Origin of the sequence: Maribacter spongiicola (assembly GCF_004364165.1) — a bacterium.
Classification (GTDB): Bacteria; Bacteroidota; Bacteroidia; order Flavobacteriales; family Flavobacteriaceae; genus Maribacter; species Maribacter spongiicola.
In genome coordinates this window covers 518769-576439 of record NZ_SOAY01000010.1, presented here as the reverse complement: position 1 = coordinate 576439, position 57671 = coordinate 518769, and the positions used below count along the sequence as shown (strand labels likewise).

44 protein-coding genes and 1 tRNA gene (2 of these 45 cut by a window edge) are annotated in these 57671 nt (G+C 35.5%); 28 read left to right on the top strand and 17 right to left on the bottom strand.

The features are described 5' to 3' along the window. On the bottom strand, positions 1-763 hold the 5' portion of the coding sequence (locus CLV90_RS03105) for an amylo-alpha-1,6-glucosidase (protein WP_133686051.1). 551 nt of this gene lie to the left of the window's left edge; only the first 763 of its 1314 coding nucleotides appear in the window; it begins with the start codon at positions 761-763; the stop codon falls past the left edge of the window. Between the two features lie 177 nt (positions 764-940). Next, complete coding sequence (locus CLV90_RS03100) at positions 941-3616, bottom strand: TonB-dependent receptor (RefSeq protein ID WP_133686050.1); 2676 nt, start codon at positions 3614-3616, stop codon at positions 941-943. Positions 3617-3811: 195 nt separating this feature from the next. On the opposite strand from CLV90_RS03100, the gene CLV90_RS03095 reads away from it, so the two are divergent. Continuing rightward, positions 3812-4837 carry a LacI family DNA-binding transcriptional regulator gene (locus tag CLV90_RS03095; RefSeq protein ID WP_133686049.1) on the top strand — a complete coding sequence of 342 codons (1026 nt, stop codon included), beginning with the start codon at positions 3812-3814 and terminating at the stop codon, positions 4835-4837. Positions 4838-4889: 52 nt separating this feature from the next. Here the strand turns inward: CLV90_RS03095 and CLV90_RS03090 are convergent, their stop codons facing one another. The 5 genes from CLV90_RS03090 to rseP form a co-directional block, all read right to left on the bottom strand. Beyond that, the gene (locus CLV90_RS03090; protein ID WP_133686048.1) at positions 4890-6431 is read right to left on the bottom strand and encodes an acyl-CoA carboxylase subunit beta; all 1542 of its coding nucleotides are present in this window, start codon (positions 6429-6431) and stop codon (positions 4890-4892) included. Positions 6432-6458: 27 nt separating this feature from the next. Then, a complete protein-coding gene (gene accC, locus CLV90_RS03085; protein WP_133686047.1) occupies positions 6459-7931 on the bottom strand; it encodes an acetyl-CoA carboxylase biotin carboxylase subunit in 1473 nt (490 codons plus the stop codon). A gap of 106 nt (positions 7932-8037) precedes the next feature. Then, a complete protein-coding gene (locus CLV90_RS03080) occupies positions 8038-8517 on the bottom strand; it encodes a biotin/lipoyl-containing protein (RefSeq protein WP_133686046.1) in 480 nt (159 codons plus the stop codon). A 280-nt stretch (positions 8518-8797) separates the two neighbouring features. Further along, positions 8798-8871, bottom strand: a tRNA-Asn gene (locus CLV90_RS03075). A 123-nt stretch (positions 8872-8994) separates the two neighbouring features. After that, positions 8995-10347: an RIP metalloprotease RseP gene (gene rseP, locus CLV90_RS03070; RefSeq protein WP_133686045.1), complete on the bottom strand. Its 1353-nt coding sequence runs from the start codon at positions 10345-10347 to the stop codon at positions 8995-8997. 162 nt (positions 10348-10509) lie between these two features. On the opposite strand from rseP, the gene CLV90_RS03065 reads away from it, so the two are divergent. From CLV90_RS03065 to CLV90_RS03050, 5 genes are all read left to right on the top strand, one after another. Beyond that, entirely contained in the window at positions 10510-11193 is a 684-nt protein-coding gene (locus tag CLV90_RS03065; protein ID WP_133686044.1) for an SCO family protein, read from the top strand. 105 nt (positions 11194-11298) lie between these two features. Next, a complete protein-coding gene (locus tag CLV90_RS03060; RefSeq protein ID WP_133686043.1) occupies positions 11299-11544 on the top strand; it encodes a FeoA family protein in 246 nt (81 codons plus the stop codon). Further along, entirely contained in the window at positions 11541-13727 is a 2187-nt protein-coding gene (gene feoB / locus CLV90_RS03055) for a ferrous iron transport protein B (protein WP_133686042.1), read from the top strand. The genes CLV90_RS03060 and feoB overlap by 4 nt, the downstream gene beginning before the upstream one ends. A gap of 6 nt (positions 13728-13733) precedes the next feature. Continuing rightward, positions 13734-13877 carry a hypothetical protein gene (locus CLV90_RS19185; RefSeq protein WP_166638526.1) on the top strand — a complete coding sequence of 48 codons (144 nt, stop codon included), beginning with the start codon at positions 13734-13736 and terminating at the stop codon, positions 13875-13877. Between the two features lie 105 nt (positions 13878-13982). Continuing rightward, positions 13983-15521, top strand: coding sequence for a carboxypeptidase-like regulatory domain-containing protein (locus CLV90_RS03050; RefSeq protein WP_133686041.1), 1539 nt, complete (start codon positions 13983-13985; stop codon positions 15519-15521). 1 nt (position 15522) lies between these two features. Here CLV90_RS03050 and CLV90_RS03045 read toward each other — a convergent pair whose 3' ends face one another. Next, complete coding sequence (locus tag CLV90_RS03045) at positions 15523-15909, bottom strand: DUF423 domain-containing protein (RefSeq protein WP_133686040.1); 387 nt, start codon at positions 15907-15909, stop codon at positions 15523-15525. A 70-nt stretch (positions 15910-15979) separates the two neighbouring features. On the opposite strand from CLV90_RS03045, the gene CLV90_RS03040 reads away from it, so the two are divergent. Together CLV90_RS03040 and CLV90_RS03035 are read left to right on the top strand one after the other, a co-directional pair. After that, positions 15980-16378 (top strand): TonB-dependent receptor plug domain-containing protein, encoded by a 399-nt coding sequence (locus CLV90_RS03040; RefSeq protein ID WP_133686039.1) that lies wholly within the window; start codon positions 15980-15982, stop codon positions 16376-16378. A 68-nt stretch (positions 16379-16446) separates the two neighbouring features. Beyond that, entirely contained in the window at positions 16447-16698 is a 252-nt protein-coding gene (locus CLV90_RS03035; RefSeq protein WP_133686038.1) for a hypothetical protein, read from the top strand. 104 nt (positions 16699-16802) lie between these two features. On the opposite strand, the gene CLV90_RS03030 is transcribed toward CLV90_RS03035, so the two are convergent. The 4 genes from CLV90_RS03030 to CLV90_RS03015 all read right to left on the bottom strand — a co-directional run bounded on the left by CLV90_RS03030 (position 16803) and on the right by CLV90_RS03015 (position 19387). Next, positions 16803-17222 (bottom strand): DUF2141 domain-containing protein, encoded by a 420-nt coding sequence (locus CLV90_RS03030; protein ID WP_133686037.1) that lies wholly within the window; start codon positions 17220-17222, stop codon positions 16803-16805. A gap of 94 nt (positions 17223-17316) precedes the next feature. Beyond that, complete coding sequence (locus tag CLV90_RS03025; RefSeq protein WP_133686036.1) at positions 17317-17757, bottom strand: PH domain-containing protein; 441 nt, start codon at positions 17755-17757, stop codon at positions 17317-17319. Between the two features lie 119 nt (positions 17758-17876). Next, positions 17877-18698 carry a ZIP family metal transporter gene (locus tag CLV90_RS03020; protein WP_133686035.1) on the bottom strand — a complete coding sequence of 274 codons (822 nt, stop codon included), beginning with the start codon at positions 18696-18698 and terminating at the stop codon, positions 17877-17879. Positions 18699-18724: 26 nt separating this feature from the next. Next, positions 18725-19387 carry a metal-dependent transcriptional regulator gene (locus CLV90_RS03015; RefSeq protein WP_133686034.1) on the bottom strand — a complete coding sequence of 221 codons (663 nt, stop codon included), beginning with the start codon at positions 19385-19387 and terminating at the stop codon, positions 18725-18727. A gap of 77 nt (positions 19388-19464) precedes the next feature. On the opposite strand from CLV90_RS03015, the gene CLV90_RS03010 reads away from it, so the two are divergent. Continuing rightward, complete coding sequence (locus CLV90_RS03010; RefSeq protein ID WP_133686033.1) at positions 19465-21747, top strand: TonB-dependent receptor; 2283 nt, start codon at positions 19465-19467, stop codon at positions 21745-21747. Positions 21748-21917: 170 nt separating this feature from the next. Then, positions 21918-23060, top strand: a complete 1143-nt coding sequence (locus CLV90_RS03005) for a lycopene cyclase family protein (protein WP_133686032.1) — start codon at positions 21918-21920, stop codon at positions 23058-23060. On the opposite strand, the gene CLV90_RS03000 is transcribed toward CLV90_RS03005, so the two are convergent. Beyond that, a complete protein-coding gene (locus CLV90_RS03000; RefSeq protein ID WP_133686031.1) occupies positions 23057-24031 on the bottom strand; it encodes a polyprenyl synthetase family protein in 975 nt (324 codons plus the stop codon). The two genes, CLV90_RS03005 and CLV90_RS03000, sit on opposite strands and share 4 nt — an antisense overlap. A 138-nt stretch (positions 24032-24169) precedes the next feature. Continuing rightward, complete coding sequence (locus CLV90_RS02995) at positions 24170-25186, bottom strand: GntR family transcriptional regulator (RefSeq protein WP_133686030.1); 1017 nt, start codon at positions 25184-25186, stop codon at positions 24170-24172. Positions 25187-25721: 535 nt separating this feature from the next. Here CLV90_RS02995 and CLV90_RS02990 point away from each other — a divergent pair. From CLV90_RS02990 to CLV90_RS02950, 9 genes are all read left to right on the top strand, one after another. Beyond that, positions 25722-28883, top strand: coding sequence for a SusC/RagA family TonB-linked outer membrane protein (locus tag CLV90_RS02990; RefSeq protein ID WP_243835252.1), 3162 nt, complete (start codon positions 25722-25724; stop codon positions 28881-28883). A 9-nt stretch (positions 28884-28892) separates the two neighbouring features. Then, positions 28893-30770, top strand: a complete 1878-nt coding sequence (locus CLV90_RS02985) for a RagB/SusD family nutrient uptake outer membrane protein (protein WP_133686029.1) — start codon at positions 28893-28895, stop codon at positions 30768-30770. A gap of 67 nt (positions 30771-30837) precedes the next feature. After that, positions 30838-34182: a VCBS repeat-containing protein gene (locus CLV90_RS02980; RefSeq protein ID WP_133686028.1), complete on the top strand. Its 3345-nt coding sequence runs from the start codon at positions 30838-30840 to the stop codon at positions 34180-34182. 14 nt (positions 34183-34196) lie between these two features. Beyond that, on the top strand, positions 34197-35558 hold the full coding sequence (locus CLV90_RS02975) for a phosphatase PAP2 family protein (RefSeq protein WP_243835251.1): 1362 nt from the start codon (positions 34197-34199) through the stop codon (positions 35556-35558). Further along, positions 35545-37242, top strand: coding sequence for a CRTAC1 family protein (locus tag CLV90_RS02970; protein ID WP_133686027.1), 1698 nt, complete (start codon positions 35545-35547; stop codon positions 37240-37242). The genes CLV90_RS02975 and CLV90_RS02970 overlap by 14 nt, the downstream gene beginning before the upstream one ends. Positions 37243-37551: 309 nt before the next feature. Continuing rightward, positions 37552-38157 (top strand): TetR/AcrR family transcriptional regulator, encoded by a 606-nt coding sequence (locus tag CLV90_RS02965; protein ID WP_133686026.1) that lies wholly within the window; start codon positions 37552-37554, stop codon positions 38155-38157. Beyond that, positions 38158-39498, top strand: coding sequence for a TolC family protein (locus CLV90_RS02960; RefSeq protein ID WP_133686025.1), 1341 nt, complete (start codon positions 38158-38160; stop codon positions 39496-39498). It abuts the gene before it with no gap. Positions 39499-39523: 25 nt separating this feature from the next. Continuing rightward, positions 39524-40690, top strand: a complete 1167-nt coding sequence (locus CLV90_RS02955) for an efflux RND transporter periplasmic adaptor subunit (protein WP_133686024.1) — start codon at positions 39524-39526, stop codon at positions 40688-40690. 6 nt (positions 40691-40696) lie between these two features. Beyond that, positions 40697-44200: an efflux RND transporter permease subunit gene (locus CLV90_RS02950; RefSeq protein ID WP_133686023.1), complete on the top strand. Its 3504-nt coding sequence runs from the start codon at positions 40697-40699 to the stop codon at positions 44198-44200. A 73-nt stretch (positions 44201-44273) separates the two neighbouring features. Here the strand turns inward: CLV90_RS02950 and CLV90_RS02945 are convergent, their stop codons facing one another. After that, the gene (locus tag CLV90_RS02945) at positions 44274-44621 is read right to left on the bottom strand and encodes a toxin-antitoxin system YwqK family antitoxin (protein ID WP_133686022.1); all 348 of its coding nucleotides are present in this window, start codon (positions 44619-44621) and stop codon (positions 44274-44276) included. Between the two features lie 257 nt (positions 44622-44878). Here CLV90_RS02945 and aspS point away from each other — a divergent pair, with 257 nt between their 5' ends. From aspS to CLV90_RS02925, 4 genes are all read left to right on the top strand, one after another. Further along, positions 44879-46633, top strand: a complete 1755-nt coding sequence (gene aspS / locus CLV90_RS02940; protein ID WP_133686021.1) for an aspartate--tRNA ligase — start codon at positions 44879-44881, stop codon at positions 46631-46633. Between the two features lie 170 nt (positions 46634-46803). Next, positions 46804-48588, top strand: coding sequence for a chloride channel protein (locus CLV90_RS02935; protein WP_133686020.1), 1785 nt, complete (start codon positions 46804-46806; stop codon positions 48586-48588). Between the two features lie 8 nt (positions 48589-48596). Then, complete coding sequence (locus tag CLV90_RS02930; protein ID WP_133686019.1) at positions 48597-48863, top strand: hypothetical protein; 267 nt, start codon at positions 48597-48599, stop codon at positions 48861-48863. Positions 48864-48933: 70 nt separating this feature from the next. Continuing rightward, complete coding sequence (locus CLV90_RS02925) at positions 48934-49125, top strand: cold-shock protein (RefSeq protein ID WP_027065298.1); 192 nt, start codon at positions 48934-48936, stop codon at positions 49123-49125. Between the two features lie 70 nt (positions 49126-49195). On the opposite strand, the gene CLV90_RS02920 is transcribed toward CLV90_RS02925, so the two are convergent. Further along, positions 49196-49639: a nucleoside deaminase gene (locus tag CLV90_RS02920; RefSeq protein ID WP_133686018.1), complete on the bottom strand. Its 444-nt coding sequence runs from the start codon at positions 49637-49639 to the stop codon at positions 49196-49198. Positions 49640-49702: 63 nt separating this feature from the next. On the opposite strand from CLV90_RS02920, the gene CLV90_RS02915 reads away from it, so the two are divergent. Then, entirely contained in the window at positions 49703-51469 is a 1767-nt protein-coding gene (locus CLV90_RS02915) for a 1-deoxy-D-xylulose-5-phosphate synthase (RefSeq protein ID WP_133686017.1), read from the top strand. Next, positions 51466-52593, top strand: coding sequence for a DUF3078 domain-containing protein (locus CLV90_RS02910; RefSeq protein ID WP_133686016.1), 1128 nt, complete (start codon positions 51466-51468; stop codon positions 52591-52593). Before CLV90_RS02915 ends, CLV90_RS02910 begins: the two co-directional genes overlap by 4 nt. Here CLV90_RS02910 and dgt read toward each other — a convergent pair. Continuing rightward, a complete protein-coding gene (gene dgt / locus CLV90_RS02905; protein ID WP_133686015.1) occupies positions 52590-53933 on the bottom strand; it encodes a dGTP triphosphohydrolase in 1344 nt (447 codons plus the stop codon). The two genes, CLV90_RS02910 and dgt, sit on opposite strands and share 4 nt — an antisense overlap. 178 nt (positions 53934-54111) lie before the next feature. On the opposite strand from dgt, the gene CLV90_RS02900 reads away from it, so the two are divergent. The 3 genes from CLV90_RS02900 to CLV90_RS02890 all read left to right on the top strand — a co-directional run. Continuing rightward, entirely contained in the window at positions 54112-54510 is a 399-nt protein-coding gene (locus CLV90_RS02900) for a carboxypeptidase-like regulatory domain-containing protein (protein ID WP_133686014.1), read from the top strand. Positions 54511-54742: 232 nt separating this feature from the next. Then, positions 54743-57010, top strand: coding sequence for an inorganic phosphate transporter (locus tag CLV90_RS02895; RefSeq protein WP_133686013.1), 2268 nt, complete (start codon positions 54743-54745; stop codon positions 57008-57010). 31 nt (positions 57011-57041) lie between these two features. Then, positions 57042-57671, top strand: partial view of a DUF6503 family protein gene (locus CLV90_RS02890; protein ID WP_133686012.1) — the 5' portion only. Its footprint extends 90 nt past the window's final position; 630 of the gene's 720 nt are visible here — the first part of the coding sequence; the start codon lies at positions 57042-57044; its stop codon lies beyond the right edge, outside the window.

The following is a 57671-nucleotide window of genomic DNA, read 5'->3' as shown; positions in this document are numbered from 1 at the left end:
ATTCTATTAATGCTTGATTAGATTTAATCAACATGGCATTAAATAAAGGATCTTGAACCAAAAATGGAGAAAGCTCTGCTATTTTGGCATCATCATAATTGTTTTGCTTGGCTATATCTATGATGTGCAAATAGTGATCATACTCTCTTTTGGTCGGACGCTGAGAAGCGTCTACATGCGTAGTATCTTTTCTTACAAAAGTATATTCTGGCGGATTCATAGTCTTCCAGATATCATCCCAAACAGGAGAATTATCTGTACCAGATTCCCAGTTGTGATAGATGTATACCAAACCTTCATTTTGCGGATCTCTATTTTCATAGAAATACACATGATTTTCAAAAACTTTATCGATATCCTCTTTGATATAGTTGAGCATATCTTCCTTGTCTTCTGCAATACGATACATTTCTTGCAGCACAAAACCCGTTACCGGTGGCTGGGTCATACCCGTAGACCTATATTTTTTGGAGGATAAGGGATGTAATTCAGATTGATGAAAATCTGCCCCAGGAAAATAAGAATCGTTATCTGTATGAAAAACGATATGAGGTATAAAACCATTTTCCCATTGCGCATCTAGCAAGGTTCTCATTTCAGCCTTTGCCTTTTCAACATCGTAATGGGCAAAACCTATAGCAATAAATCCAGAATCCCACTTCCATTGAAAAGGGTATAAACCAGCACTAGGTATAGTAAATCCGCCTTCTTGAAAATTTGCATCTAAAACTGCAATTGCTTTTTTATATAATTCTTCGTTCATATTATCTAGTAAATAACCTCGGGACAAGCCCGCGAGGCATTAAATTGAAAACATAATTAATATTTCGACGCAAGCGTCAGTGCATTTAATTCTCGATTATCGAGTAAATAAAACACATTGGCAATTCTCCAACTACCAATGTGTTTAACAATTAAACTTAAACTAACACAACTTCTTCTAGAAATTGAAGGTTGCCGTTACGAACAATCTTCTAGGTAAAATTGGTCTTCCAACAAAAAACTCAGATTCTGTTTGACCAGCTGAACCAGCTCTAGGATTACCTTCTGTGATACCATCACTATCGAATAGATTAAAAACTGATACACCTAAACGAAGCGACTGATTAGCGTCTTGTTTTGAGAATGTATAACCAGCACCTAGTCTACCAATTGTTATGGCATCTAATTCTATATTATTCGTATCATCTGTAAACTTTGCACCAGTGTAATTGAATCCAAAATTTGCATCGAAAGCAGCATTGTCATAGTACAATCCTAATCCGCCCAATAAGTTTGGCTGTCTTGCCAATTCGTTACCAACATTAGCTTCTGTAGACGTACCGTTTACTAAATCGAAATCGGTGTTTTTGGTAATTTCATGATTTTGATAAGTAGCATTACCTCTAAGTTTTAAGAACTGTGCAAGGGTATAATCCCAAGTAGCCTCAATACCTATAGTCCTAGTATTTTGCTCTGCTCTTGTTTCATCGATCAATTGACCACCAACAATTGCTTGGCGAATAGATATACGATCTTTAAGACCTACATAGTACCCTGCAACAGATCCTGAGAATTTCTGGTTTCCGAATTTGGCACCAGCTTCAAATTGAATAATATTTTCAGCATCGTAAGGACTTTCAGAAATACCAGGTACCGGAGCAAAACCTCTTAATTGTGGAAAGAAATATCCTTTAGAGAAGTTAGCATATAGGTTGGTTGTTTCAGTTAACTCATACAAACCAGCTAAAGACAATGCCCAAGCACTTGCATTTACTTCAGTTCTTAAGAAAGAACCATCTGCAGTTTGTACATCGCTAAGTTCTGTTGTGATATCTGGAGTATTATAAACTGTTTCGCTCATAATACCACCACGACTGTTGATACCATCTGTATGTTCCCATCTGAAACCAACATCAAAACGCCATCTGTCTAAGATCATCTCATCTGTAACATATAATGCCACTCTATTTTGAGAAAGAAAGTTATTAGCTGTCTGACCAATACGGTTATAAAGTCCGCCTTGAGAATACACTACATTATTACCATCAGCATCGGTATAATTTAAGTTTACCAATTGTGGGTTGTTATTGAATTCTGTCAATACTCTGTACTGATAGTTAACATCTTCAGCCTCTGTACGAGCGATATAAGAACCAACAGTAATGTTATGGTTACCACCATTTGCTGTTTCAATAGATTTTGTCAAATTGATCTCACCAGAGTAATCTGTCATTGGGCGTAAACGATCCACATGTAAATTATCGATTACTAAATCGTTACCATTAATTTGAGAACCTGATCCACTTTGGTAAGCAGCAGTATACCCTAAGTTACCAGGAGCGATACTTTCTACGTAATTATTAAGCGTGATAGGGTTTCCGTTTGCACCATTTCCACCAACATAAAGAGCGAAATTGTGCTTGTAGTTAGCATACTTGATTTTAGAAGTCAACTTAAGGTCATCTTCAAATCTGTAATTGAAATCTCCCATTAAATAACCACCAGTAGTAGAAACACCATCAGCTATAGGGCTATTGTAAGTTCCACCAGGAGTATTGAATGAAGTATTCGCTAAGTCACCAGATAACAACTGTTCAACTGGGTTACCATCATTACCATTTATACGCTCTCTGCTACCACCACTTAATGGTATAGGAAGATAAAATTGAGCTTTATCGTCTATAAATTGTCCGCTTAAGGTAAAAGAACCGTTATCGAATTTCTTTTTGATATTACCTCTAAATTGAACACCCTTAGTTGGTAAACCTACGTCGATAGGACCTCTATCATGACGTACAAAACCTGTAAAAGCATAGTATGTATTAGAATCTTCACCACCTAGCTGACCACCAGAATAGAAATCTGTTTTAATTCTACCTTGGTTGGCAACTTCAATATTGATAATATTACCAGGGTTGGTATCACCTGTTTTACTTGTGTAGTTGATAATACCGGCAACAGAACCTGCACCATATAATACAGCTGCACCACCACGAACAAATTCAACACCTTTAAAACCTATATCTGGTCTTGCATAGACATCGTGCGCAGAAGAGTTTAGTCCGAAAGAACTAATCAAAGGCATACCGTCATACTGTAAAGGGTTAAAAACATACTGACCACCAGAAGGTAAACCTCTAACGAATATGTTACTTGCCGTTTCACCACCACCACCTTCAGCGGTAATACCAGGTACACTTCTTAGAATATCTGCCTGGCTGTTTGCAGAGAGCTTAGTAATCTCTGCCATTTTCACCGAACTAATTGACAATGGTGCCTGCTTTTGAGAACGAAATGTACTAGAAGCTGTAAGTACAACTTCATCTAGTTGCTGACCACCTTCTTGTAGCATTACATTTACCGTCTGTGCTGTACCATTTAAGTTTAAAGATTTATCAACAGATGTAAACCCTATATATGATACACGTAGTATTTGAGCACCAGTAAGATCTGTTGAAAAAGTGAAATTACCATCAAAATCTGATGTTGTACCCGATGTACTACCTGTAATTAAAATGTTAGCACCGGGAATTGGCTCTCCTGAACTGTCTGTTACGGTTCCTGAAATATCGGTCTGTGCAAAGGAGCCTGCACTGATAAGAAGTCCGATTACCGCAAAAATAATTTTCTTCATAATGTTTGAGTTTTTTTTAAGTTGAATCGATTTAAATTATCAAATCGTTGATTGTGAGACCAAATTATATGAATATAGCATTCTATTAACCAAATATTAACGAAATATCAATGCAAACGTTTGCACAAACGTTTGCAATTTATTTTGTAGTATTGTATTTCTGATAAAATAATTATAATTCATTGATATTCAATCGTGAGCAAAAAAAGAAATACTACATTAAAAGAATTATCTAAAGAATTGAGTCTATCAATTTCCACAGTTTCTAGGGCACTGAATGATCACCCAGATATTAGCCAAGAGACGAAAGAAAGGGTTCGAAAGCTAGCTAAGCAAATGAATTATGTACCCAATTTATTTGCAAGAGGCTTTCGATCTCGTGAAACTCATATACTTGGGGTCATCGTACCAAACATATCTCATTTGTTTACCTCAACTATATTAAAGGGAATTTTAGAGGAAGCCGAACTACGCGGATATCGTGTTATTATTTCAGAATCGAATAATAATGAGATAAAACAGGTAGAAATGCTAAACACCATGACACAATTTGGTGTCGATGGTGTATTGATGTCATTGTCCAGAAAGACAATCAATGTTGAAGAAATATTAAAAATATTAAACCGCATACCTATAGTCCTGTTCGATAAAGTGTCAAGTAAAATACCCTGTACACAAGTTGTAATCAATGAAGAGGAAGCTGCATTCAATGCCGTTGAGCATTTAATTGAATTGGGTAAACAGCGTATTGCTATAATTAAGGAAACAGAAAACTCTTATAATTCTGAAAAAAGGTATGCTGGTTATTTAAGAGCTTTAAATAAATATGGTATACCAGTGCGCGATAAACTAATTTTAAGTACAGAAGATATTTCATTAGGAAACGGAAGACGATTGACCAACATTCTTTTAAGCATGAAGAAGCGCCCTGATGCCATTTTCGCAATAACAGATAATGCTGCCATCGGCGCAATAAAGGCACTACATAAATTCAAGGTAAAAATACCTGAAGAAATAGCCGTTGTAGGTTTTAGCAACTCCATCAACTCCACCATCGTAAGTCCCGCATTAACCACAGTCGATCAACCTGGCGATAAAATAGGACGTACCGCAGTCCGTTTTTTAATTCAAGAACTAGAAAACCCTACCAATGATGTAATGACAAAAACCGTTGAGATTAAAACCAGCCTTATCGTTAGGGATTCTTCTTTGATGGTGTAAAGCTACATGACCTCTTAAAACAGGTAGACATCCACTTTTAAAATGCCGAATATTATAACGGAATATTACCATGCTTCTTCTTTGGTAAAGTAGCCACTTTATTCTCTAGCATTGTATATGCTTTTATTAGTTTTCTTCTGGTATCTTTTGGTAGAATTACTTCATCTATGAACCCTCTTTGTGCAGCGCTATATGGGTTAGCAAATAAGTCTGCATATTCTGCCTCTTTTTCAGCCAATTTCGCCACAGGATCATCAGAAGCACTTATTTCTTTCTTAAAAATAATTTCACTCGCTCCCTTTGCGCCCATTACTGCAATTTCTGCACCTGGCCACGCGTAATTTAAATCAGCTCCAATATGTTTAGAGTTCATTACATCATACGCACCACCGTACGCTTTTCGCGTAATAACCGTTACTTTAGGCACTGTTGCTTCACTTAAAGCATATAATAATTTTGCTCCGTTAGTTATAATTCCGTTCCATTCTTGATCCGTACCGGGTAAAAATCCAGGTACATCTACCAATACTAATAACGGAATATTGAAACAATCGCAAAAACGAGTAAAACGTGCTGCCTTTTTAGAACTATCAACATCTAAAACACCAGCCAAACTAATAGGCTGATTGGCAACAATACCAATACTTTTACCGCCTAACCGTGCAAAGCCCACAACAATATTATCAGCATACGCTTCATGAATTTCAAAGAAGGTATCTTCATCAATAATTCCGTTGATGACGTGACGCATATCGTAAGGTTGATTTGCATTTTCAGGAACAATATCCTCTAGTACATCACGAACTTCATTACCTGGCTCAAATGGTATATCGGTCGGTTTATCCTCACAATTCTGAGGCATGTAGCTGATCATCTGCTTAATCTGATTGATACATTGAATATCGTTAGCTGCAGTCAAATGCGTAACACCAGATTTAGTTGCATGCGTTAATGCACCACCCAATTCTTCCGATGTCACTTCTTCATTTGTTACCGTTTTCACCACATTCGGGCCGGTAACGAACATATAACTAGAGTTCTCTACCATTAAGGTAAAATCGGTCATTGCAGGCGAGTAAACTGCACCACCTGCACAAGGTCCCATTATAGCAGAAATCTGCGGAATTACCCCCGATGCCATTACGTTTTTATGAAAAATATCTGCATATCCACCTAAAGAACGAACCCCTTCTTGAATTCGGGCTCCTCCACTATCATTCAGACCAATCATAGGTACACCTATCTTCATGGCCATATCCATAATTTTACAGATTTTTTCGGCATGCGTTTCAGATAGCGCACCACCAAAAATTGTAAAATCTTGTGCAAAAACGCAAACTTGTCTTCCGTTGATAGTACCGTAACCTGTTACCACTCCGTCACCATAGAAAACTTGTTTTTCCATGCCAAAATCTTTAGTACGGTGTGTAACCAAAGCGCCCATTTCTTCAAATGAACCCTCATCTAATAAAAAATGAACACGTTCACGAGCAGTTAACTTTCCTTTGGCGTGCTGTTTATCAATACGAGCTTGACCACCACCTAATTTAGCCAATGCCAGTTTCTCTGCTAGTATCTGTTTATTATCTTTCATTCTAATTTTTCAAATCAATTTGCAATTCTAAGCTCTACTCTTCTTCCAATTCGAAGAAACCTTCGTTGGAATTTTTACTATTGCATCATTTTCTAAATACAGCTTTAAAGCAACTAATGCCGCTAGTCTTCTTTCTTCAGCATATTGCTTTTCTAAATGCTCTGGAGAATAGTAGTTTTTGACAAAATGTGTATCGAAATTCCCTGATGTAAAAGCCTCATGCTCACATACAAATTTGCCAAAAGACAAAGTTGTTGCAACACCTTCTACTTTATAATTATCAATAGCCTTTATCATTAACTGAATAGCCTCTTCCCTATTTTTTCCATAGGTAATCAACTTAGAAATCATAGGATCATAATAAATGGGAACCTCCATACCTTCTTCGAAGCCATCATCAACACGAATACCCTCTCCTACAGGAGTTTTATAAGTAGATAACGTACCGATACTCGGCATAAAATTAGCCAACGGATCTTCTGCATACACACGAACTTCAAGCGCATGACCCGTTATTTTTAGATCCTCTTGGGTAAAAGCCAACTTTTCGCCACGGGCTACTTTTATTTGTTGCTCTACCAAATCAATACCAGATATTAACTCAGACACCGGATGCTCAACCTGCAACCTCGTATTCATTTCTAAGAAATAAAAATTCTTCTTTTCATCAAGTAAAAATTCCACCGTACCAGCACCTACATAATCACACGCCTTTGCCACTTTAATAGCAGCTTCACCCATCGCTTTTCTAATTTCAGGAGTCAAAACTGCTGACGGAGCTTCCTCCACCACTTTTTGATGCCTTCTTTGCACACTACATTCCCGTTCAAATAAATGAACCGTATTGCCATGCGTATCGGCCAATACTTGAATTTCTATATGTCTGGGAGAGCCTACGTACTTTTCTATAAAAACAGAGCCATCACCAAATGCAGCTAGTGCTTCACTGATAGCTCTATCCATTTGTTCTGGTAGATCTTTCAAGTTTTCCACAACGCGCATACCTTTACCGCCACCACCTGCAGAAGCCTTTATTAAAATAGGAAAGCCTATTTGCTTCGCTACTTTTTCAGCTAATGCAACATCGGTTATAGCCTCTTCAATACCAGGCACCATTGGAATATCATAATCACGAACCGCTTCTTTCGCCGCTAGCTTATTCCCCATAACCTTAATGGCATGAGGTTTGGGCCCAATAAACACAAAACCATTATCCTCAACCATTTGTGCGAATACCGCATTTTCGCTTAGAAATCCGTAACCTGGGTGTATACCCTCTGCTCCAGTAGTCTTTGCCGCATTGATAACTTTCTCCATGACCAGATAAGATTCTGATGATGGCGCAGGACCTAACAATACTGCTTCATCGGCAAATTTTACGTGAGGCGAATGGCGATCGACTTCTGAATAAACGGCAACTGTTTTAATTCCCATTTTCTGAGCAGTTTTCATTATTCGTAAAGCTATTTCACCTCTATTCGCTATTAGTATTTTCTTCATTAAAACTTAATTTACTCGATAATAGAGATTTAACTAATGGGAACTTTTCTCGAATATTTAAAATTTTCATATTCTAAAATCCCATAAGGATACCTTAATTTATTTTCTATTCCATTTCAATAATCAGCTGCCCTTTTTCTACAGCATCGTCTTTCTTAATCTCAATAGATTTAATAACTCCCTCGCCTTGGGCAAGAATAATATTTTCCATTTTCATTGCAGACAAAACCAATAAGGGAGTACCTGCTACAATCACTTGCCCTACCTCAACCATTACATCAACAATTAACCCAGGCATTGGTGCTTTTACCTCATTTAGTTTTTGAGTCGTAAACGCCAGCAATCCCATTTTTTTGACCTGCTGATCGTACTCATCTTCCAGTTTTATATCATACATATTTCCGTTGATAGACAATAAAATAGTCTTGTTCAAAAAATCGGAATGGACAATCTCTACTTGAAAAGCGCTATTATTATCTAAAACATGAAGGTTTTTTGCATCGACATTTATGCTATCTAAAGCATCGACATCGCTACTAGTAACTTGTAGTTCTTCTTCGTTTACGGTAATTAAATAGTTTGACATATTTTATATTATAAACCAGTATGAGTGTTTACCAAAGATATTGAAAAAGATTGGCGATGAATTTTCCCAATTAAAAAAGTGCAATTCCATTTCATTATTTACACCACTGATGTCTAAAATTATAAACAGGATACAGAATAGCGCACCGAATTTTAGATTTTAAATTGAAGTATTGATTTTATGAGATAAAGCAGAATTTATAAAAGCCTATATATAGCCTAACTAGTATTGGTTAAAAACAAAAAGGCCTTATCATTTCTGATAAGGCTTTCGCTTTTTGCTCCTCCTCTTGGGCTCGAACCAAGGACCCTCTGATTAACAGTCAGATGCTCTAACCAACTGAGCTAAGGAGGAATTTATGTTATTTTAAAGTCTTTTTTTGACTTGTATTTTGCAATACTTAATTGCTTTAGCTTCCTAAAGCGGGTGCAAATATAATGGTTTTTTAAAAGTCTCCAAATAAATAAATTATTTTTTTTATTTAAATATCCATTTATACAAATCGTTACCATTTGCGAACAGTAATAAGGCTATTAAAATAAAGAATCCGGTGATTTGTGCGTACTCTAAAAATTTATCGCTTGGCTTTCTACCAGTAACCATTTCATAAAGCAAAAACATAACATGTCCGCCATCTAATGCAGGTATTGGCAGTATATTCATAAATGCTAGAATAATGGATATAAACGCAGTTGTAGCCCAAAATTGTGGCCAGTTCCAGGTATCTGGAAACATACCACCAATGGCTGCAAAACCACCTACCTCTTTATAAGCACCTGTATCCGGATTGAAGATCTTCTTCATCCCCTTAATATAATCTGTAAGGGTTTTAACTCCTTTATTCCATCCTGCCGGGATAGATTCTATGAACGTGTAGTCTAATTGCTTTACTTGAAAATAACCTTCTTTTTCATAATCTTCCAAATTATCATACCCCAACGATACGCCAATTTTACCCTCATCAGATATCTTGGCTTCTAATGGTAAACTTGAACCATTTCTTCTAACTACAACATTTACAGTTTCCCCTTTATAGATTTCTAATAAAGGACTTACCTCATCTAAATACTCAACAGTATTTCCTTCAACTTCAATTAAAGCATCACCTTTTTCAAATCCTGTATCTTTATTAGGAGAATTCTCTGGTATTGCATTTATTATGAAAGGGCTTCTTTGACTAATGAATCTTGCATTCTCTTTATTATTAGAAATGGTTTCAATAAAATCAACTGGAATTTCCTTTTCTATAATATTCCCATCACGTTCAATTGTAATTCTTTCGCCATAAACCACTTCTGGAACTATTGTATATATAGACACTATTTTTTTGTCATCTACAGCTATAATTTTATCACCAGTCTGAACACCCAGGGCATCCCCCAATGTAGTATCAGTTACCCAGATACCATCCTTTAAACTATCGTTTGCTATGTATTGCTCACCATAAGCGTAAGCCAAACCAATAAATATAATAACTGCTAAAACGAAATTAACCGTAACACCACCTAACATGATAATTAAACGTTGCCAAGCCGGTTTACTTCTAAATTCCCACTCCTTAGGTTCTTCTGCCATGGCTTCTTTATCCATGCTTTCATCTATCATTCCAGATATTTTCACATATCCACCTAAAGGCAACCATCCAATACCGTATTCGGTCTCCCCTATCTTTTTTTTAAATAGTGAAAATTTCACATCAAAGAACAAATAGAATTTCTCTACTCTGGTCTTAAAATATTTAGCTGGTATAAAATGCCCTAACTCGTGTAGTACTATAAGTATAGAAAGGCTTAAAAAAAATTGTATTGTCTTTATTATAATGGGGCTCATTCTTTTTTCCTGAAAATTAAAATCGCACAAAAGTACATTTTTACAACCGCTAAAAAAAAGAAACACACTGAGGGAGTGGTATTTTATGAATAATTTATTAGCTGTTAGGGTCAATTCACTTGAAAAACAAATAGCCCTAGCGTACCTTTGTAAAAAATTCTTATGCGTTCTTTTTTCGCTAAATTCAAATTATTCGGTCTCGTACTACTGCCTATTTCTGCAGTTATCATGTATCTTTTCTATAATGCCTTACAACCTGTAAAGCTTTTACCGGTATATTCGCCTGCTATGGTAAATGCAGAATTGGTTGCTGAAGAGATCCAGCATGTTAGAAAATACCATACTATCGCCGATTTCTCATTGACCAACCAAAATGGCGAAACAATTACTCAAGATAATTATAAGGATAAAATTTACGTTGCCGATTTCTTCTTTACCACCTGCCCTACTATTTGCCCCATAATGACCAAGAATATGGTCGATCTACAAAAAGCCCTTGGTAATGATTCTGATGTAATGATATTATCACACTCGGTAACACCAGAAATTGATTCTGTAGCTCAACTTAAGAAATATGCCCTAGAAAAAGGGGTAGACGATGCAACATGGAATTTAGTTACGGGTGATAAAAAACAAATCTATGAACTTGCCCGTAAATCGTATTTGGCAGTAAAAACCGATGGTGATGGCGGACCGTTTGATATGATACACACCGAAAATTTTATTTTGGTAGATAAGAAAAAGAGAATTCGGGGTTTCTATGATGGTACCAAGAAAGAAGATATCGATAAGATTTTGGCCGACATTGAAATTTTAAAAAAGTCTTACGACGAAAACAACAAGTAAACCTTTAAAGTAAGACAGTACAGCAGCATTAGATTTAAGATGTATTAATTTCCTAATTGAATTATTTGCTTTACTTTTGTTACTTATAATGAATCTAAATAAAGATTGGAAACTACAGTCGCACATTTAAAAAGAGGTCAAAGGGGAATTATTAAAGAATTCACCGAAAACTTACTACCTATAAAGCTACTTGAGCTAGGTTGTTTACCTGGCAATATAGTAGAATTAGTGCAAGTAGCTCCTTTAAATGATCCCATATATATCAATGTCAACGGATCGCATATTGCCATAAGAAGAGAAATGGCTTTACATATAGCACTAGATATTATTGAAGATAATGTGGTTATATGAGCAAACAAATCAATGTAGCCCTTATCGGGAACCCGAACACCGGTAAAACATCGGTTTTTAATCAGCTTACCGGCTTAAACCAGAAAGTAGGTAACTACCCAGGTATTACCGTTGAGAAAAAAGAAGGAATCTGTAAACTCCCACGAGGTGTAAAAGCCCATATTTTAGATTTACCTGGTACTTATAGTTTAAATACTACTTCGTTAGATGAAAGTGTTGCTGTCGAGTTGCTGCTTAATAAAAATGACAAAGACCACCCAGATGTTGCCATTGTTGTTTCTGATGTTGAGAACCTTAAGCGAAATCTTCTTCTTTTTACACAAATAAAAGATTTAAAAATACCTACTATACTGGTCATTAACATGGCCGACCGTATGTCTCGAAAAGGCATTACCATAGATATAGAATTACTAGAAAAAAAATTAAACTCAAAAATTGCATTGGTTAGTACCCGTAAAGAAACGGGTATAGAAAAACTAAGAGAATTAATTGCCGATTATAAGAGTTTACCAAAAACGCAAAATGTAAACATCTCTGTAATTGCACCCGATTATTTTGAGAAACTTTCTACCACCTTCCCAAAAGAAGATGTGTACAAACTATGGCTGGTTATTACTCAAGATGTCAATTTTATGCCTCTTGAAAAGACATTATTTAAAGATGCCACATCATTTGCCACCAAATCTAAATCTGAATTAAAGCGTCTTCAACAGAAAGAAACAATTTTAAGATACCAGTTTATAAACGGAATTTTAAAAGAAACCTATAAGGTTGACGTTAATGCTGCCAAAGGTTTTAGAGCAACTTTAGACAAGGTGCTAACACATAAAGTATTTGGCTACCTTATATTCTTTCTAATTTTATTAACCATATTTCAAGCCATTTATGGATGGAGCGAATACCCGATGGATCTTATTGACGGTTTTTTTGCATCAGCTACAGAATGGGTAAAAAACACATTGCCACCAGGGGTTTTCACAAACCTAATTGCAGAGGGCATTTTATCTGGTATTGGTGGTATAGTCATTTTTATTCCACAGATAGCATTTTTGTTCTTATTCATTGCCTTGCTAGAAGAAACAGGCTATATGAGTAGGGTTGTATTTTTAATGGATAGGATAATGCGTCCGTTCGGTTTAAGTGGTAAAAGTGTTGTTCCGTTAATTTCGGGTACCGCTTGTGCTATACCTGCAGTGATGGCCACCAGAACCATTGAAAATTGGAAAGAACGATTAATTACCATATTAGTAACTCCGTTTACAACCTGTTCTGCACGATTACCCGTATACCTGATTATCATAGCCTTGGTCATACCCGAAGGCAGCTTTTTAGGCTTAAGCTATAAAGCACTAACCTTAATGTCATTGTACTTAATGGGTTTTGGAGCTGCTATTCTATCGGCAGTAATCTTAAATAAAATACTTAAGATCAAGAGCAAATCTTTTTTCGTGGTAGAAATGCCGAATTACAAATTACCATTGCTTAAAAACGTAGGCTATACCGTTCTTGAAAAGACTAAAAGTTTTGTTTTTGGTGCAGGTAAAATCATCTTGGCAATTTCAATAATTCTATGGTTCTTAGGCTCTAACGGATCTTCTGACGAGTTTAAAAATGCAGAGACTATTGTAACCAACCGCGTAGAACAAGAAGGTTTCAGTACCAGTAGTGAAATTTATTTTGACACCCATCAAGATGGTTTAGATATTAACAACCCAAATGCATCTGACCAACAAAAAGAACTTGAAGAACGCGCATTAGCGCAAGAAATAGCAGGGTATAAACTAGAGCACTCTTATATGGGCCATATGGGTAAAGCAATAGAACCTATTGTAAGACCACTAGGTTATGATTGGAAAATTGGTATTGCCGTTATCACCTCATTTGCTGCTAGAGAAGTTTTTGTCGGCACATTGGCTACTATTTACAGCGTAGGTAATGATGAGGAAGAGACCATAAAAAATAGAATGGCCGCAGAGGTAAACCCTAGAACACAAAAACCACTGTTTAATTTGGCATCTGGTGTTTCGCTACTGCTATTTTATGCATTTGCCATGCAATGTATGAGTACATTGGCTGTAGTAAAAAGAGAAACGAATTCTTGGAAATGGCCTGCGGGACAACTAGTATTTATGAGCCTATTTGCTTATATTGTTGCTTTAATAGCCTATCAATTATTAAAATAAAAACACATGATACAACACATCTTGGTTTACATCACTTTAGCTATTTCTGTTGGTTATATAGTTACTAAATTTTTTATTCCAAAATCTATTTGGTCTAGCAAAAAGGAGACTTCAAAAGCCTGTGGTCAAGATGGTTGCGGCTGTCATTAGGGTTTAGATTATTGTTAATATTTATTTAAAACGTTCCTAACAGTTTCTAAAATTGTAACGTTACTTACATTTGTTCGTCTAGATTGCGTAAGAATAATCGAACCTATGAACAAAAAATTACCTCTTGTAGCTTTTTTTACATTTCTAATTTTCCACCTATTTAACGCCAATGCACAAAGCCTAAGTGCAACTGTTATTGATAGTGTTAGCCAACAACCCATACCATTCGCAACGATTCAAATAAAAGATAAAGGTGTTATTACCAATGAGGAAGGTAAGTTCAACTTCTTTTTAAACGAAACTATTACTGAGTCTGACTCCTTAACTATTTCATCTATTGGTTATAAAACACTTTCCAAACCAATTGCTGAATTTACTACTACAAAAATAGTACTAGCGCCTAAATCGATTGAATTACGAGAGGTTATTGTATCTAACAAAAATTATACGGCCGATGAGATAATGGATTTCGTTGAGGATAATTTAGAAAAGAACTATACCAATAATCTCACTAAAAAACGGTTGTTTCATAGATCATCATATTTTGACCGTTGGACCAAAAGTAATTTTAAGGTTAAAAAATCTTCTATAGATGTTTTAAACCAACAGTTTATTGATAGCATCATTTCCACTGTACCTAAAAATGATGCTTATTATCAAGAATTAGTGGGTGATTTATATGGTAATTATGATAAAGAATCACAAAAATTAGATTTGTTGAAAGCGTCTAAATTGTACGATAAAAACACCACTCTTAATCAAGAAAAGATGGAAGAAAAATTTAACTCCATCTTAAAAGAAAATGTAAAGCCTGGATCATATTTTAAAATTAAATCCGGATTATTATCCTTTAAAATAGATGCTGAAGAAGTCAATGAACTTTTTAAAGAAGACGTAGACTCAACAGATGTAGCTGCATTAAATGCAGAACTCGAGAAAAAGAAAAAAGATAAAGAGGAACGGCAAAAAAACTTTGCATCTTGGAAAAGAAACAATTTAGGTTCCATATTAAATGGATTACCTACTCAAGATGGTAGCGATCTTAATTTTATACTCAAATCTAGAAAATACAATTATACGCTTAATGAATTCACATATTTAGGCGATGACGCTGTGTATGTAATCTCTTTTAAACCAGATGGATCAGCCGATTTTGAAGGTACACTATATATCAATGCAGACGATTTCGCTGTAATACAAATAGATTACAGCAATGTAAAACCCGTTAGTAAGTTTAGTTTATTAGGAATCTCGACCAATAAATACTTATCTAAAGGAAAAATAATTTATAATAAAAGTGCTAATGGGCATTACAGTTTACACTATTATGAATCTGAGATAGGCGAACGTTTTGGCATAAAAAGACCTTTAAAGATATTTGAAAAAAATAGAATTGTAAAAGGTAGAAATAAGCAGAACGAATTATCTGGAGATATGGATTTTGTATTTATAAATGTTGTAAAAAATGAAATAATCGTTTTTGAATCAGAAAATATTAGTCAGGCTACTTTTGATGGATTTACAGAAAATAATACCATACTACCCATCTACATGCCTAAATATGATCCAACATTCTGGGAAGGGTATGCTATTATGGAACCGAATAAAGCGATTAAAGAATTTACCGCTACCTCTTCCGAATAAATTAAATTAAGTTCTTAATAAAACTATAGAATAATAACCCCCAGCCTACTACTAAAAAGAGTCCGCCAAGAGGGGTTATTGGACCTAGGATTTTTATTTTTTTCCCTTTGGATGCAGATATACATAATCCGTAGATACTAAAAGAAAATAGGATTGTTCCAATAATTAAACAATAGATAATAGCTTTCTCTAGACCCGTTTCTAGATTAAGGTTAAAGCTCAGCATCAGTATCAAAAGTGCATGGTACATTTGATATTTTACTCCCGTTTCAAAACTATTCAATTGATCCGCTGTAAATGTTTTCTTAAGTAAATGTGCACCAAAAGCACCAAATATTACAGCTAACAAACCCAACAGAGCTCCTACCAATTGCGCAACTAAAACCATATCTTTTTAATTCAAAGATACTGTCATCTCCTTTTAATTCATAAATTACAGAAACCATTATCCAAGAAAAATGAAAACCTATCTCTCTCTTTGCTTAACAGCAGTAATTCTATTGTGTAGTTGTGGCCCTACGAAAAGTACAACCAAAGACAAATCATCATTAGATACTGAATTAAGAGAAAAGAATAGAGCCAATATTTCGCTATTACAACGTATAAGACAAAAACCGGGTATCGTGCTACAAAACAATGTTCCTATTTTAAACAAAACGACGAACTCGTTCGATTCTGGCGGAAATCAGGAACCATTATACGTTTTAAATAATCAAGTAATCGGTAATTCGTTTCATTCCGTCAATGAACTGATAGATAGTTATAATGTAAAGAAAATAGTTATTCTATCTGGCGCAGATGCTGCGGGTTACGGCACCCAAGGTTCTAATGGGGTAGTTAAAATTACAAACTATTAAATTATAATATTCTCTAATTAAAAATGAAAACATATTTTAAAATATTAGTTATAGTTTTATTTCTGATTATGTACAGCTGTACTTTTAAAGACGAGAAGGAAGAATATGCCAATATATTAATTCAAAAGGTCGAAAGATTTAAAAAGGAAAATGGAAGATTTCCAAAGAAAATATCAGAAATTGGTCTGAAAGAAGCTATGGAAGGTCCTGCTTTTTATCAATTGGAAAATGACTCTACTTATATTGTTTGGTATGGATTAGGTCTTGGGGAATCTAATACTTACAGCTCGTCAACAAATAGTTGGACTATTGGAGGATAAATATAAATTCTAGTTTAAATTTCCTGATTTCTTTAGATTCAAATCAATAAAAAATTAAGCAACTTAGTTAGTTGGAAAGAAATATTTGACAACACTTGAAAGTTCTACTGCAAACTAATATTCATCTCCATATTAGAATTTACAGTAAACACACATTCCTTATATTTTGGCGGACCGAACATTTTCATTTTTCCTTTCGAAAAAGCAATTTGTTCTTTTGGAATTCCAAGCATATTAGTATCTAAGTTCTCATTGCCATTTGCATCATGAAAAATGGCGATTGCGTAATCACCATCAGGTAAATCTGAGATATTAAAAGCTGTTTTTCCTTTAACTGCTTTCTCAGAACCAGATTTGAAAACTTTATCGAATTTTAAAAAAGAATCTTCATCATTATAAACAGCAAAACAGATATTTCCTTTTTCAGAGGTAACTCCATCAATACTTACACTAACATTATGTTGTGCAAAAACTCCTGTGGCTATGAAGCTTAAAAAAAATAGCAATAATAAATTTTTTTTCATCTTTACAAATAGTTCTAAAATCTAGAATTGTTTCAATAGTTATGCCAAATGATTACTTCACTACTAAACTCTATCCTTATAATCCTTCAGCGATCTAATTAGGCTCACTTAAAACACTCATTTTAGCATTGAGCTGCTGAAATAACTGAACAGTTTCAACGGAGTCTTTCAGGTTAAAATACACATAAGTTGAATCTTTATAAACCAATTTCACTTTATTCTGATTGATGTTATCTATAAAAACCCGAACCTTTTTATCTGTCAACGAATCTTTAAACTCCCTAAATACACCCTTCTCTTTTTCTAAAGCAGAGAACCCATGCAAACGCTCCATTGGCGGAATTCTTTCGACAAAAACAACACTATCAATTTCGCTTAAAGGAATTTCTACATTATAAAAACCTGAACGAAGATTAAGATTATTACCGTCATTACCTACCCAATTTCTAGTATGCAGAATCAAAACAAATGCACAGCATATAACCGTAATCACCAACATAACTGTCCAGACCCAACTTTTCTTAGAAGAATGCATAAAATTTTAAAGTATGAAGTTAACTATACTAATGCCTTTAACGTTAAAATCGATATTAAATTACCGGTTCATTAAAAATATTGGACCATAAATTATTAGCACTAGAATAAACTATAAGCTTACCCTAAACCAACATCTAAAGTCATCATAATAATGAAGCCTCCAATGAAGCCCATGGTGGCAATATCGGTGTATTTATCTTGCTGTGTTTCTGGTATAACTTCCTCTACGACAACAAATATCATAGCACCAGCGGCAAAAGAAAGAGCATAAGGTAAAATAGGCTGAAAGGTCATTACCGCCCAAGCACCTAATACCGCAGCGATAGGCTCAACAAGTGCGGATGCCTGACCAAACATAAAACTTTTTGTTCTACTTAACCCATGCCTACGTAATGGCATAGCTACCGCAAACCCTTCGGGAAAGTTTTGAAGACCTATACCAAGTGCCAAAGCTACCGCACCACCAATTGAGGCACCTTCAAAACCTGCAGCTACACCACCAAAAAGAACACCTACTGCCAAACCTTCAGGTATGTTATGTAATGTAATTGCCAAAGTCAACAACGTAGTTCTATGCCACGGGGTCTTTACGCCTTCTACTTCACTTTCCTTAAAATTTATGTGTAAATGAGGTAGCACTTTATCCAATCCAAAAATGAACATTGCACCTAAGAAAAACCCAATAGCTGCGGGTATTACCTTTACAAATCCTTCACCTGGGCTCATTTCTATACCAGGCGCCAAAAGGCTCCAAAAACTTGCGGCTACCATTACCCCACCAGTAAAACCTAACATACCATCTAAGACAGCACGGTTCAATGTTTTAAATAGAAAAACCAACGCGGCACCGGCAGCTGTTAGTCCCCAAGTAAATAATGTCGCATAAAACGCAGCCAATACTGGGTCTATTGATTCAAAATACGCTATAATTTCATCCATCAATTCAAAAATTAATCAGTTAAAAACTACTCTTCATCTACTATATCTAAATATAAATTTGTTGCAATCTGTTTAGATATTCTGATAGATCCCGACCGTGTAGAAATGGTAACGGAACCATCGAACTCCTCAATTTCCAATATTTTAAAAGTATCGCCCAGGGCGATTTTATTTTTATCTAAAAACTTTAAAAAAGCTGCAGATGAGTCATTTACTCCAACACAAACACCTTGACTGCCTACAGGTAATTCACTAATCAATTTTTTAATTGATTTGGTAAACACTCCGTCTTTATTAGGAATCGGATCCCCGTGTGGATCTACTTTTGGGTATCCTAAATGGGCATCTAATTTATCTATTAAAGTATCACTCTTTATATGCTCTAATTGTTCGGCCACAACATGAACCTCATCCCAAGAAAAATTTAATTTATCAACTAAAAAAACTTCCCATAAACGATGTTTTCTGATGATGGATAATGCCACCAGCCGTCCTTTTTCAGAAAGTGACACACCTTGGTACTTTTTATAATTTACCAAAGACTTCTCAGATAGCTTTTTAACCATATCGGTAACTGATGATGGCTTCGTTTGCATCTGCTCGGCTATTGCATTGGTGGCAACAGAGGTACTATTAAACTCGCTTAAATGATAAATAGCTTTTATGTAATCTTCTTCAGATAATGTCATATTAAAACAATATAAACACAAAAATACATTTTTATACGTAAAAACAATTTTTTAGCTTTGTCTAAAATTAATTTTAGATGCTTAAAATAATATTTTTTGCTTGCTCTGTTTTATCTTTCGGGATAATAAGCGCGCAGAATTCTAAGATATCTGGCACGGTTTCATCAAATGATGGTACAGAAGCCTATGTAAATATTTATTTAAAGGGAACCGAAATTGGTACTGCTTCTGATGAAAATGGACAGTACACTTTAAAAAATATTCCCGCAGGAAAATACACGTTAATAGCTTCTACCATTGGTTTCGAAAAACATTACAAAACAATTACAATTGCCGATGGCGAAGATGAAATCGTTAATATTAGCCTATCGCCTTCTACCGAATCTTTAGATGAAATGGTCGTTACCGGAACCTTAAAGCCTGTAAGTAGATTAGAGAGTCCGGTGCCTGTAGAAGTCTATAAACCAACTTTCTTCAAGAAAAACCCAACGGCTAGTATTTTTGAAGCTTTGCAAAATGTAAACGGTGTTAGACCACAAATAAACTGTAACGTTTGTAATACGGGTGATATTCATATTAATGGACTAGAAGGGCCGTATACTTTAGTACTCATTGACGGCATGCCAATTGTTAGTGGTCTAGGTACCGTTTATGGATTATCTGGTATACCCAACTCACTTATTGAACAAATTGAAGTAGTTAAAGGCCCTGCTTCTACCCTTTACGGAAGTGAAGCCGTAGGTGGGCTCATAAACATCATCACGAAAAATAATTTGTCTGCACCAGATTTTTTCGCTGATAGTTTTGTTACCTCATGGGGAGAACTTAACCTTGATGTAGGTACAAAATTTAATATTGGCAAAAAGACTAATGTGCTCTTAGGAGCCAACTATTTTAAGTATGACAACCCAATTGATAATAACGGGGATAATTTTACAGACCTAACATTACAAGACCGTATTTCGGTTTTTCAAAAATGGAATTTTACTAGAAATAACTCACGTATTCTTTCGTTAGCCGGACGCTTTTTTTACGAAGATCGATGGGGTGGCGAAATGCAGTGGACACCTGATTTTAGAGGAGGGGATGAAATTTACGGCGAAAGTATTTATACCCGCAGATGGGAAGTTCTAGGTAAATATCAATTACCGGTAGAAGAGCAACTAATGCTTTCTTTTTCATATAACGACCACAAACAAAATTCTGTTTATGGCGATGTACCATACCTAGCAGATCAAAGAATAGGTTTTACACAACTAACTTGGGATAAAACCATAGGTAAACATAGCCTTTTAGCAGGTACGGCATTGCGTTACAATTATTATGATGACAACACACCAGCGACCTTAAATACCGATGGCACTGATAACCAAGCAGACGAAGTTGTAATACCGAGTTTATTTCTGCAAGATGAAATAGCATTTAATAAAAAGCACTCTTTACTTTTAGGTGGTCGTTACGATTATGATGACCGCCACGGTAACATTTTTACTCCACGAGGGGCATATCGTTTTAAATTCACTGATAATGACATTATTCGTTTAAATGCCGGTACAGGTTTTAGAGTAGTTAATCTTTTTACCGAGGATCATGCTGCATTAACAGGCTCGCGAGATGTGATCATTGCCGAAGAATTAAAGCCAGAGCGTTCGTTTAATGTCAACTTGAATTACTTAAAGAAAATCTATGGTGACAATGGCACTTTTGTAAGCATTGATGCCTCTTTGTTTTATACTAATTTTCAAAATGTGATCATTCCAGATTACGACACAAACCCTAATCTGATCATATATGATAATTTAAAAGGAACATCCATTTCAAAAGGGGTTAGTGCCAATGTAGACGTGGCTTTCTACAACGGATTAAAATTTATGGTAGGTGGTACCATACAAGATGTCAGTAATACGGAAGGTGGGGTAAAAAAAAGGCAAATTCTTACAGAAAGTTATTCAGCAAACTGGAGTATTAGCTATGATATTCGTACTTGGAATTTATCGGTTGATTACACCGGAAATTTATACGGACCAATGCGTTTACCAACTTTAGGCGAAAGTGATCCTAGAAGCGATTTTTCACCAGCGTGGAGTATTCAAAACATTCAATTTACCTACGATGGATTGAAGAATTTCGAGTTCTATGGCGGAGTTAAAAACTTATTAGATTGGACCCCAAATAGGGGAAATCCGTTTATCATAGCACGTGCAAATGACCCATTTGACAAAGAAGTAATTTTTGATACCAATGGTAATGCAGTTGCGACACCAAACAACCCAAATGCATTGACTTTTGATCCAACTTATGTATACGGACCTAACCAAGGCATACGTTCATTTCTAGGATTACGTTACACGTTGAATTAAGAACAAAAAAACAACTACTATTTCGTATTTTTGATATTCTCAGTATGTAACACCCTGTGTAAACAACCTCGGGGTAACCCACGAGGCATTTGTAAGTCAACAACAATAATATTTCGAGGCAAGCCTCGGAGCATTTAAATCTCGATTATCGAGCAATGTTTTAAAAATTCATGAACGAATTCGATTATATCATTATAGGCGCAGGTGCATCAGGTTTATTATTGGCTGATGCTATGCTCAATGATTCGTTTTTTGATCATAAAAAGATATTACTTCTAGACAAAGACGCTAAAAATAGCAATGATAGAACATGGTGTTTTTGGGAAGAAGGCAAAGGTCAATTCGAAAATATTGTACATAAAAAATGGGCGACAATTCATTTTCAAGGAGACGATATTATCAAGAGAACAGCCATTGCCCCGTATTCTTATAAAATGATACGCAGTATTGATTTTTACAATCATTATTTAGGTCGAATCAAAGAATCATCAAATATCACTTTCGTTCAAGAAGCATTGGTAGACTTAAGGGAGTCCGCCACCGAGGTTATTGTAAACACTACAAATAACATCTATACTGGCAAATACCTTTTTAATAGTCTTTTTGACTATAAAATGGCGACCGATCAAAAAAAATATCCAGTGCTGCAGCAGCATTTTGTAGGCTGGGTAATTAAAACTGAAAAGCCAATTTTCAATACCCATGAAGTTACTTATATGGATTTTTCCATCCCTCAAAAAGGAAATACCCGTTTTATGTATGTACTGCCCTATTCAAATAACACGGCGTTGATTGAATACACATTATTTTCAGAACAATTACTGCCAAAAGGCGAATATGAAGCGGCGATAAAAGAATATATAGTAGACCGTTTTCAATGCGATACGTACGAAATTATTGAAAAGGAAGCGGGTAGTATACCCATGACCGCTTATGACTTTAGAGAACACCACACCAAAAGAATACGATATATAGGTACCGCAGGCGGATGGGCAAAACCCAGTACAGGCTACACCTTAATGAGTACTGCAAATAAGATTCCGAAATTAATTGAACACATAAAGCAAGGCGAGCCACTTCAAAAAATGAAATTAAAAAATAAATTCTGGTTTTATGATATGCTCTTTTTAGATGTTTTGCATCATAATAATGGTAACGGACACGCAATTTTCGAATCTATTTTTAAAGCTATGAAACCACAAATGGTATTTAAATTTCTAGATGAAAAAACTAGCTTAAAAGAAGATTTTATTTACATAAATTCTTGTCCGAAAACCCCATTTATAAAAGCGCTATTTAGAAGGCTATTTTAAACCGTTCTATTCATCAGGTTTTCACCAAATTGCTTTAATAACTCTTTATTTTCAGGCTCTATTTCCATTTCTTCAAGAACGTCGAATGCCCTTGCCGTATAGTCGGCTATTGCTACCTTAGTTGCCTTATCTGCTTCTGTCTTTTCAAATATAGAACGTACCGCACTTATTTTAGCTTCTGATTCTTTTGGCTGAATAGAATATAGATGTTCAAGTTCTTTTGTCATCATTTCAGAACCAGAATTCAATGCTTTTAAATATAAGTACGTTTTCTTATTCTCAATGATATCTCCACCAACTTGCTTACCAAAGGTTTCTGGATCACCAAATACATCTAAATAATCATCCTGCAATTGAAACGCAATACCAAGATTTAATCCAAAACTATACATTTTCTCTTGTGCAGTATCCGAAGCACCGGCAACAATAGCTCCCATTTTAAGAGCAGCTGCAACGAGAACAGCAGTTTTGTACTCAATCATTTTTAAATATTCAGGTAACATGACATCATCTCTTGTTTCAAAATCGACATCATACTGTTGACCCTCGCAAACTTCTAATGCTGTTTTACTAAATAACTTGGCAAGATCTCTAAATACATTGGGTTCATAATTTTCAAAAAGCTGATATGCCAAAATTAACATCGCATCACCAGATAGAATACCAGTGTTTATATCCCATTTTTCATGAACGGTAGTTTCACCCCTACGAACAGGAGCATCATCCATAATATCATCATGCACTAAAGAAAAATTATGAAATACTTCAATTGCCAGGGCAGCATCTAAAGCATTTTTAAAATCGCCTTTAAAAATTTCAGCGGTCATTAACACTAAAACCGGTCTCAAGCGCTTTCCACCTAAACCAAGAATATAAGTAATAGGCTCATAAAGGTTTCTAGGTTCCTTTGTAATTTTTTTTGAGTCCAAATACGCAATAAACTCTTCTCGATATTCATTAATAGTGTGCATTGTTCGCAATTTTATTCAAAAATAGAACAATTAAGATTGATTCTCCTCTTTTCTGCATTGAAGAACCACATCTAAGGCTAACGATTTTAAAAAAAATTACAGTCAAGAAAATAGAATAATAGTTGATGGTGAAAAGATTTATAAAGAAGATCTTTTTATTAATCTAGAAGGCATAATTATCTGAGTTATACTATCGTTTTTTAAATGCTTAGCCGCCATTTTTGCCATTTCATTAAAATCTGTAGAAATGGTCGTTATTCCGCCAAACACAATTTCTTTGGATACATTATCATTTTGAGACAAAATACCAATATCCTCTCCAATTTTTAGCTTTTTTCGTACAGAATCTCGCAATATGTGCCATAAAATAGTATCTCCTAGTGCAAAATATAGATAGCCTTTAGTAGCAGAACCAATTGAATAATGATTCTTGACCATACCATTTATCGAATAATCTTTCAAGAATTTTTCAAAGGCCTTTTTAATGGAAATCGGAGAATAATCAGTTTCTTCGTTAAAATATAAGATGATTTTTTTGTACTTTTTTATTTGAGGAAGCAACTGCACCAAAGAATTATAAATTACATTTTCAAACTCTTGAGAAATATAAGAAATCGACTTACCCAAATCTAAATATCTATCGACCAGCAGTAGTTTTTTAGGCTCGATTTGTTCTAATAAGGGAATAACTTTTTGATGCTGCATAGAAGCAATTACATACATACCATATTTACCGTTGATATTGGTAAGAATTGTTTCGAATACAGTAAGATTATTATGGTGAAAAAATACGTCGATTTGAAATCTCCTACCCATCTCTTTACGAAATGTTTTATAAAATTCTTCTTGATAACTTTGAAAGGCGAATAAGATTAAGGCCATTCTTTTTGTAATATTCGTAGCTTGACTAATTACAAAATAACCCTTTAATTGTCGCGACTCGATCAAGCCTCTATTCTTAAGTTCTTCGTACGCTTTAAAAATAGTTTTACGGGCATAACCAATTTCTTCAACCATAATGTTTATGGAGGGTAATTGATCACCTACAGATAATTTACCATCTTCAATAGACTCAATTACCCCCTGAACTAATTGTTCATGTTTTGTAAGGTTATTATTGTGGGTTAGGCTTAAAATTTTTCTAATAACCGCCATAAATCATAGATCGAATTTGAAAGCGACAATATACAATTTAATAAACTATATAAAAGTTTCTTCCATTTTACTAGCGTTGAATATTAGTGTTTTCCTTAACCGATTATTAGGCCAATATTTTTCATAATCCTATAACAAATGGGCTCAAAAATAAAATCGATTAAATTTTCAAAAAAAATATTAAATCTTAAAATTCAGTTCAAAACTTGGCAAAACCCCTGTAAATACCGAATCTTAATAAAAAGTTAATACTGATAAATTCATAATATTTCATAATTCAAATATCATATTCAAAAAATATACCAGCAAAATTTATTAAATTAACATTAATTTATATATTTGTTTATGGTAGCATAGTGTATCATAGTCTTTTTCTCAAAATGCTTCCATGAGATTATGATGCTAATGTCAACAACAATAACTAACAACTGTAACAACTAACTTTATGAATTATCAAAAAAACTTTCCTAAGTTTTCCATGATTCGAAATCATGCAAGCTTAACGATGATTTTATTTTTTAGTGGCTTTCTCTTCATGAGTCTCCACGCACAGACAACCATTTCTGGTACCGTTACATCGGCTTCAGATAACATGCCGTTACCGGGGGTATCTGTCATAGATGCCAACAACCCAACAACAGGGGTACAAGCAGATTTTGACGGTAACTTTACGATTACCGTAGAGGATGGCAGTACCAGTTTACGATTTAGCTACATAGGTTTCAAAACCGCTGTGGTACCTGTAAACAACCAGGGCACTATCAATGTTTCTTTAGAAGAAGACGTTGCCAACCTTGACGAAGTAGTTGTCGTTGGTTATGGTACCCAGAAAAAAGCAACCGTAACCGGTGCTGTAACAGCGGTACAAGGCCCTGTTCTTGAAAGTTCACCCGCTATTAGTGTATCTAACTCACTTGCAGGTAGACTACCTGGGGTAGTAATCGTACAAACCAGTGGTGAGCCTGGTAATGACGAATCTACTATTAGTATTCGTGGTACAAACACTTTAGGAAACAACCAACCATTAATCGTAATTGATGGTATACCAGATAGAGATGGTGGTATAGGTCGTATCAACGCAGATGACATTGCCAATATCTCTGTTTTAAAAGATGCTTCTGCTGCCATTTATGGAGCAAGAGCTGCAAACGGTGCAATTATAGTAACCACTAAATCTGGTAAAGTTGGCAAAATGCAAATAAACTATAAAGCTGATTTCGGACTTACAAGACCAACAAGAACTCCTGAAATGGCTAGTGCGGTAGAGTACCAAACTATAATGAACGAACTGGCAATTTACAATAGTAATATACCAGCATCGCAATGGGGTAATGCAAGTACTGCCTTTCAAACGTCTGGTAGCTATACCATCCCCGGCAGTAGTCCTGCAGAAACTGTAAATGCAGCCTTTAGCCCAGAAACAGTTAATAATCATAGAACTAGTGCAGATCCATGGTTATACCCAGACACAGATTGGTTCGGTGCAACATTTAAAGATTGGGCAGAACAACAAAGACACAATTTATCTATAAGTGGTGGTAATGAAGATTTGAAATATTATGCCTCTTTAGGATATTCTGATCAAGGTGCTATCTACAAGAATTCAGCGAATAGGTATCAGCAATATAATTTTAGATTGAATACCGAAGCTAAAATCAACGACTATATTTCAACAAAGTTGAGTATGGCCTATAGAAAAGAAGATAGAACTTTCCCTACTGAAGGGGCAGGTGCTATTTTTAGAATGTTAATGAGAGGTAGACCAAACGAACCAGCAATCTGGCCAAACGGATTACCAGGACCAGATATTGAAAATGGACAACAACCAGTTGTTGTTACTACCAATGCTACCGGTTATGACAAGCAACCGACAGATTTCTTACAATTTACTGGATCAGTTGATATTACAAACCCCTGGGTTGAAGGCCTTAAACTAAACTTAACCGCAGGTGTAGATCAAAGCCAGTTACGTAGAAAATTATGGCAAACACCATGGACACTTTATTCATTAGATCGTGCGAATTATATCGCTACAGGAGTACCTGAACTAAGTGGGTCTATACGTTCAAATTTTACCGATGCGAGATTATTACAATCATCTAACAATGTACTAAATACCAACCTTACTGGTATACTAACTTATGATAAAACCATTGGTGAAGATCATAATATTGGTCTTTTAGCAGGTATAACACGTGAAAATTTTCAAGGAGAATTTTTCTCGGCATTTAGAAGAAACTATCTCTCTACAGCGGTTGATCAACTTGGTGTTGGTGGCGAAATTGCACAAGAAACTGATGGTTTCGGTTACAATAGAACACGTTTAGGTTACTATGGTCGTGCTCAATATAACTTTAAAGAAAAATACTTAGCTGAGTTTATTTGGAGGTATGATGGTTCTTATATTTTCCCGGGTAATGATCGTTTTGGATTCTTCCCAGGTTTATTACTTGGTTGGAATATAAATAATGAAGATTGGTTCAATGTAGATTCTATAAGCTACTTAAAACTTAGAGCATCATACGGAGAAATGGGTAATGACCAAGTTTCCTTTGACACAAATGGTGATGGAGAAATTACTGACGATGAATTACAGGAATATGCATATCAATCTATTTATGAGTTTGGACAATACCCTATAAATGGTCAAGTACAAACTACATTATTCGAAAACCTATTGGCCAATCCTAGCTTTACTTGGGAGCGCGCAAAAAACTATAACATTGGTTTAGATGGTATAGTGCTTGATGGTAAACTGAGCTTCACATTAGAATACTTTTTAAACAAGCGTGATCAAATTCTAATTCAAAAAACAGGTTCTACACCGGGTTCTTCTGGTATCTCCGCACTACTACCACCTGTAAACGCGGGTAAAGTTAATAACGAAGGATTTGAATTTGCTTTAAATTATTTTGGTGGCAATGTTGATGGTTTCAAATGGGATGTTGGTGTTAACGGTGGTTACGCACAAAACAGTGTTGAATTCTTAGATGAAATTCCTGGGGCTCCAGACTATCAACTACAAGAAGGAAAACCGATTGGATCGTACCTAGTGTATGAATCAGATGGGGTGTTCATTGACGAAGCGGCAGTTAGTGCAAATACTTTAGACTACAGCGCTGTTAAGCCACTATTAGAGCCAGGTGACATGAAGTTTAAAGATATTAATGGTGATGGTGCTATTAATGATCTAGATCAAGTAAGAATTAAAAATAGTATCAATCCTAATTTTAACTTTGGAGTTACATTCAATGCTTCTTACAAGAACTTTGACCTTTCAGTTTTATTACAAGGTGCAACAGGTGCTAAATTATTTATTCAAACAGAATCTGGAGATATTGGGAACTTCTTAAAATACAGTTTCGATAACAGATGGAGCCCAGACAACCCAAGTAGCGTTCACCCAAGACTAGCGAGTCGTGGAGATACGTATTATACAGGTGGTGATTATGGTAATAATACCTACAACCTTTTCAGTAAAGATTATTTAAGACTTAAGAACGTTCAACTAGCATATAATTTCCCGTCAGAAATGATAAGTCAGTTCGGACTTTCTAATTTTAAGGTATACATGAGCGGCCTTAACTTGGCTACATGGGCAGCTCAAGATATCTACGATCCTGAATCGACTAGTAATAGTGGTCAGTTCTACCCACAACAGTCAATTATTAACACAGGTTTTAGTTTAACATTTTAAAAAAAAATCATGAAAAAAAGAAAATTAGTACTTTTAGGCTTACTAACGCTGGCGTTAGTACCTATTTCGTGTAATGAAGATTTTTTAGAAACTTCACCGTTAGATGCAATTTCCGCAGATGCCACTTGGGCAGATGGGGCTTTATCAGAAGCTTTTGTATTTAATGTATATGCATCTTTAGGCTATGGAGGATTTGAGGAAGAGGGTTTATCTTCATTAACAGACGAAGCAATGTTTACGCACTCTGGTAGAGGTGTAAATGTTATTACAGAAGGTTCACTTTCTCCGTCAGGTACGGGGAATGTAAATATCATTCCACAATGGAACGAGTTGTACTTGGCTATTCGAAAAGCGAATATCGCCATACAAGAGTTACCAAACGCAGGGTTTGATGATCAAACTTTAAAAGATAGATTACTAGGTGAATCTCATTTTTTAAGAGCTTATTATTATCATCAATTAATGCGTTATTATGGTAGTGCACCATTGATAGACACTCCTTATGGTCTAGATGACGACTACACTATAGCAAGAGGTACTTACGCTGACAACGTAACTTTCGTTACTGATGATTTAGACAAAGCAATTTCATTGTTAGACGGTAAAGATGTAACACCGGGTAGAGCTTCGATGTTAAGTGCTATGGGATTAAAATCTAGAGTACTTACCTATGCAGCAAGTGATTTACGCGACGGACCTACAGCAAGCGCAAAATCGGCAACATTGGGTGGATATTCAAATTTAGAATTGGTTGCATATACTTCTGGGGACAGAGATGCAAGATGGAATGCAGCTAAAACTGCTGCCAAGGCTGTATTAGATGCAACAACCGGTTACAAACTAGACTTAACTGCACCAGCAAGTGCTGAAGACGCAAAAGAAACTTATATCTCTATTGCTATGGGAGGTGGTAGTGCTGTTGGCGATGCTGCTGCAAGATCTGAACTTTTATTCGAAAGAACACATTCACCTTTATTTACCGCTGAAAGCAACTGGCCGCTGGGTGGTATTCACCAAGGAATCAATAATGGTCCAAATGGTTACCACAACTGGGCAGGTAATACACCAATTCAACAATTAGTAGATGATTACCAAATGATGGATGGTACCGATTTCGATTGGAGCAACCCTGAGCATGCTGCAGCACCTTATGAGAATAGAGACCCTAGACTAGCTGCAACCGTTCTTTACGATGGTGCTCCATGGAAACCAAGACCAGATGATGTGGCTGCTATTGATCCTTATGATGAAATTCAAACTGGTACCTATGCAGATGGTAGTGGCGGAATTATTGCAGGTGTTGACATGCGTGATTCACCTATCGAAAACTGGAATGGAAGTAGAACAGGATATTATGTTCGTAAATTCATTGATTCAGACCCGTCATTAGTTGATAATCAATCAAGTGCACAGGTTGTGCCATGGCCATTTATTCGTTATACTGAAGTAATATTGAATTATGTAGAAGCCTCAATTGCTTTGGGTGATGAAGGTGAAGCTAGAAACTGGTTAAACAAAATTCGTTTTAGAGCCGGTATGCCTGCAATTACTGCATCTGGATCTGATCTTTTAGAAGCCTATATCAATGAACGAAGAGTTGAATTAGCTTATGAAGAACATAGATTTCACGATGCTAGAAGATGGATGATTGCAGATCAAACATTGGGTAGAGGTATTAAAGTAATGAAAGTAACTGCGGCACTTAAAGCAGGTGCTACACCAAGAACTCCTTATCAATATGACACATCAGTATATGATTACACGTATACCGTTGTTGATAATAATGATAATGAAACCAGAACCTGGGATGACAAAATGTATTTCATGCCTATTAGTAGAGATGAAATCAACAGAAATAACCTATTGATTCAGAATCCGGGTTATTAGTTTAGTTTAAATTGAGTTAAATTAAAGATCTATCCTTTTTTGGGATAGATCTTTTACTTTTAAGCAAATGACAAAAAATCTAACTCTCTATTTTCTTATTATAGGTACAACACTTCTTCAAAGTTGTACAGAAAAGCCTAAAAAAGATGAAGTAACGGCTACTATTAGCAAGCCAGAAAAACCATCTCTTTTTACTCTTTTATCTGAAAATGAAACTAACGTTACTTTTCAGAACACTTTAAAAGAAGGACTAAATGCTAATGTATTGGTATATGAGTACTTATATAATGGTGGTGGCGTAGCTACGGGAGACTTTAATAATGACGGATTACAAGATTTATATTTCACCTCTAATATGGGGGAAAATAAGTTCTATTTAAATGAAGGCGATTTTACTTTTAAAGATGTAACCGTAATTTCAAAAGTCACCGGTAGACCAGGACCTTGGAAAACAGGTATTACGTCAGCAGACGTAAACGGCGACGGTAAATTAGACCTATACCTATGTTATTCAGGCGCATTGCCAGATGCTAAGCGTAAAAATCAACTTTTTATTAATCAAGGTAACGACGCTAATAACATTCCCATTTTTAAAGAACAAGCTGAAGCATATGGTTTGGCAAGTGCCGCATTCAGTAACCAAGGCTATTTTTTTGATTATGATAAAGATGGAGATTTAGACATGCTGTTATTAAACCATAATCCGAAATCATTACCAGTATTAAATGAAGTAAGCACAAAAGAATTTTTAAAAAAAGACGACCCGTTTCAAGGTACTCGTCTATTTGAACAAAGAGATAATAAATTTTACGACATCACCGAAAAAGCAGGTATAAGTGGTTCTGCCCTAACCTACGGATTAGGTATTGCCATAAGTGATATCAATAACGACGGATGGCAAGATTTCTACATTTCTAATGACTACACCGTGCCAGATTACTTGTACATCAATAATCAAAACGGAACATTTACAGACCAACTGGGCAGCCAAATGGGACACACAAGTCACTTCTCAATGGGAAATAATGTGGCGGATATTAATAATGACGGGCTACAAGATATTTTCACATTAGACATGTTACCAAAAGATAACAAACGCCAAAAGTTACTTTTATCTCCCGATAATTATGAAAAATTTGATTTAAATATAAGAAGCGGATTTCATCATCAATACATGCGTAACATGCTACAATTGAACAATGGTGATGACACCTTTAGTGAAATAGGTCAGTTATCAGGTATCTCAAATACAGACTGGAGCTGGGCTCCACTATTTGCAGATTTCGATAATGACGGATTTAAAGATTTATTTATTTCTAACGGATATTTCAGAGACTACACCAATTTAGATTTCATCAACTACATGGATAGTTACGTAAAATCTAAAGGCAGGTTACAACGACAAGATGTTTTAGAATTAATTAAAGAAATGCCAGCATCTAACCTAAACAATTTCTTTTACAGCAATAAAGACGGCGTAAATTTTATAGACAATACTAAAGGTGCTGGCATGGATCAACCCGCGAATAGTAACGGCGCTATATATACCGATTTAGATAATGATGGTGATTTGGATCTAGTGGTAAATAACATCAATAAACCGGCTTTTATTTACAGAAACGATTCGCCAAATGAAACCAATAACTATTTGAGTGTAGAACTTAAAGGAAGCGATAAAAATACAAATGGTATTGGTTCTAAAGTAAGTATTTTCAGTAATGGAGAAACTCAAGTAATTGAACAAATGCCCACTCAAGGTTATCTATCAACTGTTTCGCCCATTTTACATTTTGGATTGGCTGATAACACTACAATAGATTCCCTAGTAATCAATTGGAATTCGGGTAAAAAAGAAACCCTTTCACAAGTTTCTACAAATCAATTATTGGTACTTGAAGAAAGTAATGCAAAAAAAACAGTTTTAACAAAAGATGAATCAGAGGTCTTATTTTCAAAGATTGCAAGTGTTATTAATTACCAGCACCGATCATCATCAGTAAATGACTTTAAAAGGCAATCACTTTTATTAAAACAAGTATCTCATGATGGTCCGCCAATGGCGAAGGGAGATATTAATAATGACGGATTAGAAGATATTGTCATTGGTGGTGGCATTGGGCAAGTAACATCCATATTTATACAGACCAACAATAAGAAATTTACTCAAAAAGTCAATTTAAACTTTGATGTAGACAAAGCACATTTTGATTCAGACATCGCACTTTTTGATGTAAACAATGATGGCAACTTAGACATATACGTTGCCAGTGGTGGCTATCATAACTTTACCCAAAATGACCCTTTATTACAAGACCGATTGTATTTAGGTGATGGGAAAGGAAGTTTTGTAAAATCTGAATCTGCACTACCAAGTATACAAACAAGCACAGGATCAGTTGCTTTTTCAGATGTAAACGACGATACCTTTTTAGATATATTCGTTGGCGGATCTATAACTCCAGGTCGTTTTCCTGAATCATCTAGCAGCTATATTTTGATAAATGATGGTAAAGGCAATTTCACGGACAAGACCGATGATATTCAACCAGAATTTAAAAACTTAGGGATAACCGGCGATGCTGTTTGGGCGGATATGGACGGTGATAAAAAAGAAGATTTAATAGTTGTTGGTGATTGGATGCCTATTTCTATTTACCTCAATAAAAATGGTAAATTAATGAATGAAACAAATCAGTTTTTTGAGGAAACATTATCTGGATTATGGACCAGCCTACATGTAACTGACCTTAATAAAGATGGTAAACCAGATATAATTGCAGGTAATATAGGTGGCAATACTCAATTTAAATTGAGCAACGATACTCCAGCTGAATTGTATTATTCAGATTTTGACAATAATGGCTCTGTAGATCCTATTTTGAATTTTTATATGGATGGCACTAGTTACCCCTATATCACAAGAGATGAATTGTTAGGTCAACTTTCAGGTAAACGACAACAGTTTAATAGTTATGAAAAATATGCCGATGCAACATTGTCAGATATTTTTACTGAAACTGAAATGCAGAAGGCCAGTAAATTGGTAATTACCCATCAAGAAACTACCGTTTTAATGAGCAACTCAAATGGCAAATACCAAAACATACCATTACCTGTTCAAGCGCAATACGCTCCTATTTCAGAAATTATAAGTTCAGATTTCAACAATGACGGTAATATAGATTTGCTACTTTTAGGCAACAATGATTTTTATAAACTGAGAATAGGGAAGTTTGATGCCAACTACGGCACAGTACTTTTAGGTGACGGCAACGGTACTTTTAAATATGTATCGCAACCAAAATCTGGACTTTCAATAAAAGGAAGTAACACCCATGCAGTATTGATAAATGATGAACTTATATTAACCAGTTACGGTGCAGCAACTGAAACCTATAAACTTTTAAAATAGCTCTTTAAATAACGATGACTAGTACCATAAATAAAACACTTATAAGAATTTCTACCGTACTGCTGCTCTTGCTTACAATGGCATGCTCTACAAACGAGCAGTCGAAAATGAGTGATAAAGAAGTTGCTTTAGAATGGGCAAATATGACCTTGTTCATTACTAGATATACGCCCTCGAACTCCCCCACTTTTGCATCTAGGGCATTTGGCTATACTGGGCTAACCATGTATGAGGCAATTGTACCAGGTTTCACTGAATATAAATCAATGAACGGTCAATTGAAAGGGTTAGAAATGCTTCCTATGGCAGATGACTCTAAGGAATATAATTGGGTGTTGGCATTAAATGCCGGGCAATCTGAAATTCTAAAGAATATCTACGTTCAAACATCCGAAGAAAATATTAAAAAAATTGACTCTCTAGAACAAGTGATATTTACTCAATTTCAAAATGGTTTAGATGAAGAAACCGTTTCACGTTCTGTGGCTTTTGGTAAATCTGTCGCACAAACTATTTTCGAATGGTCAAAAACAGATGGCGGGCATAGAGGATACCTTCATAATTTCGATAAAACCATGATACACCCAAATCGACCAGGCGCTTGGAAACCACCATTATTCGCACAATCGTTCAGCCACCACCCATTACACCCACATTGGGGAGAAAACAGAACTTTCGCATCCACAAATAAAGAACTTGAAGACCCAAAGATGATTCCGTATGACACAACTGTTGGTTCACCGTATTACAAGCAGTTTGAAAATGTATATTTGAAAGATTTAGAATTGACACAGCTAGAAAAAGAAGCTGCTATTTGGTGGGGCGATGATCCAGATGTTAGTTTTACGCCACCAGGGCATTCTTATTATTTTGCCACCTTGGCTATAGATGGGCATGACATCTCGCTTATCGAAAGTGCTAAAATATACGCTCAATTAGGGATGGCAGTATCAGATGCTTTCGTGAATTGCTGGAAATGGAAATATCAGTTCTTTACGGAACGACCAAATACCTTTATTCCAAAATATATTGATGAAGAATGGGAGTCCTTCTGGCCCGACCCACCTTTTCCATCATTTCCCTCCGGGCATGCGATTCAAGCAGCTGCAGCAGCAACAGTTTTAGAGCATAACTTTGGCAAAGAATTTACTTTTACAGACAGAGCTCATGAAGGTAGAGAACGGGATGAACTCAAAGAAACTGATTTTGTAATTCGGTCATTCGACACCTTTTGGGATGCCGCACTAGAAACAGCAGATTCTAGATTTTATGGTGGCATACACACACAATTAGACAACGAAGTAGGTTTAGAAAAAGGGGTTGAAATCGCTAAAAATGTTTATGCCCTAGAATGGAAGAACAATGATAAAAAATAATTCAGCCCTTATTAAAATAAGCAGCAGCATATTCTTTCTATTATTCGGATTGATGAGCTATGCGCAACAATCTTTTACGGATGTTTCGGAAGCTGCTGGTATTGACCACCAATATGAAGTCTATGAAGGTACTTTTGGCGGTGGTGTTACCGTATTCGATGTAAATAATGACGGTTACGAAGATTTATATATAACGAGTGGTATAAAATCTGACCGACTATACCTTAACAATGGTGACGGTACTTTCAAAGATGTTTTTAAAAATTCTGGACTAGAAGTTACAGATGAGTTTGTTACCCAAGGTGTCGTAAGTGCTGATATTAATAAAGATGGATATAGAGATTTGTTCGTCACCACCATTACTACTACCGATGGTAAAAGCGTAATACCAAGAGCTAAAAATTTACTCTTCTTAAATAATGGAGATATCACCTTTAAAGATGTAACGAATGAATACGGATTAGAAGACTTAAACTCCTTCAGTACAGGACCAAGTTTTGGCGATTTTAATGCAGATGGATATCCTGATTTATTTGTGGGTAATTATTTTCAAGAATTTACCGGCAAATTGGGTATTATAAAAGATGCTACCATAGTTAGTGCGAACCAAACCGCTAGAAGTTATTTACTAGAAAATAAAGGAGGTAAAAGTTTCGAAAACGTGTATGATGCATATGGTTTAGGACATAAAGGCTTTGGTTTTGGTGGAGTTTTTACCGACTATGATAATGACCAAGATCAAGACTTGTTGGTGAATCAAGATTTTGGCTATAAAGCAGTTCCTAATTTTCTATACCGAAATGAGTATCCTGATGACCATTTTGATGATGCTAGTAAGGAAACCGAAATGGACTTGAAAATAAACGCCATGGGTGCAGCAGTTGGCGATTATAATGGTGATGGGTGGATGGATTATTACATTACCAACATCAAGTTCAATATGCTAATGGAGAACCAAGGTATCGGTAAACCGTTTGTTGACAAGGCTAAGGAATTAGGCACTTACAATCTTGCAATTAGTTGGGGTGCAAATTTTGCTGATTTTGATCATGATGAAGATTTAGATCTGTTTGTTTCTAACGGAGATCTGAATCCGAATTGTACACCTATGGGTAATTTCTATTTTGAGAACAATGATAATACGTATACAGAAAAAGGCAGAGAACTAGCCATTAACGATTACGGTATCGGTAGAGGTTCGGTCATTTTTGATATGGATAATGATGGTGATATGGATTTACTAGTTGTAAATCAACAACCGATTCTAAATTACCCCATAGCATCTACCACTCGACTTTTTAGAAATGACCTAGAAAAAGGTAATTGGCTAAAAGTTGCACTTAAAGGTTTGGATTCTGAAGCAAATGGCATTGGCTCTCGCATAACTGTAGTTGCCAATGGAAAAAGAATTATTAGAGAAATTGATGGTGGTGGATCTAGCCATTTATCACAAAATTCGGTGATCGCACATTTTGGCTTGGGAGATAATACCGTTGTTGATTCTGTAATTGTTAACTGGACAGGCGGCAATACTCAAATACTAACCAACATAAAAGCTAATCAACAATTAGAAATTGTCGAAATCAATCAACCGAAAGAAGAAATTTCTAATATATGGTACTTAATTGGCGCTTTATTATCACTTGTTGTTCTCTATTTTGTAGCAAAAAGAAAAAGGCAATAAGCTTATTTTACTTTACTAAAGGCCATTACAATCAATTTGTTTTAAGAATACCTACTTCAAAATACATCAGTATTTCATACCTCAACTTTTCTAATTCATACATTTTAAAACGCTTTTATACCTTCTATGTATAATAGCGCAGACAGGTATTTTCAAAAAACCAAAGGTCTAGCATCAAGTCATTAAAGCTATATAGCTAGTTACGAATCTCTCAAAAAATCGTTGAAAAACTACCGAACATTAAAAAATTGTAAAACTTTGGAAACTTTTTTAGTTTCTAAAGTTTCCTGATGTATATTTGCAGCCGTTATGAAAGAAAAAATTAGGGATACGGCTTCACAGCTTTTCTTAGAGCGTGGTTTTAAGAGTATTACCATGGACGATATTGCCAATGAAATCGGCATGTCTAAAAAAACCATATACAGCGAGTACAGTAATAAGACTTCGTTAGTGGAAGATTGCGTAATGAATAAGTTCTGCGATTTAAGTGATGGTATTGACCTGATTATAGCGATGGAGAAAAACGCTATTGAAGAATTATATGAGATTAAAAAATATGTAATGTCTCATTTAAATGATGAAAAAAGCTCTCCTCAGTATCAATTAATGAAATACTATCCGAAAATTCATAAAAACCTGAAGCTTATGCAATTCGATAAAATGCATAAGTGCATATTATTGAATGTTGAAGGCGGTTTAAAACAAGGCTTGTTTAGAGACAATATAAATCCGGAGTTTGTTGCTCGTATCTATTTTACCGGTCTAAATAGTATAAAAGACCAAAACATGTTTCCCTTAGAACAATTTCCGATAGGCAAACTTATGGACTCATTTTTAGAATACCATATTAGAGGTATTGTAACACCAAAAGGAAAAACCATATTAAATAATATCATCAATTCAAATCAAGAATAAATGCGAAATCAATTAGTAATCTTAATCACTATTCTAAGTATTAGTCTAGGATATTCACAAGAGCAAACCTATTCGTTTACATTAGAAGAAGCGATTCAATTTGCGTTAGAAAACAACTATTCGGCGATTAATGCGAATAGAGATATTATAGATGCCCAAAAGCAAAAATGGGAAACTATAGCAGGCGGACTTCCACAGATTAATGGATCTGTTGGGTACTCTAATCAACTAAAACAACCTGTAACATTACTGCCTGCAGAATTGGTAGGTGGTGCAGCAGGTGAATTTATACCTGTAGTTTTCTCTCAACCACAATCAGCAACGGCAACTGCAACATTGACCCAACAAATATTTGATGGCTCATACATTGTAGGTGTTCAAGCAACTAAGGCTTTTTTAAGTTACAGTGACAACAATAAAGAGAAAACAGATTTAGATGTTAGAAAACAAGTTGTTGAAGCTTACGGTAACGTACTTTTAGCAGAAGAAAGCATAGAAATATTAGAAAAGAACAAAAGCACGCTCGAAAAAAATCTTTTTGAAACTTCGAAGTTATTTGAAAACGGACTTGGAGATGAAGAAAGTGTTGATCAACTTCAAATTACCCTATCATCTGTAGAAAATCAGTTACAAAGTGCTCTTAGACTAAAGGATATTACGTTACAAATGTTGAATGTAAGTATGGGGCTTGACCTAAATGCGCCAACACAATTACAAGAGAACCTAGAAGATCTTACCATGTCAAAAATGGATTTAAGTATTCTTGGTTTTGACTTCAATATTAATGATAATGTAGATTACAAACTTGCCGAGAATTTAAACGAACAACGTTATTTTGAATGGAAATTAGCAAGAAGTCGTGCGCTACCTACTTTGAATGTGTATGTAAATTATGGTAGTTCAGCTTTCTCAGAAAACTTCGATTTTTTCAGCGGAGATCAACAGTGGTTCGATTCTTCTATTTTAGGTTTTGACCTGAACATTCCCATTTTTAGTTCATTTAAAAGAAGTGCCAGCACCCAACGCGCTAAAATTGCTTTAGAAAAATCAAAAACACAATTAACCGAAGCTGAACAACAAATTAGATTACAGTTAGAGAATGCTAAAAACAATTATACCCTGGCGATAGATAATTACGAAACTGCGAAGCAGAACCTAACATTATCTGAACGTATTGAAAACAAAAACCAAATCAAATACAAAGAAGGTCTTGCAACCAGTTTTGAATTGAGACAGGCACAAACACAATTGTATGCTACCCAACAAGAATACTTACAATCAATGGTAGAGGTAATTAATAACAAGACCGAATTGGAAACCATTTTAAATACAAAAGACTAAATAATCAATCAATAAAAATACAATCATGAAGAAAATACTAATTTTATTAATTACAACCGTTGGCATATACTCATGTGGCAGTGGTGAGCAATCGGTAGCCGATATCATTGCACAACAAGACTTAGAGGCAATAAGAGCTAAGAAAAATGATATAACCTCACAACAAAAACTGATTGATGCACAATTAAAATCTTTAGATTCTGCAATAGCCGTTTTGGGTAATGAAGAGAAATTACCATTGGTAAACACATTAACAGCAAAAAAAGAGCTTTTTAACCACTACTTAGAATTACAGGGTGATGTTTCTACTAAGCAAAATGTACTGATCTACCCAGAAATGGCGGGTACGCTTCAAAGAGTATATGTTAAAGAAGGTGACAGAGTTTCTAGAGGGCAAGTATTAGCTACTATTGATGATGGCGGTATGTCTAGCCAAGTAAGTCAATTGAAATCTCAAGCTGCTTTGGCAAAAACGACTTTTGAGCGTCAAGAGCGTTTATGGAACCAGAATATAGGTTCAGAAATTCAATATTTACAAGCTAAAACCAATTATGAAGCTGCAGAGAATATGGTTTCTCAAACACAGAGCCAATTAGGGAAGTCTACCATAAGAGCACCTTTCTCTGGTATTATTGACAATGTAATAAAAGACCAAGGCACCGTAGTTGCCCCTGGTCCAGGTTCAGAGGTATTTCGTATTGTAAATCTTTCTGACATGTACATTGAGGTAGAAGTGCCAGAAACATATTTAGGTAGCGTTTCTAAAGGAAAAGAAGCTTTAGTATACTTTCCTGTTTTGGGTGATAGTATTGTTACAAAAATTAGAGAGACAGGCAATTTCATCAATCCTTCGAATAGATCTTTCGAAGTTGAAATACCTGTACCGAATAAAGAAGGTAAAATTAAACCGAATCTTTCTGCTAAAGTCGCTATTAACGACTATACAAGTGAAGACGCTATATTAATACCGACTAGTATAATTTCAGAAAATGCAGATGGTGAGCAATATGTTTTCGTTGCAGAAGAGCCTAATGCAGATGGTGAGGCTTTGGTAAAAAGAAGCGTAATTATTACTGGTAGAACACAAGGTGCGAATATTGAAGTATTATCTGGTTTAGCAGATGGTAACGAAATTATTAAAGAAGGTGCCAGAAGTGTAAAAGATGGTCAAAAAGTAAAAATCAAAAAATAAATATCGATGAGCAAAGTACAAAAGAACGCCGATAAGGAATTCGGTTTATCGTCTTGGGCCATTGATAACCCCTCGGTTATTTATGTGATGATTGCTATTTTTCTTTGGTTGGGATTCAGCGCCTATATGGCGATGCCCAGAGAAGATTTTCCTGAAATTATAGAGACCAAAATCTATATTAGTACACCTTACCCAGGTAACACTGCCGAAGATATTGAAAAACTGATTACAGACCCTTTAGAGGATCGGTTAAAGAATATTAGCAACGTAGTAGAAATTACCTCAACTTCTCAAGAAGATTACGCTATTTTAACCATAGAATTTGACGAGGACATTACCGTTGAGCAAGCTAAGCAAAAGGTAAAAGATGAAGTAGATAGTGAAAAAGCGAGTGAAGACTGGCCTACTTTCAATGGTGCCAAGGTAGAACCAAATGTGTTCGACCTCAATTTCTCTGAAGAAGTACCTATTATGAATATCAATTTCACAGGAGATTACCCTGTAGAAAAGTTGAAAGAGTTTGCTGAATATTTACAAGATGAAGTAGAAGACTTACCAGAAATTAAACAAGCAGATATACGTGGTGCACAAGATTTAGAAGTTGAAGTCGGTGTCGACATTTACAAAATGATGGCTGCTAAAATCAGCTTTCAAGATGTGATAAGTGCTATTAGCAATGGTAATATGACGATGTCTGCCGGTAATTTAAAAACTGTGGGGCAAAGACGTACCATTCGTATTCTAGGCGAAGTAGAAGACCCTAAAGAATTGAACAACTTCGTGGTTAAATCTGAAAATGGCGCCGTATACTTAAAAGATATTGCGACTATTAACTTTCAAGCAAAAGACAAAACTACCTATGCTCGAGAATTCGGAAACAACGTAGTAATGCTCGATGTTAAAAAGAGAGCCGGTAGAAACTCTATTTCTGCAGCAGATAAAATAAAGGAATTAGTAAAGAAGGAGAAAGCAAATTACTTTCCACCAGATTTAAATATCTCAATTGCTAATGATTCTTCTACTCGTACGCTCAATCAAGTTGATGATTTGGTTAACAATATCATCTTCGGTATTATACTTGTAGTAACCGTTTTAATGTTCTTCTTAGGCTTTAGAAATGCGTTATTCGTTGGTTTCGCGATACCTATGTCCATGTTCATGTCATTCGTCATATTATCATGGCTAGGTTATACCCTAAACACGATGATCCTTTTCGGAATGATCATGGGGCTTGGTATGTTAGTAGATAACGGTATTGTTGTGGTGGAAAACGTTTACCGATTAATGGATGAAGGTTTGTCAAGAACCGAAGCTGCTAAAAAAGGTATTGGTGAAATTGCCTACCCTATTATTATATCGACAGCAACCACAGTTGCAGCATTCGTTCCATTGGGACTTTGGCCTGGTATTTTTGGGCAGTTTATGATTTACTTCCCTATTACACTTTCCGTAGTATTGGGCTCGTCATTATTCGTGGCAATTTTCATGAATTCTATGTTAGTTTCTAAATTCATGAGTACAGATGAAAAAGAACTGACCTTAAAGCAATTGATTAGAATGAGTGTTATTCTTGGTGGTCTAGGAGCATTAATACTACTTTTTGGTGGTGCTATGCGTGGCTTGGGTTCTGTACTTATACTTACCGCCATAATGTTTTGGGCTTATAAATACATTATTAAAGGTTCAGCTATACGATTTCAAAAGAGAACTATGGCGCGCTTTGAAAATTGGTATGAGCGTCGTTTAAAGCATGCCTTAAGAGGTAGCAATGTATACTGGTATTTTGGTATTACATTTTTAATGTTGATAGGTGTATTCATGTTATTTGGTATGTCTGTTGGTAGCGGTCGTACAAAAATTGAATTTTTCCCAGATAACAAACCAAATGAAATCTATGTGTATGTAGAATACCCTGAAGGTACTTCTATTGAAAAGACCAATGAGATTACTAAAGAGGTAGAAAACCAAGTGTACGCTATCATGAATGATGATATGTACAAGAATGAAAAGGGTGAAAACTTTATGATGGCCTCTGCTGTATCTGTAGTAGGTGAAGGTGCCGGCAATCCACTTACCGATGGTGGTTCATCTGCCGAAATGCCACATAAGGGTAAGGTAACCGTAAACTTTAGCGAGTATAAATTTCGTAATGGTTTAAATACCGAAGATATAAGAGGGCGTGTTCAGGCCGCATTACAGGGTATTTATCCTGGTGTTGCCATATCGGTAGAGAAAGATGCCAATGGTCCGCCAGCTGGTTTTCCTATTAATATTGAGCTTGAAGGCAATGACTATGATGAACTGATCAATACTGCCGAAGACATTAAAAACTTCATTAATACCAAAAACATTGCTGGTATTGAAGAATTGAAGATTGATGTAAACAAAGGCAAACCAGCTATGCAAGTAATTGTGGATCGCGAAAAAGCGGGGGAATTAGGTGTTGCCGTTGGTCAAGTTGGTAATCAGTTAAGACGTTCTATTTTTGGTGAAAAAGCAGGTGTTTATAAAGAAGATGGTGAAGATTATGATATCAACATCAGATTCAATGAAGATTTGAGATACAATAAAAGTGCGCTGTTCAATCAGAATATCATTTTTAGAGATCCTTCTAACGGACAGATTAAAGAGATTCCAATTTCTGCAGTAGCAACCGAAAAAAACACGTCTGGTTATAGCGCCATTAAACACCGCGATGGTAAAAGAGTAGTAACTATTTACTCCGGATTAAAACCTGGCTTTACAGATGCCGGGGCAATTGTTGCTGAAATTCAAAATGAAATGGGAAGTTTTGACGGAACTCCCGCTACCGTTAAAATCGATTATACAGGTCAGTTAGAAGAGCAAGCTAAGCAACAAGCTTTCCTAGTAGGTGCTTTTTTCTCCGGATTAGGATTGATTATGCTTATTTTAATATTCCAATTTGGTGGTATCTCTAAGCCATTGATTATTATGATTGCCATTTTCTTAAGCTTTATCGGCGTATTTGGAGGATTGATGATCACCGGATGGTCTTTTGTAATTATGATGACCATGATGGGTATTATCTCATTAGCCGGTATTGTGGTAAATAACGGAGTGGTACTGCTCGATTATACCCAAATTCTGATAGATCGTAAAAAAGTGCGTCTTGGTATAGAAGACAGTGATCTGTTAACGATGGATGATGCAACAGATTCCATGATCGTAGGTGGTAAGGCAAGATTACGACCGGTAATATTAACTGCCATTACAACAGTTTTAGGATTGATTCCGCTTGCAATCGGTTTAAATATTGATTTCTTTGCATTGTTCTCAGAGTTTAATCCACATATTTATATTGGTGGTGATAACGTAATATTCTGGGGACCATTAGCTTGGACGGTAATCTTCGGATTAATCGTAGCTACCTTCTTAACCTTAATCATTGTACCGGTACTATTTAATATCGTATACCGTATTAAGGTAAAGTTTAGCAGTTTTGGAAACAAGAGTAAAGATTCGAATGAACGACTTGAAAGTGTAGCATAATACACTTTAAATTAATTGCATAAAAAAAGCCCGTATCATAATTGATACGGGCTTTTTATTTGAGTTAGTTAGTCTATTTATTACTAACAACAGGATCTTTTTTGCCAGCTTTAGAAACACTTGCAATTCTGTTGTTATCAAAACTTACTTCGCTTTTTACATCGCCTTCCCAGAATAACCACGTACCAGTTCTAACACCGTTCTCGTAATTACCCATGGCAATTTTCTCACCTTTTTCGTTGAACATTTTCCATTCACCTTCTAACTTCTCATTTAAAAAGTATCCTTCTTGAGACTTTTCTCCATTTGCGTGAAAGTAAGTTGCTTTTACTTTATCACCTTCTTTTTCAAAAGTAGGATCAACCTGAGCATATGCTCCTAAAGACAATGCCATTACAGCTATAATTAAGAATTTTTTCATGATATATTTTTTTTGGGATTATTATTCTACAATATTCTAACGAGATAAAGATACAATTATTTTGCAATTAATCAATGTTTAGGTAACTTTTACATAACATTAAATTTACATTGAAACTGTATATAATTGTTTTTGAGGTAGTTAGGTAAAATTCAATTTCATATCTACCAAACCGGTCATCCTATAAAACGTGCATCTAATATAGATCTTTAATGAAATAGACTTCTTAAATTTGCCCTTTCAATAAAGCACATGTTATGTATAGAAGCCATTCCTGCGGGGAATTAAGAGAATCACATATTGGCCAAACGGTTACACTATCTGGTTGGGTAGCCAAAACTAGAGACAAAGGTTTCGTTGTTTGGGTAGATTTAAGAGATCGCTATGGTATTACACAACTCGTACTTGATGAAGACCGAACAAATGCAGAGTTACTAGAGCAGGCAAGAAATTTAGGTAGAGAGTTTGTTATTCAAATAAAGGGTGAGGTTATTGAAAGAGCTTCTAAAAATGCTAACATCCCAACAGGTAATATTGAGGTTTTGGTTTCCGAACTTACCATTCTAAACGAATCTAAGACTCCGCCATTCACTATCGAGAATGAAACCGATGGTGGTGAAGACCTTAGAATGAAATATAGATATTTAGACATCCGTAGAAATCCTGTAAAAAACAATCTTATTTTTAGAAGTAAGGTAACTATGGAAGTTCGTAAATTTTTATCGGGCGAAGGCTTTATAGAAGTGGAGACTCCGTATTTAATAAAATCGACACCAGAAGGTGCTCGTGATTTCGTTGTACCTAGTCGTATGAACGAAGGGCAATTTTACGCATTGCCACAATCACCACAAACATTTAAGCAATTACTTATGGTTGGTGGTATGGATAAATACTTTCAGATTGTAAAGTGTTTTAGAGATGAAGATTTACGTGCCGACAGACAGCCAGAGTTTACACAGATAGATTGTGAAATGGCTTTTGTTGAGCAAGAAGATATACTTAACGTATTCGAAAACTTAACAAAGTACCTTTTAAAAGAAGTGAACGGTGTTGAAATCGATTCGTTCCCAAGAATGACTTATGACGATGCCATGGCTAAATATGGTAACGATAAGCCAGATATTCGTTTTGGGATGGAATTCGCTGAACTCAATACTGTAGCACAACATAAAGAATTCGGAGTTTTTAATTCTGCCGAATTAGTAGTAGGTATTGCCGTACCAGATGCTGCAGAATATACTAGAAAGGAATTAGATGCATTAGTCAACTGGGTAAAACGCCCGCAAGTTGGAGCTAACGGAATGGTTTATGTAAAATGTAATGAAGACGGAAGCTTTAAATCTACCGTAGATAAATTCTACGACCAAGACGATTTAGCTAAGTGGGCAGCAGCAACTGGTGCTAAACCAGGTGATCTTATCTGCGTACTTTCTGGTGATGCCAATAAAACAAGAACACAGTTAAGTGCCTTACGTATGGAAATGGCAACGAGACTAGGACTTAGAAAACCCAACGAATTCGCACCATTATGGGTAGTTGATTTCCCATTATTGGAGCTTGATGAAGAAACCGGACATTACCATGCCATGCACCACCCGTTTACATCGCCAAAACCAGGTCAGTTAGAATTACTGGATACTGATCCAGGTGCAGTACGTGCAAACGCTTATGATCTTGTATTGAACGGAAACGAAATAGGCGGTGGATCTATTCGTATTCACGATAAAGATATGCAAGCAACAATGTTCAAGCATTTAGGTTTTACACCTGAAGAAGCAAAAGCACAATTCGGCTTTCTGATGGATGCTTTCCAATACGGTGCACCACCACATGGTGGATTAGCATTTGGTTTAGATAGACTTGTATCTATTTTAGGCGGACAAGAAACTATCAGAGATTTTATTGCTTTCCCTAAAAACAATAGTGGTAGAGATGTTATGATCGATGCACCTGCACCTATTGATAATGCACAATTGAAAGAATTGAGTTTGAAGTTAGACATTCAAGAATAATTAATCTTGACAAAATAATATTAAAAAAATCCTGCCGCTGAGCAGGATTTTTTTGTTTTTGCTATGGAAACCTCATCTGGAATTTATCTTGAAGATTTAGAAGAACTTAAAGCTAAAATCATAGCAAGTAATTAAATACCTTTGAACCATATCACTGATATGGCTCAAACATGCCCATCCAAAGAAATAAAATATTAAAAAGTATTTACAAATGGAGATATAAACATATCTCTCAAAAAACCTTCATTTACATCTTAAGTGTAATAGTTGGGCTTTTAGCTGGTTTGGCATCTGTAACCCTCAAAAACATTACTTATTTTATTGAAGCGTCTCTTGAAAAAGGGATTATTTTCTCAAGTAATCAGTTGTATTTTATTCTACCAATTATAGGTCTTACGTTGGTATATCTTTATGTAAAATACATTCATAAAGAGAAATTAAAACATGCTGTTTCTTCCATTCTATTTTCCTTATCAAGAAACAAGGCAAATATCGACGCGAAGCAGATGTACACCCAGCTTATTATCGCTCCGTTAACTGTTGGTTTTGGTGGATCAGTAGGGTTATTGGGTCCGGCAGTGGCTACAGGCGCAGCATTAAGCTCTAATTTAGGTAAGCTCTTTCACATAAATTCTAAAACGCGGTCTTTATTAATTGCCTGCGCATCGGCAGGTGCAATATCATCTATATTTCAATCGCCGATTGCCGCTATCATTTTTGCGGTAGAAGTATTTAGTCTAGACCTGACTATGATATCTATGTTACCGTTATTGTTGGCATCGATTAGTGGTGTACTTACCTCCTACTTCTTCATGGGCAACGAGGTATTGTTCAATTTCTCCATTAGTGAGCCATTTGAAGTGAAGGATACTTTGTTTTATGTTCTTCTCGGCGTAGGTACAGCAGTAGCATCTATCTACTTTACAAAAATGTACTTTGGTATCATTAACCTTTTTAAGCCATTGAAAAGTCCGAAATATAGGCTTTTAGTAGGCGGTCTAGCTATAGGTATTATGCTATATATGATTCCTCCACTGTATGGTGAAGGTTTTTCATTTATCAACGACCTTTTAATCGGCGATCATATTAAAGCTTTAGGCAAAACTCCATTCGATGCCTACATCGCTAATATTTGGGTGGTAATTGCTCTATTATTCGGCATCACAATTTTTAAGGCAGTAGCGATGACCACTACTTTGGCTGCCGGTGGTGCGGGTGGAATTTTCATACCAACAATGGTAATGGGTAGTGCTTTAGGGAATGTCGTAGCTAAATTGATTAACAATTCAGGATTAGGATTTTCGGTATCTGAAAGTAACTTCACCCTTATAGGCATGGCGGGTCTTATTGCCGGTGTACAACATGCGCCGTTGACCGCAATTTTCCTTATTGCAGAAATAACGGGTGGTTATGCACTTTTTGTTCCTCTGATGATTACCGCATCTATATCATACATTATCACCAAAAACACCGTAGATTATACGATTTACACCAGAGAATTAGCTGAAAGTGGCGATTTACTAACACACAATAAAGATCAAGCTGTGCTAACCCTTATGGACCTTGATACTGTGATAGAAACCAACTTCAAAATCGTAAACCCAGAAATGACCTTGGGTGAAATGCTACATGATTCCGTTGCCAAATCAACACGAAATATTTTTCCAGTAGTAGATGCAAATCACATGTTTTTGGGTATTATTTTATTGGATGATATTAGGGAGTTTATGTTCGATACCAAATTGTACAACACTACAAAGGTGGAAACATTTACCCACAAAGCACCCGATCATATTTATTATGGGCTGGACAGTATGCAAATTGTAATGCAAAAATTTCAAGATAGTGGCGCATGGAATTTACCTGTCGTCAAAAACGGAAAATATATGGGCTTTGTTTCAAAATCAAAACTATTGACCGCTTACAGAAGAGAACTTATAAAATTCACAAAGTAAAATAACTCATGAAATATATAATTATCGCTATAGTATTAGTCTCGATCGGATTAATCATTTACGGATTCAATTTAGATACCGGTGAAGAAGCACTATCACATCGATATATAGGCTCAGGCACCTTATTGCTATTTTTAATAGCCATGCCACTTTTTCTAATAAAAGAGAGCAAGGGTAAAAAATTCAATGATTACATGCTTACCGATGAAAATGTGCGAAAAATGCAAGGAAAAGAACCTAGAAAGACTGATAATCAAGACAATCCGATAAAATAATAGTTCAAAACCCTACCAATGAATCTTAAAATATTGTAAATTAGAATGTTAACATTAAAATTTCAATACAATGATTGGTACCGTCAAATTTTACAATGAATCTAAAGGTTATGGGTTTATAACCAATGAAGAAACTGGAAAAGATATTTTTGTTCACGCCACCGCTTTACATGGCACGGAAATTAGAGAAGGTGATAAAGTGAGTTATGAGGAGGAAGAAGGAAGAAAAGGTACTGTTGCCGGACAAGTGCAGGTGCTTTAAAAATAGTCTTTCTCACTAAAAAAATTAGATAACCACGCTCTTGCGTGGTTGTTCATTTTAACTCGATTTCCTATTTTCTTTTCTCCACAAAAAATTGCTGTAATAAACTAGCCGCTTCATCTGCAAGAATACCACCGATCATTTTAGTTCTAGGGTGAAGAGTTGTTCCCATGACTCGGCAACCACGCTGTTCATCTGTAGCCCCATAAACGATTTTACCAATCTGACTCCAATACAACGCACCAGCACACATTTGGCACGGCTCTAAGGTTACATACAACGTACAATCTTTTAAATACTTTCCGCCTAGAAAATTAGCGGCAGAAGTAATCGCCTGCATTTCGGCATGTGCGGTAACATCGTTTAGTTTCTCAGTAAGATTATGTGCTCTGGCAATGATTCTATCTTGGACTACAATAACTGCACCTACAGGCACCTCGCCAGCTTCAAATGCATATTCTGCTTCTTGTAGCGCCTTTTTCATAAAATAAGTATCATCGTAAGGTAAAAGCATAAGCTCAAAAATACGATAGTTTCATTTTTAAAAAAGTATTTTTGTCTCCAATATAACCACAGTTTGAAATCGATACTAGAACATATCAAATCATCTAACGATCTAAAAACTTTATCAGTAAAGGATTTAGAGCAACTGGCTGTTGAATTACGTAAGTTCATTATTGATATTATTTCTGTAAAAGAAGGGCATTTAGGCGCCAGTTTAGGTGTTATAGAATTGACCATAGCAATACATTATGTGTTCAACACACCCATAGACAAGCTAATATGGGATGTAGGCCACCAAGCATACGGCCATAAAATACTGACCGGCAGAAAAAACGTCTTTGATACCAATAGACAATTTGGTGGCATAAGTGGCTTCCCTAAAATGCAAGAAAGCGAATACGATGCTTTTGGTACAGGGCATAGTTCTACCTCTATTTCAGCATTGTTAGGCATGGCTTTGGCAGCACAATTACAAGGAAAATTAAGAAGACAACATATTGCAGTTATTGGCGATGCATCTATAGCAAGCGGTATGGCATTTGAAGGCTTAAACCATGCTGGTGTAACCAATGCGAATATTCTTGTCGTACTCAACGATAATGCTATGGGTATAGACCCAAGTGTTGGTGCATTAAAAAAATACCTGACCAATGTAAAAACAGGTACCGCAAAAGAAGAAAATATTTTCGAGTGCCTTAATTTCAATTATACTGGACCAATTGACGGTCATGACTTGCCAGCTTTGGTCAAAGAATTAGAACGTTTAAAAAATATAGAAGGTCCTAAATTGTTACATGTAATCACCACAAAAGGAAAAGGGTTACAAAAGGCAGAAGAAAACCAGGTTACCTACCATGCACCTGGTAAGTTTGATAAACAAACTGGTGAGCTACAAAAGAAAACCAATACCATTGAACCACCTAAGTTTCAAGATGTATTCGGGAAGACTTTAGTAGAACTTGCGGTAAAAAATGAAAAAATAGTAGGAATTACACCCGCTATGCCAACAGGTAGTTCATTAAAATTTATGATGGATGCGCTACCTGAAAGAGCTTTCGATGTTGGTATTGCAGAACAGCATGCGGTAACCATGGCCGCAGGCATGGCAACCGACGGTTTAGTTGTATTCTGTAATATTTACTCTACTTTTTTACAGCGAGCATACGATCAAATCATACACGATGTAGCCATACAGAATCTACCCGTAATTTTCTGCTTAGATCGTGCAGGATTAGTAGGTGAGGATGGCCCTACACATCATGGTGTATTTGATATTTCATACTTAAGATGCATTCCTAACTTGATTATTTTTTCACCTATGAATGAAATAGAGTTAAGAAACATCATGTACACGGCACAATTAGGTTTAGAACATCCTATTGCTATAAGATATCCGCGTGGACGAGGAAATGAAGTAAACTGGCAAGTACCGATGAAAAAACTGAATATTGGCGAAGCGCAACTTTTAAAAGAAGGAACCAAAATTGCCATTTTAAGCACAGGGCCTATCGGTAATATGGTTTCTGAACTAATACATGAATTGGATAATACCCCTGCAATCGCGCATTATAATTTCCCATTTATAAAACCATTGGATACGGATTTATTAGAAGGAATTCTGAAGAAATTCGATCATATTATCACCTTAGAAGACAGTTCAGCAATTGGCGGATTTGGAAGTGGTTTGTTAGAATTCGCAAATACTATTGGAATCCATAAAATAATTAAGATATTTGGCATTCCAGATGCGTTTATAACCCATGGTGTTACCGAGAAACTGTATATAAAAGCAGGGATAGATAAAACATCCGTTAAAAAATATGTACAACAATTTTTATGAATAGAATAGCTTCAAAAATCGTTAAGAGTTTATGTTCGTTACTCTTTTTGGTGACTTTAGTAACTTACGGTCAAGATACCATACCTGCACCAATAATAGTAGATAGTGTTACCGTAGACAGTGTTGCCATAGATACCATTGTAATTCGCAGAACGGTAGATAAAATTTATTCTCCTAGAAAAGATGTAAATCTTCAAATACCCAATATAGACTTCAAAAAAACTAAAACCTTGCAAAAAGGGTTTAATAGATTTAGAATACCATCGTTTTGGGAAAATGAAAATAGCTTCGGTATCAATATTAGCGAAGTTGCCTTTGTCAATTGGAATGCGGGTGGTGATAATGCCGTTAGTGGATTAGGATTTTTAAAATTTGCAAGAAAATATAAATTCAGCAATTTTCAATGGGAAAATAATCTTGAATTACGCTACGGATTAAATGCCCAAGAAGGTCGCAAACTTAGAAAGACGGAAGATGTAATACGTTTAAGTTCTAATTTGGGCTTTAAAAAAGACAACACCAGCCGCTGGTTCTATTCCGTTCAACTAAACTTTAACACCCAATTCTCAAATGGTTATAAATACCCGGATAGAGACACACCTATATCTCGTTTTATGGCACCTGGCTATCTACTTTTTGGTGCAGGTACCTCTTATATAACCAAAGATGAAAAGTTTAATCTTTACTTATCACCATTAACTCAAAAATCGACATTTGTATTAGACCAAGATTTAGCTGACAATGGCTCCTTTGGTGTACAAGAAGCCATTTTAGATGCCGATGGAAACATTATAACACCCGGAGAAAATCATTTGTTAGAAATTGGAATATTAATTACCAATAATTTTAATATTAACATCGCCGATAATATTGAATTAAACAACAGGCTAAATCTCTATACCGATTACATTAAAAGCTTTGGTAATATTGATGTGGACTGGGAACTGACCCTAAACATGAAAGTAAATAAGTTCATTAGCACAAGCCTAGGCACACAAATGATTTATGATGATGATATTCTTTTTGACGTAGTCAAAAACGATAATGGAACTATAGTAAACCCAGGCGTACCAAAAATTCAATTTAAGCAAGTATTAGGTGTTGGTATCTTGTACGGCTTCTAAAGTTGTTTTCCTTTAATTTTATTGTGAATATGTACTGCTGCGCTATCAGAGAGACTCGCAACATAGCAACAGGTGTTTAAAACTATTTCGTAAAGCGATATATTGGTTTGCTGATAAAAACCAGGTAAAGTTCTCAAAATCAACTTGTGATAGTTAGATGCATTATTATTCATTTTACCAATTAAGGCAGCAATATATACATCTAAAATGTCAGATATAATAGTATACCCGGCAATCTCTTTTTCTACCACTTCTTGCGACTGATAAATTTTTTGAACGCTAAGGCTTATAATATCTTCGATCTGGGCTTTGAATCCGCTTTTATCTAATAAAGAGACCTCAAAATTGCCATTTAAAATCAGCTCTTCATTCTCAATGAATATAGAAACAGCATCTTGTATGAGCGTGTTTATGGCTAAGGCACGAAGGTAACTAAGCCTGTCTTCCATATACTCCAAAGAATTATACTTCTTGGTATTTATGGTATCCTTAACCAGTTTTATAAGGTATTCTAAGGCATAATCTTCAGAAATTAGACCTAAGTTAATTCCGTCTTCAAAATCAATAATGGTATAGCAAATATCATCTGCAGCTTCTACTAAAAACGTCAGCGGATGCCTACCGTATGAAATGGTACCGTCATTACTTCTAATAGGTAAACCTAAATCTTGAGCTACTTCGTCAAAAATATGTTTTTCACTTTGAAAAAATCCGAATTTTTTATCACAGATATGGTTACTAGGTTTTTTAGGTAACGATTCTTTAGGGTATTTCATAAAAGCACCCAATGTGGCATAGCTAAGACGGAGTCCGCCAAAGACCCCTGCCCTATCTTGCGTCATTAATTTAAATCCGTTGGCATTACCCTCAAAATCGATAATATCTTGGTATTCAACTGCCGAAAGCTGATTTTTTAACTGCAGTCCGTTACCGGTTTTAAAATATTCACCAATCGCTTTCTCACCACTGTGTCCAAATGGAGGGTTACCAATATCATGAGCCAATGCAGCAGCAGCAACGATACCTCCGAAATCATTGAATTGATAGCCATGAACCTCTTTTAAGTAAGGGTGTTTTTCGATGATTTTCTTTCCTGCCAATCTACCTAAACTTCTACCAACAACAGACACTTCAAGACTATGCGTTAATCTGGTATGAACAAAATCGGTCTTTGACAACGGTATTACCTGAGTCTTATCTTGCAAACTTCTAAAGGCGGACGAAAATATGATACGGTCATAATCAACATCGAACCCTAAACGGGTCTCATCTTGTTCATTTCGTAATCGTTTATTTTTATCGCCTTGTCTACGTAAAGAAAGTAATTGCTCCCAATTCATGTTAGTCCGTTTTTACAGCCTGCAAGATACAGCATTTGCTTATTTCATTACCTAAAGTATCATTTCTGGTAAACTATTTTATCTCAGAACCTTAACCTTAAAAACATATATTCATAATCCTTAGGTAACCTTAACTTAACCTTTGGTCATTTTCTTTGTATCAGTATTTAAATTAGGTATGAAGAAAATATTTATTCTATTCGCTTTAATGATTTGCTCTTTGTCTTTCTCACAAGAGACCAGTGCTATTAAAGGTAAAATTTTAGATGGTGAATTTTTCAATGAACCATTATTAATGGCTTCTGTATCTATTGATAATGCAGATATTTCTACACAAACAAACTTTAGAGGTAATTTTGAGTTTACCGATATTACACCTGGCACGCATGATGTACTCGTGCAATTTGTAGGCTACGACCCAATACATATAGAAATAACAGTTAAAGAAGGCGAGCAAGCTGAAATTCTAGAAACCTTATATGCTAAAAGCCTTCCAATGCCTTCTGCGGCTAAAGTAAGTTCAACAACAAAAGATGTTCTAAGTTCATTAGAATTAGCGGCAAACAAAACAAGGTAATCCTCAGAAATTTTGCTATCGAAGTGGTTGCATTTCTTTAATCACTTAAAAAAGCCCAATTGAATTGCGCTAAAAAACCTTTTTCAAAAAGAAAGTAGTATTTTCATCAACTAATCTTGGTTTCTTTGTAACTATTAATCATCATTGCAAAATTTACGATTTAACTTCATAACCTTATTTTAACGTTAATGATAATTTATAATATCATTTTTGTTCCTTATTTAAATTTTTGATGGGCGAGAACATTTATTTATTCATGATTATTGCATTAGCGGTTTTAGCCGTAACAGATTTAATCGTTGGTGTCAGTAATGATGCCGTAAACTTTTTAAATTCTGCAATAGGTTCAAAAGCGATTTCTTTTAAAACAATAATGCTTGTTGCTAGTGTAGGTATCGCCTTTGGAGCCGTTTCTTCAAGCGGAATGATGGAGGTAGCAAGAAAAGGAATTTTTAATCCGTCTGAATTTGTTTTTGCTGAGATTATGATTGTTTTCATGGCAGTTATGATTACAGACATTCTATTGCTTGACTTTTTCAATACTTTAGGTATGCCAACCTCAACCACTGTTTCTATTGTTTTTGAACTATTAGGCGCTGCAGTGGCCATATCATTAGTTAAAATTTACGCAGGTGGTGGTAATTTCACCCAACTTTCAAATTATATCAATACCGATAAGGCTACTGAAATTATAATAGGTATACTCTTATCCGTCGTCATTGCATTTACTATTGGTGCTGTCGTCCAATTCTTTACGCGTATTCTATTATCGTTTAAGTTTGAAAACAAACCAAAATGGCTAGGGGCTATTTTTGGTGGCATGGCGATTACGGCTATTATTTATTTCATCCTTATAAAAGGTTTAAAAGGTACTTCTATTATCAGTCCTGAATTATCAGTATTGATTGGTAATAATCCTGAAATATTCATATTAGGTAACTTTATAGTATGGTTTGCCTTATCGTGGTTAGCAACGACTTTCTTAAAATGGAATATATATACCATCATTATTATTTTAGGAACCTTTGCTTTGGCCATGGCCTTTGCCGGTAATGATCTAGTAAACTTTATTGGAGTACCATTGGCAGCATACGAGTCATTCATAAGTTGGTCAAACTCTGGTCAACTAGCCACCCAATATAACATGAAGGGCTTAGCAGTTGCCGTACAAACACCAACCTATCTATTATTAGCCTCAGGTATTGTTATGGTTGTTACCTTATGGTTTTCATCTAAAGCTAAAAATGTAGTAAAAACAAGCGTTGACCTTTCTAGACAAGATGAAGGCGATGAGCGTTTTGAGCCTAACTATTTATCGAGGCAAATCGTAAAGTTCTCTATAAAAGCATCAGAAAGTTTAAACGGATTAATACCTATATCATTGCAAAACAGAATAGACACTCAATTCGTTAAACCAACTTCATACGCTCAAAAGGCAAAAGCAAAAGATCAACCTGCTTTCGACCTTATTAGAGCTTCGGTAAATTTAATGGTAGCTAGTGTATTGATATCTCTTGCTACCTCGTTAAAACTGCCACTATCCACCACTTATGTAACTTTTATGGTTGCCATGGGAACATCTTTAGCAGATCGAGCTTGGGGATCAGAAAGTGCCGTATATAGAGTTGCAGGTGTACTTAATGTTATCGGCGGATGGTTCTTTACCGCAATCGTAGCATTCGTAGCAGCAGCAATTATAGCATATATTATTCACCTTGGTGGTATTTGGGCAATTGCCGCATTGTTGATTTTTGCTTTCGTTCTTATTGGCAAAAACTATCTTTCACATACCAAGAAATTAAAGGAAACCAAAGAAGAAGAAATATTAGAACGAGCAGAGAGTAGTTCTATACAAGGTGTTATCGAAGAAAGCGCCAAGAACATTGCGAACGTTGTAAAAAGAGCAAGTAAAATATATTCTAATTCTATTAACGGACTCGCAAAACAGGATCTAAACTCGCTTCATAAGAACAAGAAACAAGGCGCTAAATTGGCAAATGAAATCGATGATCTTAGAAACCATACTTTTTACTTTATCAAGAATTTAGAAGAGGCACATATTGGCGCCAGTAATTTCTATATAAATGCTATGGGGCACTTAACAGACATTTCACAATCGTTGGAATATATTGGTAAAGTAAGCCATAAACATGTCAACAATAATCACAAGAAATTAAAGTATAACCAAATTAAAGAGCTTAAGCAAATAGACATAAAACTAGCTGAGATTTTAGACAATACATACCACGCTTTCGAAGAAAGATCTTTTGAAAAAATTGGTAATATTCTAAATAATAAGCAAGAACTATACGATTTGGTATCGCAAAAAATCAGTCTACAAGTAGAGCGTACAAGATCAGAAGAATCAAGTCCGAAAAACACGACATTATATTTTTCGATTTTACTTGAAACCAAAGATTTAATGACCGCAACCATGGATCTATTAGAGCTTTATTACAAAGAACATGATGCAGATATTGCGCCTGCAAAATTAGATTAAGGGATTTTTCAATTCAATTAAAAGTATACTTATGAAATATCTTTTGATAGCCGTTTATTTACTGACAGGGTTTTTCATTAACGCCCAAGAAATAACCGGTAACCAATTATTAGAGAGAGCAATAACATTTCATGACCCACAAAACAATTGGTCTACCTTCAAAGGCAAAATGCTTATTGAAATGGAAAACCCTAAAGGGAGTCCGCGTAGTACGGTTGTTGAAATGAAATTACCGAACAACTATTTCAAGACTACTGTAAAAAAGGATAATTATACGGTAGAGTCAGAGTTAGATAATGGCGAATGTACCTTAAAATTAAATGGTAGTACCTCCATTTTTCCAAAGATAAAAGACAGCATGAATATTAGTTGTGATCGTGCTAAGATGATGAAGAACTACTACACGTATCTATATGGTCTACCAATGAAGTTAAAAGACCCAGGCACATTGATAGCTAATAAGGTGATTAAAAAAACCTTTAAAGGAAAAGAGTATTTAGTATTAAAGGCTACTTACGAGAAAGAAGTAGGTAATGATACTTGGTATTTCTATTTCGACCCTAAGACCTATGCGATGGAAGTCTATCAGTTTTTTCATGACGAAAGCAAAAACGACGGAGAATACATTCTACTTTCTGAGATGATAACCGTAAACGGAATT

Excerpts from the sequence above, each read along its gene's own strand:
- CLV90_RS03100 (WP_133686050.1), bottom strand. The coding sequence starts at position 3,616 with ATGAAGAAAATTATTTTTGCGGTAATCGGACTTCTTATCAGTGCAGGC.
- CLV90_RS03090 (WP_133686048.1), bottom strand. The coding sequence starts at position 6,431 with ATGAAAGATAATAAACAGATACTAGCAGAGAAACTGGCATTGGCTAAA.
- accC (WP_133686047.1), bottom strand. The coding sequence starts at position 7,931 with ATGAAGAAAATACTAATAGCGAATAGAGGTGAAATAGCTTTACGAATA.
- CLV90_RS03080 (WP_133686046.1), bottom strand. The coding sequence starts at position 8,517 with ATGTCAAACTATTTAATTACCGTAAACGAAGAAGAACTACAAGTTACT.
- rseP (WP_133686045.1), bottom strand. The coding sequence starts at position 10,347 with ATGAGCCCCATTATAATAAAGACAATACAATTTTTTTTAAGCCTTTCT.
- CLV90_RS03065 (WP_133686044.1), top strand. The coding sequence starts at position 10,510 with ATGCGTTCTTTTTTCGCTAAATTCAAATTATTCGGTCTCGTACTACTG.
- feoB (WP_133686042.1), top strand. The coding sequence starts at position 11,541 with ATGAGCAAACAAATCAATGTAGCCCTTATCGGGAACCCGAACACCGGT.
- CLV90_RS19185 (WP_166638526.1), top strand. The coding sequence starts at position 13,734 with ATGATACAACACATCTTGGTTTACATCACTTTAGCTATTTCTGTTGGT.
- CLV90_RS03050 (WP_133686041.1), top strand. The coding sequence starts at position 13,983 with ATGAACAAAAAATTACCTCTTGTAGCTTTTTTTACATTTCTAATTTTC.
- CLV90_RS03045 (WP_133686040.1), bottom strand. The coding sequence starts at position 15,909 with ATGGTTTTAGTTGCGCAATTGGTAGGAGCTCTGTTGGGTTTGTTAGCT.
- CLV90_RS03040 (WP_133686039.1), top strand. The coding sequence starts at position 15,980 with ATGAAAACCTATCTCTCTCTTTGCTTAACAGCAGTAATTCTATTGTGT.
- CLV90_RS03035 (WP_133686038.1), top strand. The coding sequence starts at position 16,447 with ATGTACAGCTGTACTTTTAAAGACGAGAAGGAAGAATATGCCAATATA.
- CLV90_RS03030 (WP_133686037.1), bottom strand. The coding sequence starts at position 17,222 with ATGAAAAAAAATTTATTATTGCTATTTTTTTTAAGCTTCATAGCCACA.
- CLV90_RS03025 (WP_133686036.1), bottom strand. The coding sequence starts at position 17,757 with ATGCATTCTTCTAAGAAAAGTTGGGTCTGGACAGTTATGTTGGTGATT.
- CLV90_RS03020 (WP_133686035.1), bottom strand. The coding sequence starts at position 18,698 with ATGGATGAAATTATAGCGTATTTTGAATCAATAGACCCAGTATTGGCT.
- CLV90_RS03015 (WP_133686034.1), bottom strand. The coding sequence starts at position 19,387 with ATGACATTATCTGAAGAAGATTACATAAAAGCTATTTATCATTTAAGC.
- CLV90_RS03010 (WP_133686033.1), top strand. The coding sequence starts at position 19,465 with ATGCTTAAAATAATATTTTTTGCTTGCTCTGTTTTATCTTTCGGGATA.
- CLV90_RS03005 (WP_133686032.1), top strand. The coding sequence starts at position 21,918 with ATGAACGAATTCGATTATATCATTATAGGCGCAGGTGCATCAGGTTTA.
- CLV90_RS03000 (WP_133686031.1), bottom strand. The coding sequence starts at position 24,031 with ATGCACACTATTAATGAATATCGAGAAGAGTTTATTGCGTATTTGGAC.
- CLV90_RS02995 (WP_133686030.1), bottom strand. The coding sequence starts at position 25,186 with ATGGCGGTTATTAGAAAAATTTTAAGCCTAACCCACAATAATAACCTT.
- CLV90_RS02990 (WP_243835252.1), top strand. The coding sequence starts at position 25,722 with ATGAGTCTCCACGCACAGACAACCATTTCTGGTACCGTTACATCGGCT.
- CLV90_RS02985 (WP_133686029.1), top strand. The coding sequence starts at position 28,893 with ATGAAAAAAAGAAAATTAGTACTTTTAGGCTTACTAACGCTGGCGTTA.
- CLV90_RS02980 (WP_133686028.1), top strand. The coding sequence starts at position 30,838 with ATGACAAAAAATCTAACTCTCTATTTTCTTATTATAGGTACAACACTT.
- CLV90_RS02975 (WP_243835251.1), top strand. The coding sequence starts at position 34,197 with ATGACTAGTACCATAAATAAAACACTTATAAGAATTTCTACCGTACTG.
- CLV90_RS02970 (WP_133686027.1), top strand. The coding sequence starts at position 35,545 with ATGATAAAAAATAATTCAGCCCTTATTAAAATAAGCAGCAGCATATTC.
- CLV90_RS02965 (WP_133686026.1), top strand. The coding sequence starts at position 37,552 with ATGAAAGAAAAAATTAGGGATACGGCTTCACAGCTTTTCTTAGAGCGT.
- CLV90_RS02960 (WP_133686025.1), top strand. The coding sequence starts at position 38,158 with ATGCGAAATCAATTAGTAATCTTAATCACTATTCTAAGTATTAGTCTA.
- CLV90_RS02955 (WP_133686024.1), top strand. The coding sequence starts at position 39,524 with ATGAAGAAAATACTAATTTTATTAATTACAACCGTTGGCATATACTCA.
- CLV90_RS02950 (WP_133686023.1), top strand. The coding sequence starts at position 40,697 with ATGAGCAAAGTACAAAAGAACGCCGATAAGGAATTCGGTTTATCGTCT.
- CLV90_RS02945 (WP_133686022.1), bottom strand. The coding sequence starts at position 44,621 with ATGAAAAAATTCTTAATTATAGCTGTAATGGCATTGTCTTTAGGAGCA.
- aspS (WP_133686021.1), top strand. The coding sequence starts at position 44,879 with ATGTATAGAAGCCATTCCTGCGGGGAATTAAGAGAATCACATATTGGC.
- CLV90_RS02935 (WP_133686020.1), top strand. The coding sequence starts at position 46,804 with ATGCCCATCCAAAGAAATAAAATATTAAAAAGTATTTACAAATGGAGA.
- CLV90_RS02930 (WP_133686019.1), top strand. The coding sequence starts at position 48,597 with ATGAAATATATAATTATCGCTATAGTATTAGTCTCGATCGGATTAATC.
- CLV90_RS02925 (WP_027065298.1), top strand. The coding sequence starts at position 48,934 with ATGATTGGTACCGTCAAATTTTACAATGAATCTAAAGGTTATGGGTTT.
- CLV90_RS02920 (WP_133686018.1), bottom strand. The coding sequence starts at position 49,639 with ATGCTTTTACCTTACGATGATACTTATTTTATGAAAAAGGCGCTACAA.
- CLV90_RS02910 (WP_133686016.1), top strand. The coding sequence starts at position 51,466 with ATGAATAGAATAGCTTCAAAAATCGTTAAGAGTTTATGTTCGTTACTC.
- dgt (WP_133686015.1), bottom strand. The coding sequence starts at position 53,933 with ATGAATTGGGAGCAATTACTTTCTTTACGTAGACAAGGCGATAAAAAT.
- CLV90_RS02900 (WP_133686014.1), top strand. The coding sequence starts at position 54,112 with ATGAAGAAAATATTTATTCTATTCGCTTTAATGATTTGCTCTTTGTCT.
- CLV90_RS02895 (WP_133686013.1), top strand. The coding sequence starts at position 54,743 with ATGGGCGAGAACATTTATTTATTCATGATTATTGCATTAGCGGTTTTA.